Source organism: Pedobacter sp. B4-66 (assembly GCF_018492665.1).
In the GTDB taxonomy this organism is placed as follows: Bacteria; Bacteroidota; Bacteroidia; order Sphingobacteriales; family Sphingobacteriaceae; genus Pedobacter.
Map to the genome: position 1 here is coordinate 922,745 of NZ_JAFVME010000001.1, position 45,822 is coordinate 968,566.

36 protein-coding genes (1 of these 36 running past the window's edge) are annotated in these 45,822 nt (G+C 37.5%); 16 read left to right on the plus strand and 20 right to left on the minus strand.

Annotation, left to right across the window (positions count from 1 at the left end; translation table 11 throughout):
* The 3 genes in view from J1905_RS03750 to arsB are tightly spaced (at most 8 nt apart) and all read left to right on the plus strand, a layout consistent with a single transcriptional unit that may run on beyond the window.
* A protein-coding gene (locus J1905_RS03750; protein WP_214225882.1) for a DUF6428 family protein crosses the window boundary here: on the plus strand, nt 1-258 show its 3' end. Its footprint begins 312 nt before the window's first position; only the last 258 of its 570 coding nucleotides appear in the window; its start codon lies beyond the left edge, outside the window; its stop codon occupies nt 256-258.
* An 8-nt stretch (nt 259-266) separates the two neighbouring features.
* A complete protein-coding gene (locus J1905_RS03755) occupies nt 267-680 on the plus strand; it encodes an arsenate reductase ArsC (protein WP_214225883.1) in 414 nt (137 codons plus the stop codon).
* A gap of 6 nt (nt 681-686) precedes the next feature.
* Nucleotides 687-1,748, plus strand: a complete 1,062-nt coding sequence (arsB, locus tag J1905_RS03760; protein WP_214225884.1) for an ACR3 family arsenite efflux transporter — start codon at nt 687-689, stop codon at nt 1,746-1,748.
* A 1-nt stretch (nt 1,749) separates the two neighbouring features.
* On the opposite strand, the gene J1905_RS03765 is transcribed toward arsB, so the two are convergent.
* Complete coding sequence (locus tag J1905_RS03765; RefSeq protein WP_214225885.1) at nt 1,750-2,505, minus strand: DeoR/GlpR family DNA-binding transcription regulator; 756 nt, start codon at nt 2,503-2,505, stop codon at nt 1,750-1,752.
* A 51-nt stretch (nt 2,506-2,556) separates the two neighbouring features.
* On the opposite strand from J1905_RS03765, the gene nudK reads away from it, so the two are divergent.
* Nucleotides 2,557-3,141, plus strand: a complete 585-nt coding sequence (nudK, locus tag J1905_RS03770; RefSeq protein WP_214225886.1) for a GDP-mannose pyrophosphatase NudK — start codon at nt 2,557-2,559, stop codon at nt 3,139-3,141.
* 9 nt (nt 3,142-3,150) lie between these two features.
* Here nudK and J1905_RS03775 read toward each other — a convergent pair whose 3' ends face one another.
* Genes J1905_RS03775 through J1905_RS03800 form a run of 6 tightly spaced genes read right to left on the minus strand, consistent with a single transcriptional unit; the run spans nt 3,151 to nt 9,344 of the window.
* Complete coding sequence (locus J1905_RS03775) at nt 3,151-4,266, minus strand: Gfo/Idh/MocA family protein (RefSeq protein ID WP_214225887.1); 1,116 nt, start codon at nt 4,264-4,266, stop codon at nt 3,151-3,153.
* 23 nt (nt 4,267-4,289) lie between these two features.
* Nucleotides 4,290-6,287, minus strand: a complete 1,998-nt coding sequence (ispG, locus tag J1905_RS03780; RefSeq protein ID WP_214225888.1) for a (E)-4-hydroxy-3-methylbut-2-enyl-diphosphate synthase — start codon at nt 6,285-6,287, stop codon at nt 4,290-4,292.
* A gap of 49 nt (nt 6,288-6,336) precedes the next feature.
* Entirely contained in the window at nt 6,337-6,957 is a 621-nt protein-coding gene (locus J1905_RS03785; RefSeq protein WP_214225889.1) for an RDD family protein, read from the minus strand.
* Nucleotides 6,958-6,998: 41 nt separating this feature from the next.
* The gene (locus J1905_RS03790; protein ID WP_214225890.1) at nt 6,999-7,931 is read right to left on the minus strand and encodes a toast rack family protein; all 933 of its coding nucleotides are present in this window, start codon (nt 7,929-7,931) and stop codon (nt 6,999-7,001) included.
* A 1-nt stretch (nt 7,932) separates the two neighbouring features.
* A complete protein-coding gene (locus J1905_RS03795) occupies nt 7,933-8,634 on the minus strand; it encodes a PspC domain-containing protein (protein ID WP_214225891.1) in 702 nt (233 codons plus the stop codon).
* A gap of 20 nt (nt 8,635-8,654) precedes the next feature.
* The gene (locus tag J1905_RS03800; protein ID WP_214225892.1) at nt 8,655-9,344 is read right to left on the minus strand and encodes an SDR family oxidoreductase; all 690 of its coding nucleotides are present in this window, start codon (nt 9,342-9,344) and stop codon (nt 8,655-8,657) included.
* A gap of 159 nt (nt 9,345-9,503) precedes the next feature.
* On the opposite strand from J1905_RS03800, the gene J1905_RS03805 reads away from it, so the two are divergent.
* From J1905_RS03805 to J1905_RS03815, 3 genes are read left to right on the plus strand one after another with little or no spacing between them, the layout of a single operon-like run.
* Nucleotides 9,504-10,238: an MlaE family ABC transporter permease gene (locus J1905_RS03805; protein WP_068890118.1), complete on the plus strand. Its 735-nt coding sequence runs from the start codon at nt 9,504-9,506 to the stop codon at nt 10,236-10,238.
* Nucleotides 10,235-10,987, plus strand: coding sequence for an ABC transporter ATP-binding protein (locus J1905_RS03810; RefSeq protein WP_214225893.1), 753 nt, complete (start codon nt 10,235-10,237; stop codon nt 10,985-10,987). The genes J1905_RS03805 and J1905_RS03810 overlap by 4 nt, the downstream gene beginning before the upstream one ends.
* A 9-nt stretch (nt 10,988-10,996) precedes the next feature.
* Nucleotides 10,997-11,881, plus strand: a complete 885-nt coding sequence (locus J1905_RS03815) for an RsmD family RNA methyltransferase (protein ID WP_108203271.1) — start codon at nt 10,997-10,999, stop codon at nt 11,879-11,881.
* 93 nt (nt 11,882-11,974) lie between these two features.
* Here the strand turns inward: J1905_RS03815 and J1905_RS03820 are convergent, their stop codons facing one another.
* The 6 genes from J1905_RS03820 to J1905_RS03845 form a co-directional block, all read right to left on the minus strand.
* Nucleotides 11,975-13,003, minus strand: a complete 1,029-nt coding sequence (locus J1905_RS03820) for a hemin-degrading factor (protein ID WP_214225894.1) — start codon at nt 13,001-13,003, stop codon at nt 11,975-11,977.
* A gap of 47 nt (nt 13,004-13,050) precedes the next feature.
* The gene (locus tag J1905_RS03825; protein ID WP_214225895.1) at nt 13,051-13,833 is read right to left on the minus strand and encodes a heme ABC transporter ATP-binding protein; all 783 of its coding nucleotides are present in this window, start codon (nt 13,831-13,833) and stop codon (nt 13,051-13,053) included.
* The gene (locus tag J1905_RS03830) at nt 13,834-14,880 is read right to left on the minus strand and encodes a FecCD family ABC transporter permease (RefSeq protein WP_350027963.1); all 1,047 of its coding nucleotides are present in this window, start codon (nt 14,878-14,880) and stop codon (nt 13,834-13,836) included.
* A gap of 7 nt (nt 14,881-14,887) precedes the next feature.
* Nucleotides 14,888-15,757: a heme/hemin ABC transporter substrate-binding protein gene (locus J1905_RS03835; protein ID WP_250317981.1), complete on the minus strand. Its 870-nt coding sequence runs from the start codon at nt 15,755-15,757 to the stop codon at nt 14,888-14,890.
* Nucleotides 15,758-15,828: 71 nt separating this feature from the next.
* Nucleotides 15,829-16,911: an HmuY family protein gene (locus tag J1905_RS03840; protein ID WP_214225896.1), complete on the minus strand. Its 1,083-nt coding sequence runs from the start codon at nt 16,909-16,911 to the stop codon at nt 15,829-15,831.
* Between the two features lie 30 nt (nt 16,912-16,941).
* Nucleotides 16,942-19,035, minus strand: coding sequence for a TonB-dependent receptor plug domain-containing protein (locus J1905_RS03845; protein WP_250317982.1), 2,094 nt, complete (start codon nt 19,033-19,035; stop codon nt 16,942-16,944).
* Between the two features lie 210 nt (nt 19,036-19,245).
* Here J1905_RS03845 and J1905_RS03850 point away from each other — a divergent pair, with 210 nt between their 5' ends.
* A complete protein-coding gene (locus tag J1905_RS03850) occupies nt 19,246-20,289 on the plus strand; it encodes a hypothetical protein (RefSeq protein WP_214225897.1) in 1,044 nt (347 codons plus the stop codon).
* Between the two features lie 80 nt (nt 20,290-20,369).
* Here J1905_RS03850 and J1905_RS03855 read toward each other — a convergent pair whose 3' ends face one another.
* On the minus strand, nt 20,370-20,846 hold the full coding sequence (locus tag J1905_RS03855; RefSeq protein ID WP_214225898.1) for a DUF6702 family protein: 477 nt from the start codon (nt 20,844-20,846) through the stop codon (nt 20,370-20,372).
* A 70-nt stretch (nt 20,847-20,916) separates the two neighbouring features.
* Here J1905_RS03855 and J1905_RS03860 point away from each other — a divergent pair, with 70 nt between their 5' ends.
* Together J1905_RS03860 and J1905_RS03865 are read left to right on the plus strand one after the other, a co-directional pair.
* Nucleotides 20,917-21,504, plus strand: coding sequence for a HupE/UreJ family protein (locus tag J1905_RS03860; protein ID WP_214225899.1), 588 nt, complete (start codon nt 20,917-20,919; stop codon nt 21,502-21,504).
* Between the two features lie 4 nt (nt 21,505-21,508).
* Entirely contained in the window at nt 21,509-23,824 is a 2,316-nt protein-coding gene (locus J1905_RS03865; RefSeq protein WP_214225900.1) for a M1 family metallopeptidase, read from the plus strand.
* Between the two features lie 55 nt (nt 23,825-23,879).
* Here J1905_RS03865 and J1905_RS03870 read toward each other — a convergent pair whose 3' ends face one another.
* The 4 genes from J1905_RS03870 to J1905_RS03885 all read right to left on the minus strand — a co-directional run bounded on the left by J1905_RS03870 (nt 23,880) and on the right by J1905_RS03885 (nt 28,567).
* The gene (locus J1905_RS03870) at nt 23,880-24,317 is read right to left on the minus strand and encodes a tail fiber domain-containing protein (protein WP_214225901.1); all 438 of its coding nucleotides are present in this window, start codon (nt 24,315-24,317) and stop codon (nt 23,880-23,882) included.
* 51 nt (nt 24,318-24,368) lie between these two features.
* On the minus strand, nt 24,369-24,668 hold the full coding sequence (locus J1905_RS03875; RefSeq protein ID WP_214225902.1) for a hypothetical protein: 300 nt from the start codon (nt 24,666-24,668) through the stop codon (nt 24,369-24,371).
* Between the two features lie 138 nt (nt 24,669-24,806).
* Nucleotides 24,807-27,929, minus strand: a complete 3,123-nt coding sequence (locus J1905_RS03880) for a DNA gyrase/topoisomerase IV subunit A (RefSeq protein WP_214225903.1) — start codon at nt 27,927-27,929, stop codon at nt 24,807-24,809.
* Between the two features lie 149 nt (nt 27,930-28,078).
* On the minus strand, nt 28,079-28,567 hold the full coding sequence (locus J1905_RS03885) for a cytidine deaminase (RefSeq protein WP_214225904.1): 489 nt from the start codon (nt 28,565-28,567) through the stop codon (nt 28,079-28,081).
* A 171-nt stretch (nt 28,568-28,738) separates the two neighbouring features.
* Between J1905_RS03885 and J1905_RS03890 the strand changes: the two genes are divergently transcribed.
* Genes J1905_RS03890 through J1905_RS03900 form a run of 3 tightly spaced genes read left to right on the plus strand, consistent with a single transcriptional unit; the run spans nt 28,739 to nt 37,180 of the window.
* On the plus strand, nt 28,739-33,850 hold the full coding sequence (locus J1905_RS03890; protein ID WP_214225905.1) for a translocation/assembly module TamB domain-containing protein: 5,112 nt from the start codon (nt 28,739-28,741) through the stop codon (nt 33,848-33,850).
* On the plus strand, nt 33,816-36,134 hold the full coding sequence (tamL, locus tag J1905_RS03895) for a translocation and assembly module lipoprotein TamL (RefSeq protein ID WP_250317983.1): 2,319 nt from the start codon (nt 33,816-33,818) through the stop codon (nt 36,132-36,134). The genes J1905_RS03890 and tamL overlap by 35 nt, the downstream gene beginning before the upstream one ends.
* 8 nt (nt 36,135-36,142) lie before the next feature.
* On the plus strand, nt 36,143-37,180 hold the full coding sequence (locus J1905_RS03900; protein ID WP_214225906.1) for a YihY/virulence factor BrkB family protein: 1,038 nt from the start codon (nt 36,143-36,145) through the stop codon (nt 37,178-37,180).
* 9 nt (nt 37,181-37,189) lie between these two features.
* On the opposite strand, the gene J1905_RS03905 is transcribed toward J1905_RS03900, so the two are convergent.
* A complete protein-coding gene (locus J1905_RS03905) occupies nt 37,190-39,310 on the minus strand; it encodes an ATP-binding protein (RefSeq protein ID WP_214225907.1) in 2,121 nt (706 codons plus the stop codon).
* Nucleotides 39,311-39,429: 119 nt separating this feature from the next.
* Nucleotides 39,430-41,331 carry a DNA topoisomerase IV subunit B gene (locus J1905_RS03910; RefSeq protein ID WP_214225908.1) on the minus strand — a complete coding sequence of 634 codons (1,902 nt, stop codon included), beginning with the start codon at nt 41,329-41,331 and terminating at the stop codon, nt 39,430-39,432.
* Nucleotides 41,332-41,462: 131 nt separating this feature from the next.
* Here J1905_RS03910 and J1905_RS03915 point away from each other — a divergent pair, with 131 nt between their 5' ends.
* From J1905_RS03915 to J1905_RS03925, 3 genes are all read left to right on the plus strand, one after another.
* Nucleotides 41,463-42,806 carry an APC family permease gene (locus J1905_RS03915; RefSeq protein ID WP_214225909.1) on the plus strand — a complete coding sequence of 448 codons (1,344 nt, stop codon included), beginning with the start codon at nt 41,463-41,465 and terminating at the stop codon, nt 42,804-42,806.
* Between the two features lie 52 nt (nt 42,807-42,858).
* Entirely contained in the window at nt 42,859-44,208 is a 1,350-nt protein-coding gene (locus tag J1905_RS03920) for an MFS transporter (RefSeq protein WP_214225910.1), read from the plus strand.
* Nucleotides 44,209-44,316: 108 nt separating this feature from the next.
* Nucleotides 44,317-45,621 carry a DEAD/DEAH box helicase gene (locus J1905_RS03925; protein WP_214225911.1) on the plus strand — a complete coding sequence of 435 codons (1,305 nt, stop codon included), beginning with the start codon at nt 44,317-44,319 and terminating at the stop codon, nt 45,619-45,621.
* Nucleotides 45,622-45,822 lie beyond the last annotated feature (201 nt).

Here is a 45,822-nt window from a genome sequence, read left to right on the forward strand (position 1 = left end):
ATAGAATTCGGAAATTCTCAATTTGATACCCGTCAGATGTACCCAGGAGAATTTATCATAGATAACGGAAACTTTATTGTCAACCTAAGTCCTGATTTTACCCAATGCAAAGCCATCAACAGAGGCGGAAGTTGTGGCACAACAGAAACAGGTGAAGAATGCTGTACTCCAGCTACTAAAGAAGAAAAACCAAAAATACAATTGATAAACTTTGCTGCTGAAGGTGCCACTTGCACTCCAGGTAGCGGTTGCTGCTAATTAAAAATATGAAAAAGATACTTGTATTATGTACCGGCAACAGTTGCCGAAGCCAGATTGCTGAAGGCTACTTAAGATACTTTGCAAATAACAACGCAGAGATTTATAGTGCCGGAATAGAAACACATGGTGTAAATCCGAAAGCCATCGAGACCATGAAGGAAGATGGCATCGATATCTCATCACACACCTCCAACAACATCAATGAGTACATGGATATTGATTTTGATTACGTGATCACAGTGTGCGATAATGCTAAAGAAAGTTGTCCTTACTTTCCGACCAAAGCTCAGAAATTCCATTACAACTTCCCTGATCCGGCTAAAGCAATAGGAACTGACGAGGAAATCAAGGTGCAATTCAGAACTGTAAGAGAGATAATCAAACAGTACTCACAAGATTTTATAAAAACAAATATCTAATTATCAATGTCCGCTACGAATTGCTTCCCGGCAACGGAAAGAAGAAAATTAAGCTTCCTCGACCGCTACTTAACTTTATGGATATTCCTTGCTATGGCTGTTGGTATTGGAATAGGATATTTGTTTCCATCTTCATCTACCCTTATCAATTCATTTTCCAGCGGGACTACAAATATTCCGCTGGCCATCGGATTGATACTCATGATGTATCCTCCCCTGGCCAAAGTTAAATATGAAAACATGGGTAGGGTATTTAAAGACACTAAAGTGCTCTCGTTATCTTTGGTATTAAACTGGATTATAGGACCGATCCTGATGTTTATTTTAGCTATCGTTTTTTTACACGATTATCCAGAATACATGGTGGGCTTAATCCTTATTGGCCTTGCCAGATGCATTGCGATGGTGGTTGTATGGAATGAACTTGCTGAAGGTGACAGAGAATATGCCGCTGGTCTGATTGCCTTAAACAGCATTTTCCAGGTTTTACTATACAGCGTATTCGCTTATATCTTTATCACTGTTTTGCCTCCTTTATTTGGATTAAAAGGACTAGAAGTTAATATCACTATTGGACAGATTGCCGAAAGCGTAGCTATTTATCTCGGGATACCTTTTGCAATGGGTCTGATAACCCGCTATGCATTAATAAAACTAAAAGGGGAAATCTGGTTTCAGACCAAATTTGTCCCGCTCATCTCCCCCATTACACTTATTGCATTGTTATTCACAATTGTGATCATGTTTAGTTTAAAGGGTGATCTGATCATAAAGATCCCTATGGATGTACTACGAATAGCAATGCCATTAGTTATCTATTTTGTTATCATGTTCATCTTTAGCTTTCTTATGGGCAAATATCTGGGTGCTGATTATGCTAAAAATACAGCGATTGCATTTACTGCAACGGGCAATAATTTTGAACTGGCAATAGCTGTCGCAATTGGAGTTTTCGGTATTAATTCCGGACAAGCATTTACAGGAGTAATAGGGCCATTAGTTGAGGTCCCGGCTCTTATTGCATTGGTAAATGTTGCTTTTTGGTTTAGGAACAAGTATTACACATAAACTATTGCAACACCTTCACCCCTTCCTCCTCAATTTCCTTTTTCAGGTTAGGTTCCAGTTGAGTATCAGTAATTAAAAAGTCTATTGCTTTTAGTGTCTCAAATTTAACATAGGCATCTTTTCCAATCTTTGAAGAGTCGGTAAGTAAATAAACCCGCTCTGCATTCCTCAGAAAAGCCTTTGTTATTTGAGACTCCTTCTCACTATGAGCTGTTAAACCATTTTTTACGGATATACCATCCACCCCTACAAAAGCCTTCGTAGCATGATAGGTATCGATGTGCTGAACTGCCATATCCCCATGTACAGCCCTACGTTCTTTATCCAGCTCACCTCCAATCAGATTAATGCTAATGCCAGGCGTATCTACTAGTTCAGCGACTATTGGCAGAGAATTGGTAATGATCTTTAGTCTGCTAAGCTTCTTTAAATGGGCGCACATTGCAAATACTGTACTTCCACAATCCATAAATATCGTATCTCCATCTACCACATTCGCAGCTGCCACTTTACCTATTTCTTGCTTGCTCTCTACGTTGGCAGTTTGTTTTTTATTGAATGCAACCAATGGCAGATTGTCCAGTTTCATTGCACCTCCATGTGTTCGCTGCAACACACCTTCTTCAGAAAGATCTTGCAAATCCCTTCTAACTGTTGCCGGAGATATTGATAATTTCTCAGAGATCTCCATTACAGATAATGAATCAAACTCATCAAGTATCATTAAAATCTTTTTCTTTCTTTCCAGAAAACTCATATTAATAAATTACATTTGATCAAAAATAATCATTACCAATCACAATCAGTCATGAATAACACTATAAATATTATTAAAGAAGAAATTTTATCAGATGACTGGTATGTTCTAAAGAAAACCACATTCAATTTCTTGACAAAAAAAGGGATACAGGAAACATTAAGCAGAGAAACTTACGATCGTGGAAACGGAGCTACAATTCTACTGTATAACAAGCTTTTGCAAACAGTTATTCTCATTAAACAATTCCGCTTCCCTACTTATGTTAATGGCAATGTTACTGGAATGCTCATCGAAACATGCGCGGGTTTACTTGATGAAAATAGTCCAGAGGAAGCCATTCGCAGAGAAACAGAGGAAGAAACAGGCTACGTATTATCCTCTGTTCAAAAAGTATTTGAGGTTTACATGAGCCCAGGTTCGGTTACTGAAAAACTATATTTCTTTATTGCTGAATACACTACAGATATGAAAACAAATGTAGGGGGTGGCGTAGAAGATGAAGATATTGAAGTATTGAAAATACCATTTAATACCGCAATGCAAATGATCACAACAGGCGAGATTAAGGATGGAAAAACGATCATGTTACTTCAACATCTTGCACTTTCAAAAATTATGGAGCCAGCTCCTTAATGAATGAGCTTACAATTTTAGCGGAATCTTTTTACCTGTTTTAGCTGCAAGGTAAATAGCTTCTATAATTTTTAGATCCTTTAATGCCTCTTCCCCATTTACAGGCACAATCGGTTCTTTTCCTTCTAAAATAATGCCAGCCATTTCTTCCATTTGTACAGTTTGATGGGTAGTATGTGGTTGTGTTAACTCACCTTTATGCGTACGCCCTTTTATTGGCCCATAGCCCGTAGAAGGTTGCATTTCCGCAAAACCTTTTTCTCCTGACAAGAAAAATCGATCAAGGTAATTGATGTTATAGCTCGACAAGTAAGAAGCTACTGCCCCTCCAGGAAACCCCATTTGGAACTGAATAGTTTCATCTACCCCTTCCTTAAATATTTGAGGATTTGTTTTAGTTTCCTGTGCTGTTACCCACATCGGCTCTTCACCTATCATGTACCTAGAGCCATTAATGGCATAAATACCAATATCCATCATTGAACCACCACCTGCAAGTTGCTTATTCAATCGCCATTGGGTTGGATCACCTATTTTAAAGCCACATTGACCCTGAAAAAACATAACCTTCCCGAATTCACCGGCACTCCTCATTCTGATAACCTCAAGTGTTTTGGGTTCAAAATGCATTCTATAACCAACTAGCAATTTCACATTCGCTTTTTTACAAGCATCAATCATTTCTTGTCCTTCTTTAGGACTTATTGCCATTGGTTTTTCACAAATAACATGTTTTCCAGCTTTAGCAACACGAATTACCTGATCGTGATGCAGCGCGTTGGGAGTTATTACATAAACTGCATCAATATCGGGATTGTCCTTAATCTGATCAAAATTCTGATAGTTATAGCAGTTCTTCTCTGGAATAGCATACTTATCCTGCCAGTTCTTAATTTTAGAAGGAGTTCCACTAATAACACCTACCACTTTAGCTTTTACGCAAGACTGCATAGCATCGGCTACACGACTTCCATAACCACCTAACCCCATAATGGCAACGCGCAACACAGGCCCGTCGTAAGTTTCAGGTTTAATTAAGCTTTCTGCCCAGCCCGAAAGTGGCACAAAAGGTAAAACAATAGAAGAAAGTCCTATTTTCTGTAAAAAGTCACGACGTGAATCCATAATTGTGTTATTTAAAACACAATTTACACATTTTTTACTTCTACCCAATTACCATCTTCTCTAATCAATTCAATCAGATCATCAAGTGCACGAGCAGAATTCACATTTTTCTTTACAACCTCTTTTCCACGATATAAGGTGATTTTATCGGGGCCAGTACCTACGTAACCATAATCGGCATCAGCCATTTCGCCGGGACCGTTTACAATACAACCCATAATACCTATTTTGATTCCTTTTAAATGATCGGTACGTGAACGGATAAGTTGAGTAGTTTCCTGAAGATCGAATAGTGTACGTCCGCAGCTTGGACAAGAAATATATTCAGTTTTGGAAATACGAGTACGAGTAGCTTGTAAAATACCAAAACTTGTAGTGTTAATTAATGATAAACTTATTGCTTCATCTGCACTGATCCATACACCATCACCAAGTCCGTCCGTAAATAAAGCGCCTAGATCCGTGGCTGCAAATAGCATCAGATCATCAGAATTAACACCTGGATATTCTCTTTTTATGATAACAGGAACTTGCACATTATTCTTTATTAAGGATACAAAGAACTCTCTTTGGATAGCCATACCATGTGCAGCAGCTGTTTCTAATACCACAACAACGTTAGCTTGCAACTTAGAAAGGTCTTTATCAGTAGCCTCCTCAGCTTTTATACTAACAAGGTTTAAATATTCGTCTTTAATATCAGCGGCAATATATTCTTCAAATGAAAGTAAAGGATGGCAATTGTTCTTATCCTTTAAATTTAACCAGGTCTGATAATTGTAAATCTGCTTTAAATTCCCAGGAAAAGAGAATGAAGGCAATGCATCACCAAGATAAACCATATCAGTAGCCTGATCGGCCATGTTATATTTATCTAATCCAGCACTATATTTATAACCAACTGATGTTAAAAAGTAAGGGTCTTTTAAGTTTTCTTTAGATACATCAACCATCACTACAGGATGATGGTGACCGCCAATATGTTGTTCAGGTTCAGTATGTCTGCGATTGTATTCATAAGGATTATAAGGAAGGTCCTTAACAGTAATGCTTTCAGTTTGTCCAGCAATATTTGAATTTCCTTCACATAACAATGCTCGGGTTTCATACCTTAAAGCCAGTGCTTTTGCAACCGGAGCTTCAAATTCAGGATCTTCAGTTAGGGAAACTCTAATGGTGTCACCTAGTCCGTCTTCCAATAATGTTCCGATACCTACTGCCGATTTGATACGACCATCTTCTCCATCACCTGCCTCAGTTACTCCAAGGTGCAAAGGATAATTCATACCCTCTTTTACCATGGTTTCTACCAATAAACGGTATGCCTGAACCATGATCTGCGTATTACTGGCTTTCATAGAGATTACCAGATTGTAATAATTCTGGTCTTCGCACATACGGATAAACTCCATTGCCGACTCAACCATCCCTCTCGGTGTATCGCCATAATGGCTCATGATACGGTCGGATAATGAGCCATGGTTGGTACCAATGCGCATTGCCGTTCCATATTCCTTACAGATTTTTACCAGTGGTGTGAATTTCTTGTATATGCGATCCAGCTCAGCCTGATAAGCTTGCTGAGTATATTCAATATTTTCGAAGCGTTTCTTATCTGCGTAATTTCCCGGGTTTACCCTTACTTTTTCAACAATACGGGCCGCAGCTTCAGCAGCATTTGGCGTAAAGTGGATATCGGCAACCAAAGGCACATTATAGCCACGAAACCTTAGTTCTTTTTTAATATTAGCAAGATTATCTGCTTCCTTCATACTTGGAGCAGTAATACGAACGTACTCGCAACCAGAGTTTACCATTCTAATGGTTTGCTCAACCGTACCTAAAGTATCCATGGTATCGGTGGTAGTCATAGATTGGATACGGATTGGATTTAATCCTCCCATAGGGATATCCCCGATACTAACCTCTCTGGTTAGAAACCTTGAATACTGGGTTAAACTGTTACAATACCCGCCTTTTAACTCTTTCTGTAACGTGCTCTGATCAAATACTTTTTCCATGACTTGCTAATGTGCTACAAAGATAAAGATTATGTTTATAACTCTAATGTCAGATCAATCGGTCTTTTATAACCAATGTATCAGCTGCCAAATCATGAAAACATTGTTGTTTCTTATTCAGAAAGCTATATAAATAGCCAAAAAAGCATGGAGCTACAGATAGTATCTTAGCAGCATTTCGGCCATAAGCATTGTTTAAACTGATCCTATTTCCACCAAGGTCTGTAACCTTGATATTAAGCAAGCGCTTACCGATAGTAGCTTGCTTATCAGACGCTTCAGCAATACTACTATAAATGAATTTAGCAATAGAGATAAGCGGTAATCCCGCTAGGGCGACCATTATCCGCTGAGTTTTCTCTTCTATAAAGATGAAACTGAGGAGTACCAGCAACACATAAGCAAGTGTTAAGAAAAAATAATCTATAACTGAAGCAAGTAAGCGCTGATCAAAGGAAGCAAAGTATTGAGGTGCGGTCTTTTGAAAGGTAAAACCAAGAAGCTCACGCAGTTCTTGCAACTCGTGAGCTTCTTTATAATCATCCATCCCTGGCTTCCTGATAAAAGTTTCAGGCCGGATATTTAGTGACTTTAATTGTTCTAATTGATATGGGCCTTCCGGCTTCCCGTTTATTACAACGGTATATTCAATTTCATTCTTAATTTCCATTCTAAGAGTTAGCTTCTCGCATTTTAAATGCGACAAATCAGTTAATAGCGATTTACCTCAAAGCTACTCAATCCTCCATCTAAATTGATAAATATCTTTTTTGCTGATGCCTTATAATTTGGAGTTTCGTAAGTGCCATCCTCCAATTTAGTAAATCCGGTAAAGTCTTTTGATGAAAGTCCTGTTTTCGTTTTAATCCTGCATCCTGAATTTGTCGGGATTTTAATTTTAACATCTGCCACACCTGTTTTCACATTCACATCTGTTATAGGCAATAAATCTCCAATCTTAATATTCAAAGCTGCTGCACCACCATCAAAATTGAAAGCGCGTACTTTGTATTCCGAAAGATCGAAATCTACTTCTCCGGCACCCATGCTCATATGAATTTCCCAGGTAGGCTTGATATTTAATTTCATATCAACATCATTTCCACCATCACCCATATTCCATTTAGAGTTGCCTTTCATTTTAAAATTAACCGTAGTTACACTATCAGTTTTTTCTGTTTGCAATGAAAAGGTTCCTCCTCTTTTTTGTACATCAGCTGTGATTAGGCTATCCGTTGGACCTTTAAGATCAAAAGATGTTCCACCACCGGAGATATTCAAAACAGTTTTGGTAGATGCAGAGTCAGTAAAAGGATGTGAAAAGCTTAAATGTTCAGATTCATTATTATCAAAATTTACATCTTCTTCAATATGGGAATTCGACCATACTCTATCTTCCGGGGCTTGTCTGCCTTTGTAAAATAGAACCCCTAAAGTAATCACAAGGATCCCAATAGATATCATTCCGCCTACCTGTGATTTGTTCTTGTTAAAAAGAATATTTACACCGGCAATGATTAAAAATATTGGCCAGAAACGCCATACATTACGCCAGTAAAAATCGATTATATGAAAGTTCTCTAAAAGGAGTACCCCACCTATAAAAAGCAGTACAATACCCCACATTACTCTATCCAGTTTCATCTTAAATATCTTTTTTGGTGAATCTATCGTCTATTTTACTTTCGCCTGTAGCTGGGTTTTCAGGAACATCTGTAGGTGTAGGATTTACCGGTTCAGCTGGGCTATTCTCAGTATTTTGTCTTTTCCACTCTTCCCACGCATCTTTTCTTTTAGATTTAAGAATAAAGCTTACCCCTATTGCAACAAATACCAATGGCCATAACTTACTAATGCTAAACCAGAAAGGGATAATATTAAACTCGTTCATTAAAAAATACATACCTATTACGAGTAAAAATAGTCCCCCTATTGTTCGGCCCGTATCACTTTTCTGATAAGGTTTAAACTCAGGTTGTTTCTGTTCAGTAGTAAAACCGCCTTCATTTACTGTCGATGAAGTCCAACTTTGCGATTGCGCAGGGTTTGGAGTTTCAACCGGGTTTTGAAAAGGTTGCGAGAACGCATTTGGTGAATTAAAAGGGTTATTTTGTGGCCCTTTATAAAAGTCATTAAATTTTGAAAATCTTTTTGCCGGATCGTTATTTACAGGTACCACAATCCACATGATGATATACACCAAAATTCCTGTTCCAACCAAAAAGATGGTTGAGAGTACGAACAATAATCTGATTATCGTCACATCCACCTCCATGTACTCTGCAATTCCAGATGACACACCTGCAATTACTTTCTCATGCTCATTTCTAAATAATCTCTTGTCCATAATATATTTCCTCCTATATTTTAAAACTGTATCGGCTTTATAGTTATCTCATCAACATTTACGCCACTGCTTAAATTTAAAATGGTGTATATGGTATTCGCAATATCCTCTGGTTGTACAAAACGATCAGCTGGGATTTCTGTTCCCTCCCATGATGATGTTAATGTAGAACCTGGTAGTACAGCTGTTACCTTAACGTTGTATTTTGATAATTCATCCCTAAATACACTATTAAGACTTAGCAATGCCGCTTTAGTTACACTATAGCTACCTGCATTTTCTGCATTTTGTTTACTGGCTACCGAACATATGTTAAAAATATGGCCTGACTGCCTTGTACGCATCATTTTACCAAAAAACTTAGATAGGTAATAAGCTGAATTAAGATTGAGATTTAGTTGCTTTTCAAGCTGATCATCAGCCTCATCAAGTATAGATCCCTGCAAAAACATACCAGCATTATTCACTAAAACATCAACTTCAGACATTTCTTTTTTTACCGCATTGCAGAATGCATACACTTCATCTTTAAGACTGCAATCAGCCTGATAAGTAAATACCTTAACGCCGGTATACTTTAGTTCTTCAGCAAAACGCTCCAGTTCGGTCGTACTTCTTGAGCACACTGCTAAATCATACCCATTCTCTGCCAGCTTTATTGCAATGGCCTTTCCAATCCCTTTAGTAGCACCGGTAATAATTGCTTTCATTGTTTAAACATCTTATTTAACACAATAATACAAAAAACCACCACATGGCAAAACATTAATAGGCAAAGATTGGTTAGAAAAAGGGATTAGTACGATTTCAACTTTTTATTGTTTCTTTGTAAGAATATTGCACAAATACTTTAGCTAATTTTTCATTGAATGAATTTCACCAATTTTGGCAGGTACCTACTTTTATTGAAAGCGGTATTTAGAAAGCCCGAAAAGTTTAAAATATACTTGAAGGCCATCTTTAAACAAATGGATTTTGTAGGGGTAGGCTCCCTTGGGCTAATCGCCATTATTTCTACTTTTATAGGAGCAGTAATGACATTACAGATTGCCTTCCAGTTGGTTAGTGATTTTATTCCTAAAACCATTATTGGTTCTGTAAACAGAGATTCAAGTATTCTAGAGCTTAGTCCTACCATTACGGCTATTGTTTTGGCTGGTAAAATTGGTTCTGCAATTTCATCTGAAATTGGCACAATGCGTGTAAGTGAACAGATTGATGCACTAGAGATCATGGGAATCAACTCTCCCGGTTATCTTATCCTACCAAAAATTATAGCAGGTATTACCATGGTTCCTTTATTGGTAATCATGTCGATGTTCTTAAGCATTACCGGTGGATACATTGGTGGCACTTTATCTGGCGCTGTTACTCCTGCTGAATATATTCAAGGTATCACTACCGATTTTAATCCTTATACCATTGTTGTTGCCCTTGTAAAGGCCTTTGTGTTTGGTTTTATCATCACGTCTGTTCCTGCATACGAAGGTTTTTATGTAAAAGGCGGTGCACTTGAAGTAGCGCAGGCAAGTACGAGAGCTGTTGTTGTGAGTTGTATTACTATATTGGCATGTGATTACATTGTAACCCAGTTATTATTATGATCGAGATTAAGGACATACACAAATCATTTGGCAGCAACAAAGTACTACAGGGAATTTCAGGTAAGTTTGAAGCTGGTGTGACCAACCTGATCATTGGGGGTTCCGGTTCCGGTAAAACCACATTACTTAAATGTATGATTGGCCTGCACCACCCTGAACAAGGAAGTGTAGAATATGATGGTCGTGAGTTTACTTCCATGAACTTCGAAGAAAAGATAGAGATCAGAAAAGAGATCGGTATGCTTTTCCAGGGTTCTGCGTTATTTGATTCAATGACTGTTGAAGAGAACATTATGTTCCCTTTAAATATGTTTACCGAACAGGATCATAAAGAAAAGCTGGATCGCGTAAATTTCTGTTTGGAACGCGTAAACCTTGAAGGGAAAAACAAACTTTTCCCTGCTGAGCTTTCGGGTGGTATGAAAAAACGTGTGGGTATTGCCCGCGCTATTGCCATGAATCCAAAGTATTTGTTTGTTGATGAACCCAACTCTGGTCTTGACCCGAAAACTTCTATCGTAATTGATGAGTTGATTAAGGAACTTACTGAGGAATACAATACAACAACAATAGTTGTTACCCACGATATGAACTCTGTTATGGGTATCGGCGACTATATTCTTTTCTTGCACGAAGGCAAGAAATTCTGGGAAGGATCTAATAAAGAGATCGCCCATACTGAAATTCAAGAACTAAATGATTTCGTTTTTGCAAGCCGCTTTATGAAGGCTGCAAAAGGAAAGTTTTAATATATAATTATGATAAGCCTGCTAACACCCACGCATTGGAAAGATTATGAGCTGATCGATTGTGGTGATTTTGAAAAATTAGAACGCTTTGGTAATCTGGTATTATCCAGACCAGAGCCTCAAGCCGTTTGGAAAAAAACCTTGTCTGAAAATGACTGGAAAAAACAAACCCACATCAGATTTAAAGGTCGTTCAGCTACCTCTGGAGAATGGGTTAAGAACTCTGCTCATTTACCTGACCGCTGGAATGTTGAGTATAAAAACGATGATGTAACCATTAACCTACGTTTGGGATTAACCTCATTTAAACATGTTGGTGTTTTCCCTGAGCAAGCGGTAAACTGGGATTATATCTCTTCGTCAATAAAGAAATTTAAGACTCCAAGTCCTAAAGTATTAAACTTGTTTGCCTATACCGGTGCTGCTTCGCTAATTGCAAAAGCGGCCGGAGCAGATACAACTCACGTTGATTCTATTAAACAAGTAGTAAACTGGGCTAATGAAAACCAGGAGCTTTCTAAACTTAAAGATGTACGTTGGGTAGTTGAGGATGCTTTAAAGTTTGTAAAAAGAGAGCTTAAACGCGGTAAAAAGTATAACGGTATTATCTTAGATCCTCCTGCTTTTGGCCATGGACCAAACGGAGAGAAATGGAAACTGGAAGATCATATTCAGGAAATGATGCAGGATGTAGTGCAGTTACTAGATGAGGAAGAACACTTCCTAATCTTAAATACCTACTCTTTAGGTTTCTCTTCAGTTATTGTAGAGAACTTAATTAAAACTTCGTTTCCACAAGTAAGAAACCTTGAAACTGGAGAATTGTATTTACAGGCTACTTCTGGTATTAAATTGCCATTAGGAGTTTTTGGTAAATTCAACACGTTTAAATAAACGCTAAAATAAAAAAGACGCCGGGACCTAAACCGGCGTCTCTAAACACACTTAAACCCAGTAACACCTTACTGCTTAAGTTTCTTTCGCTGTTTATGCAATTACAGCTAATTCATTTGCTATCATTCTCCAGTTTTCATTTTCAGGAATACCAGGCTTACGTTTTCCAAAGAACTGAACTATGATATTTCCAGCTTTATCAAATACCTCAATACTGGTTACAATACCATCACTTGTTGGTTTTTTAACCAGCCATACATTAGCAATACCATCTTCACGAAGGTGCATGTTAAATTCAGGGTCTAACACATTAAACCACGGACCAGTTTGAACAAGTTTCTTTACTAAACCGGTATGAATCTGGATACATCCTGCGCTTGAAGTGAAAACCATGATCTCCAAATCTGTTTCAGAAGCTTTGGTTAAAATAGCTTTCAACGAGTCGGTTGTGATTTGTATGGCATGACCTTCGGGTGCCAAACGCAAACCTTGGGTACGACTTAATCCATAATTTCTTAACAAACCATGGAAATCGTGCGTATCCTTTAATGCCAACCATTCTTTCTTAAATGATTCTGCATCAACTTCTTCATCTGGTTTTTCTACAGGCGCAGCCTTCTCAGTAATTATCTCTAATGCACCAGTCTGATCTTCTGCAGTATATTTTTTAACTAATGCTTCATAGGCATCAACATCACTTGTATCTGTTAGGTAGATTTTGTGAATAGCCTCACCATCCTTACCAAAAAACTGCAAACTTTTACGGCTGTTCTCATCAACAGCAAAGGCCGATTTCCATGCATTCATAAATAACCTTAAATCGATATCAGGATTTACTGCCAACCCCATCATTCCATTAAAGGATACTTTTTTATAGATTCCTTTACGCTCATGAACACAAAAGTCATTACGGGTCAAAGCCATTACATAGCCTAAACTTTCAACTTGTTTTAATATTTCCTGGAACTGATCCTGCAAGCGGATAGCAGTTGAATTTACAGTTGTTGCAATTAATTCAGCTTCGCTAGTACCCAATTGTTTTGCCGCATCTCTGATACGTACTTTTGGGTTTTCTGTTTTAAATGCTTCCCATTGGCTTTTTAAATCTAATATCTTTTCCATTTTATATTGTTTTAATTAATTCGTTCTATTTTAAATATTATTACCTTTTAACTCACACTAGTAGCCGGTATAACCAGCGGGCAATTGTAATCTTCACATGCCATAAGTTTTACTTTGATACTAAAAGTCTCATGTATATTATCACAATTGATAACCTCAATAGGCATTCCCTCGGCAACCTTTTTACCATTTTTAAGCATCAATATCCTATCCGCAAAGCGCGAAGCATAATTGATGTCGTGTAAAATACAGATAACGCAATACCCCCTATCTGCAAGCTTACGTGCCAATACCATAATCTGTTGCTGAAACTGAATATCCAAACCATTTGTTGGCTCATCCAATAACAAACAAGCGTTCGGACTATCATAAACCTGTGCAATAACCCTTGCCAATTGAACCCGTTGCTGCTCACCACCTGAAAGCGTATTGTAATCGCGGCCCGACAAATGACTTATCCCTGTATCTTGCATGACTCTCCTTACTACTGAAAAATCATTGGCAGCAGGTTTCTGATCAAAATGTGGATAACGCCCCATCATCACCAATTCATCAACAACAAAAGAAACAGAAATAGTATTGTGTTGAGAAAGCACCGCTCTTGTCTTTGCCAGATCTTCAAGCCTGTAATTCATCAACTCTTTTCCCTTAATAAAAACCTTGCCTGAAGATGGCCTCATTTCTCTGCAAAGCAATTTCATCAAAGTACTTTTACCGGCACCATTGGCACCCAGTATGGCAAGCATTTCTCCAGAGCGAGCCTCAAAGCTCAGCCCATCTACCAGTTTTCTATTCCCAACTTTGTATGTTAAATCTTCTACTCGGATCATCTATAGGTTGTTTTTATTTTTCTCTGAGATAATTATATATATAAACACAGGCACACCAATCATTGCAGTTAAGATCCCTATCGGAAGTTCTGCAGGAGCAACTATTGTTCTGGCAATAAGGTCGGCTCCGGTTAATAAAGCAGCACCAAGTAATGCCGATCCAGGAATTACAAGTCTATGATCGGCAGTAAATGTCATCCTTATAATATGAGGAATAATTAAACCGATAAACCCAATTATTCCGGCCATAGCAACAGAAGCACCGACAGCCATCGTAGCAAGAATAATGATCATCCGTTTAACCACTTTAACATTTACCCCCATATGCAAAGCCTGCGGTTCTCCAAGCGCCAATGCGTTTAAAGATTTCGCGAAAAAAGGAAGTGTAACAATCGGGATTAAAACAAAGGGCAATAATGCGCTCACCGTTTGCCAGCTGGCCCCGCCTAAACTTCCAAGATTCCAAAAGGTAATGTTTCGTAATTGTGCATCGGTGGCCATGTAAGTCATTAACCCAATAAACGAGTTTGCCAACGCATTAATTGCCAATCCGGCCAGTAATAAAGTTGTTATAACAGTTTTACCATTCTTCATCGCAATGCGATAAACAATCATTGTGGTAATTCCTGCACCAATAAATGCTGCAATTGATAAAGCGTAAAAACTTAATGTACCTGTAAGGTTTTTAAAAATGCTAATCTCAAGTACAATCATTATTACTGCAAACAATGTAGCACCCGATGATATACCTATTAAACCAGGTTCTGCAAGTGGGTTACGGAATAAGCCTTGAATAGCGGCACCCGAAACACCCAAGGCCGCACCAATAAGCCCACCCAATAATACTCTTGGCAAACGAAGATTAAAAAATACGGATGCTTGTTGCGATGTAAAACCCTGATGATCTGACAACCTAGTATGGTAGCTTATGATAGATAACAGTTCAGAAAAACTGATATCTACAGCGCCAATACAGGAAGAAACCACCATCGTTACAATCAGCACCACGGCAAGCAGCACAATAATATATCCTGTTTTTTTAATCACCCTGTTGCTATTTAACTGCCTCGTTAATTTTGCCTGATAATTCTGTTATTGCCTTTCCTAAACGCAAACCGAAACTGGTAAGCAAAGCACCATCCATGGTAATGAACTTCTTGTTTTTACCAGCGTTTGTTTGTGCAATACCCTGAACCGTTTCCAATCCTTGTGCACCACCTAAACTTTGCAAACCATCATCAAACAATAAGATTACATCAGGATTGGCTTTAACCAATGCCTCGGAGGTTAACGGTTTGTATTCAGAAAACCCGGTTACTGCATTTTCTGCACCTGCCAACTGAATTACCTTATCTACCTGTGTACCTAAACCACCAACCATCATTGTTCCTGTACCGCGGGCATAAATAAATAGTACTTTGGCTTTTTTAGTATTGGTAATTTGTTTTTGAGCTGATGCTACTTCTGAGTCAAATACTTTAATTAAAGAATCTGCTTTAGCCTGTTGCAATAAACTATCGCCAACAGAACGGATTAAGTTTTTAGCACCATCTACAGAGAAATCCTGTTTAAATAACAAAAGCTTAATTCCGGCAGTTTTAAACTGAGCTGCAAGTTGCGGAGATACTTCTTTTTCAATCCCTACAACGATGTTAGGTTGTAAAGACAAAACACCTTCGACATTGATCTTGCTGTTATGACCAACCTTAGGCTTGCTTTTTAAGCTTTCCGGATAGCTACTTGTTATATCCGTACCTACTATGTTTTTTTCTAAACCTAGTCCGGCAACAATTTCGCTTACCGTACCATTTAAAGAAACTATTTTCACACTATCAGGCAATTGTCTTGCTGTATTGTTTTCACTAGTGTTTCTGCATGCACTAAACATGGCAGCGGCCATCGCCAGCATTACTATTTTTTTCATAATCAGTGTTTAAAAAGAGGAGCTTTCTGGGGGCAGAAAGCATCCTCATCTAACCAAACTAAACCAAACGTTTATCCTTTTTTAACTAGTTTATATTCTACTACAGGCTTACCACGAACTCCGCCATCACTTGCATGAAAACTGTTAAATTTCAATTTATATACATTGCCGGCACCATCTTTTACAATGTAAAACGAATCGGTTTTTACACCTATCGCAGTACCGGTTGTATTTCTCCATTTATCGCCAATTGCATCTCTTTTTGCATTAAATGTTACAGTGCTAAGGTTCGACTCAGAAAAATTCGCATAACTTACTACCGAAGTTTGAACCTGAGCTACCTGAACACCATTAAGGCTATTGCTGAAAACTATATCAGAAAAGCTGTAAGGGAAAATACCGTCCTGGTTTGTACCATAATACATGGTCCAGCTCCATACAAGATCCCAATTCGCCTTTGCTGGCTCAACACTTACCGATTTACCATCTGTAAGAGAGAAAAAGTTATAGTTTGAATTGGCATCTTTAACAATGTCAATAGATTTAAAAGTAGTTTCCTTTAGCTTAGCATATTGCAAAGTATAGCCATTTGCTTTGCGCAAAACTCTTACTTTGTAAACAGTCTCAGCGCTTATTACTGCACTATGGCTACCACCAATTGGACTTACCAGATATACTTTATTTTCAGAATCTGTAGAAGAAACAGTTTCAATTGCAGTCTTATTCAAAATATTAGCTTCTCTTGGATCATCAAATTTCTTAAACTCAATCTCAGCATCAGGACCTGTTGCCCCAAGAGCGATGGTTAAATCAGATACTTTAAAATCTGCCTCAGTTACCGCGTTTAAATCTGTTTTATCTAATTTCTTTGCCGAAGCTCCCGAAGCTCCATTCAAAACAACTTTAAATTCATTGCCCGAATAAAAACCTAAAGCCCAGCTGTTTCGAAGCACTGCAGTTTGCTGTGCACCACTTAAGTCTATATAAACACTGTTAGCAGCACTACTCCCTGCTTCAGCACCTGCTATGCCATTTAATGTTAGTGTTGTGCCGTCCGAAACCGGAACCTCTACTAGTGGATTTTCATCTTTACTACAAGAAGTAAAGGCTGTGGTAAAACACAATAAGGCAACGAGTTGAGTAAATTTGTTCATGATTTTATGCTTGTTATAATAATTAATAATCTAATTTTTGTTCCAGTTATAGCTTAATCCTACCACATAAGAGCGTCCGTAATTCAAAGGAACCGGGCCACCTGTTGAGTGTGCCGAACCCGTTGAAACTGATGTGCTGCTAATGGTGGTTACATCGAACAGGTTTTTAATTCCTGCATTCAGATTAAGTGATTTAAATATTTTTTTATTGATCATCAGATCAGCGGTGCTGTAAGAACCTGTTCTTTCAAGACTAACCTGATCAACTCCACCGACTGTATTTAGCTGATAAAAAGGTCTTCTTCCCGAAAACTTATAGGCTAGATTTACAGTGGTACCGATCTTAGAAAATGTATAAGCGATGTTGCTATTCACCTCTGGTGTCCATGCAAATTCATCAGACTCCCCTGGCTTTGGTGCATTGGCAACAAAGCGATTGTTAATACCTATGTAAGAAAGCCCCAGGGAAATCTGCAAATCATTAAGCGTTAAAGTGTTTTCAAAAGTTCCTCCGGTTGTTTTGTAGCGAGAAACATTTATAAGGGTAGTAATTGTAGGGTCGCTTGCAGAAAGACCGAAGTCTATTCTATTTCTGAAAGTATTATAAAAGCCACTTACAACCGAGCGGAAATCAGCGTTTTCATTACCCGATCTGGTAAAAGTTAAGGATCCGATAAAACTATGCGACTGTTCTGCCTTCAGGTTCTCATTTCCTAAAATAGAATGGCTGGCATCAAAGAAATCATAGTACAACTCACGCAAAGCTGGTGAACGGAAGCCACTTGCGTAGCCTAAACGTAAATCGAAATCATTATTTAACCTGAACTTTGTATTTAGTGATGGAATTACCGGAGGTGCATCGTAAACCGAATTCTTAATAAAACGAGCTCCTGGTCTTATCGTTATGCCATCTGTAACCTTCCATTCGGAAGAGATAAAGAAAGCATAATCATTAATTGAAGGGTCTCCTTTAATTCTTGCCCCGCTTGAACCGTCCAGATTAACCTCTATACCAGGTTGAAAAGACAACTGATCCGAAAATCTATACTGAGCTGTTGCACGGATGGATGTAGATTGAAATTTGGATACATCCTGCTCGCCAGCGCCACCAGATAGTTCTTCTTTTCCTGTAGAATAATCGTGCAGCACGCTTTTGGTTGTACGTTTTAAATTAGAGTAGCCCAATATTCCGCTAAGCTGTAATTTATCAGTTAGCTTGTAATCGCCCTGTAATTGCTGTGTATACCTGTTGGTAATGTATTTTTGATTAACTGCTTTAAAAATGTTTGGGTTATAGCCGCCCTTGCTCAAAATAGTCTCATCAGCATAATCCATTCGGTACCAAACATTTAACTTATCACTATTATAACCCAGACGACCATTCCCCAACCATTGCTCTTTAGGCTTCCACCTGTTGATATCAGCTGCAATCTGTGCTGAAGTAGCCAAAGCAGGTGCACTGTTAAAACCGTTAAAATCGTTATGTGTTACCCCACCAAGAACACTCCAGCCATTACTCTGCCAGCTTGCTCCTACATTTTGCAGATGAGATCCTTTTTTGCTGAAAGGTGAATATTCATCCCCTACCGTTTCCTCTTGGACCCTTGCATTAATGCTTAGTGTCTCTTTAGCTGCTCTTTTTGTAATGATATTGATTACCCCTGCAAGTGCATCCGTACCATAAGAAACTGAAAGCGGCCCTTCAACTATCTCTATACGTTCAATCGAGTTGATGTCAATCTGATTTAAACTTTCTCTGGTATCGCCCCTGTCTATCATCGGCACACCATCTAAAAGGATTTTAACATTTCTACCCGACATCCCCATTAACATCACATCACTTGTTCCAAGTGTCATATCATTAGAAAACCTAAAGCCCAATTCTGTATTTAATACCTGTTGAACATTTGTTGCTGCACGTAAACGAATACGTTCTGAATTAATGATACGAGTTCTGTAAACTGAATTTCTTAATGATTGAGGTTGATATTCGCCTGTAACCACAACTTCCTTTAGGCAATTAGCTGTTGTATCTCTTTTCAACTCTCTGCCCGCGCCTTTCTCTTGCGCCAGTGTTGTTGAAACGATAAAAAATACAGCCATTAATAGTAAACCAATTCTCATTAAACGATCTATTTAGAATAATTTTAAATAACACCGCAAGTATAAGAACTTATTTAGACTAATTCCAAACAATAAATAGAAAAATTTTAATTAACCCTGATAACCAGCTTTTTTATTACTACTGATAGTGGTATACTTGTAAAAGTTTAATAATGTAAAATGTTACCCAACATTAACATCTTATCTTACCATAAAAAACAAGTATAAAAAATGAAATTATCTCATCTAGCAGGGATGCTTTTAGTCGGAATGGCTTCAGTTGGTGTGTTTATAAGCTGCACCTCGGACGTTAAAAAGGCCAATGGCCAAACAAAAACTGCCCCTGGAGATTCGACAGCGTCTGAAACAAAAGAAGATTTGCGCGGACCTATTGATACTGCGAAGTATGATTCAATTATGGCAAAATTAGCTAATGGCGATACCACAGGTAAATGGCCGGTTAAAAAACAACCATATCCACTAGCGGGTGCAATACTTCCATTTAAACGTATTGTTGTTTATTATGGAAACTTACACTCTAAAAAAATGGGTGCTCTTGGAGAATATGCTCCGAAAGAGATGTGGAAAAGATTAGATGCCGAAGTTAAACATTGGGAAAAAGTTGACCCTTCTACTCCAGTACAACCAGGTTTGCACTACATTGCTGCTGTAGCAAGTGGTACTCCGGGTAGAGATGGCAAATACATTAACCGTATGGCTAACTCACAGATTGACTCTGTATTGAAAATCGCTAAAATGCGTCCTAATACCATCGTGTTTTTAGATTTACAGGTTGCACTTAGTAACATTAAAGCTGAGTTACCTCATATTGAGAAATACTTACAATTGCCATTTGTGCATTTAGGTATAGATCCAGAATTCTCTATGAAAGATGGTTCGTTACCTGGCAAGAGAATAGGAACTTATGATGCTGCTGATATCAACCATGTTTCTCAGTATTTAACTAACTTGGTAAAGAAATATAACTTGCCTCCAAAAGTATTTGTTGTTCACCGTTTTACAAAAAAGATGGTTACCAATGCTCAGAACATTAAACTTCGTCCAGAAGTTCAAATTGTAATGCACATGGATGGATGGGGTGAGCCAGAACTTAAAAAAGGAACCTACCGTCACTTTATTTTCTCTGAGCCAGTTCAGTTTACAGGTTTCAAAGTGTTCTATAAAAATGATTTGAAAAAAGAACCTAAGCGTTTAATGACCCCTGAAGAATTGATGAAATTGAAACCAGTTCCAGTTTATATTCAATACCAGTAATGGGTTTAAAGATTTAACTAAAAGAGGGCATTTTAAAGATGTCCTCTTTTTTTATGCTACCTACTCAATAAGCTATGATGTTAATAAGAAAACTCCACTAACCTTTCAGGGTTATCAAGTTTGGTGCTTTTTCTCTTCCCATTTACTGTTGCATGAATCATATTAACCTGAGAATCATGCTGTTCAAAGAGTATGTCGTTTTGAACATCTAGCTTCTGTATACTTTCTACTTTTTCACTTTCAAAATAACACCATGCAGCATCTTCTTCAATCTGATATCCTAAATACTTTAGGCTAAGCAATTTGTTATTGGCCTTAATCTGTAAGTGGTTCTTAACATAATCAGAGATCAATCCATCTACTTGCTTACGATCTTTAGGTTTCAAGATATTGATGCTAGTTTTGTAACGTTTATCAAGTGCGCTTTCTAAATCATCAAAAAATATACGCACACTTACCTGTACAGTTTTTGTTTTTGGACTATAATCTACCTCAGTTACGCTAACGTAAAACGGATGAAATATATTTAACCAAAAAAATAAAATAAGTTGTAACATTTTGTATAGGTAGATATAAAATAGAATATTTCTTGCTATTCTGTATCCAAAATTACAACTTTAAAATATAATGCAGGATTTCAAACTCTATTTTGATCTTGGCTGGTACCATATTTTAGATTGGCAGGGCTACGATCATATACTTTTCTTACTTGCTCTTTGTGGTATTTATACCATCTCCGACTGGAAAAGAGTACTAATTTTGGTTACCGCATTTACCGTTGGCCATAGCATTACTTTAGCCTTAAGTGTGTTAAATGTTGTGCATGTGAATTCTGCGCTTATTGAGTTTTTAATTCCTGTTACCATCCTGATAACAGCATTATCCAATATCCTTAATAAAAAACCTAAACCTAAGGCCATTAGGTTAAAATACACTTTAGCGCTTTTTTTCGGATTAATACACGGTATGGGGTTTTCTAATTACCTGAAGAGTTTGCTTGGCAAAAGCAGTAGCATCGTTGTTGAATTACTTGGCTTTAATTTAGGCTTAGAATTTGGTCAGGTGTTGATTGTTTTTGGTGTCCTCCTACTTTCATTTATCCTGGTTACGATCATAAAAATTAAGCGTTGGGACTGGAATTTCTTCCTTTCATCCGCTATATTTGGTATATCATTTGTAATGGCCGCCGAGCGCGTCCATGCAATCCTTAACTAACAAAATGAAGAAACTTTTACTTCTAGCTACTGCATTAGTTTTTAATGCCGGTGTATATGCACAATCGTTAAATAATCCGGGTTCAAATCATGGTAATAAATTTGAACAGCTGGGCACTATGCTTTCAGATCCAAACTACTATCGCTCTGCATCGGGCGCACCGGGGCCAGCCTACTGGCAACAAAGGGCAGATTATGAGATCAATGCCGAACTGGATGAAAAAAATCTTAAGTTAAATGGTTCTGAAACAATCACCTATTACAACAACTCCCCCGATCCTTTAAGCTATTTATGGGTGCAGCTTGATGAGAATCAGAACAAAGCTACTAGTGATAACAAGCTTACGCAGACCAGCAAAATAAAAGAGAAAATGACATTGGATGATTTCTCTGATATCATTGGTCGCAATGATGATCTTGGTGTCAAAATCATTAAAATTACCGACGAGAAAGGCACTACTCTTCCGTATGTAATTAACAATACCATGATGCGAATTGACTTGCCTACGGTACTTAAACCTAAGGAAAAATATAAGTTAAAGATAACCTGGAATTATAACATATCTGACCGTAAAATTGTGCACGGCAGAGGTGGTTATGAGTATTTCCCTGAGGATGACAACTACCTGTTTACCATCACACAATGGTTTCCACGCATGGCTGTTTACTCCGATTTTCAGGGATGGCAGAATAAGCAATTTGAAGGCAGAGGTGAGTTTGCACTGGTATTTGGAAATTACACGGTGAACATGACTGTTCCGGCCGACCATGTGGTTGGTGCAACGGGCGAATGTCAGAATTATCCACAGGTTTTAAGTGCAACTAGTTTAAAGCGATGGAACGAAGCACAAACAGCAAAAGCTCCTTTGGAAGTTATAAATCTTGGCGAGGCAAAATCGGCTATGACAAAGAAGAGTACTGCAAAAAAGACCTGGACTTATGTGGCGGAAAATGTAAGAGATTTCGCTTGGATATCTTCAAGAAGATTAGTTTGGGATGCCATGGCTACTTATATTGATGGTAAAAAAACGATGGCCATGTCGTATTATGGTCCAGAGGCCTACCCTATTTACAGCAGGTATTCTACTAAGGTTGTTGCCCATACTTTAAAATCATATTCTAAGCATACTATTCCATATCCATATCCGGTGGCCATATCAGTTGAGGCTTCTAATGCTATGGAATATCCAATGATTTGCTTTAATCATGGTCGTGCAGAAAAAGATGGTTCGTATACAGAATCGCTTAAATATGGTGTAATCAGTGTGATTATGCACGAGGTAGGCCATAATTTCTTTCCAATGATTGTGAACTCTGACGAAAGACAATGGACCTGGATGGATGAGGGTTTAAATACATTTTGCCAGTTTATGGCAGAACAGGAATGGGATAACAATTATCCTTCGCAAAGAGGTCCGGCGCATAAGATTGTTGACTACATGAAAATGCCTAAAGATCAACTGGAGCCCATCATGACTAATTCTGAGAACATCATGAATTTTGGCCCTAATGCTTATGCTAAACCTGCTACAGCCCTAAACATTTTAAGAGAAACCATAATGGGCAGAGAGCTTTTTGATTATGCTTTTAAAGAATACGCAAAACGATGGGCTTTTAAACACCCTACTCCTGCCGACATGTTCAGAACATTGGAAGATGCTTCGGCAGTAGACCTTGACTGGTTTTGGAGAGGTTGGTTCTTTGGTACTGATCCGGTAGATATTTCATTGAATAGTGTTCGTTACTATCGCATGAACAGCATGAAACAGGCTACTGAAAATGCGGAGAACAAGAAAGCTTATGATAAAGACAACAAATACCTAAGCAGAGAACGTAATAAGGCTGAGGGTGTAAAGTTCGCTATTGAACAAGATACCAGCTTGCAAGATTATTACAATAAGTTTGATCGCTTTGAGGTTAGCCAAACTGCTGATGAGCAATTCCAGGATTATTATAAATCTTTAGGTGCTGAAGAGAAAAAAATCTATGAGAGCAAAAAGAACTTTTATGAACTTGATTTCTCTAATCTGGGCGGTTTAGTGATGCCTTTAATTATTGAATGGACATTTAAAGATGGCAGCACTGAAACGGACAGGATTCCTGCTTATGTGTGGAGAAAGAACGAAAACAAGATCACCAAGGTTTTTGCTAAGGATAAGGAAGTTGTTTCTGTACAATTGGATCCTAACAGAGAAACAGCTGATATTGATGAGAACAACAATTCATGGCCAAGAAAAAACCAGGCTACAAGATTTGAATTGTTTAAGGAGCAAAACCTGCCGACATTAAATCCAATGCAGGAATCTAAAAAACAGAAGTAATTAAAAAGCCATCTCGCGATGGCTTTTTCAAAGATACTAAAACAAAAAAAACTATCTATTTAGACTTCTCTTTCAAGAGGTTTAATTCTTTTTTAAGCAGGTCAATTTGTTCCTGCTGCTCTTTAATTGCGGCTACTAATACCGGAATCAGGTTTTCTGACTGTACTTCGCTGTATCTGGCAACTTTTGCATTGTTCTTGCCCTTGTCATATATTTTAGTGGCCTCGTAAACCATAGCCGGGTATTCTGATTGTACGTTACTTGCAAGGAAGCCATACTGCTCGCCAGCCGGTAATTTAAGATGCTTGTACTTCTGTACATCATACTTAAAAGTTACAGGTTCTAAGTTTTTTAAATGCTCTGTAGAATTAGAAATCTTATCTACGTTAACTTTTAACTCTTGCTCTTCAATTTTTTGTGCGTTTACCGACAATGCAGTTGCGCTTAATAAAACGCCTAATACGGCACCTTTTGATACTAAAGGATATCTCATAAAATAAATTTATTGTGTAATGTGTGAATTTTGATTGTTGTGTATTTACAATCAGGCTTCTGGAGGGGGATATGGTAATGAAATAACTGAGGTGGCCGTACGATTCACATAGCTATAATTAACCTTTTTTGAGGTTAATGTATGTGCGAGGTCAACAGTTGGCTGATGAATAAATACATCATCAGTAAGTTCCAGATTTTTTAATTCTTTTTCTTCCTCTGAGGATTCAGAGTCGTGATCGGTTTGATGAATTGCTACTGTTTGTTTATCGTTAGTTACAGGAAATAACGAGGCATGCTTCACCAGCAAAAATGAAAGTAAAATAAGAATGCCCGTCAACTGTTTCAACATAAACTAAGTAGTATCTATCTTTTAATTGTGATCTGTAATCCGACAAATATATTTATCTAAATTAAAATCACGCTATGTTTAAGCAGAAAATGACATAAATTTAATGATGTAAAAACAGAGAAGATCAGGATGTTAGGCTTAAAACAAGCCTAACTGTCCTTTATCATCAATTTCTATATCATTAGGATTTGTGATCTCAAACTTGATTTCCTTTGCCGGAGTTTCGGCTTTTGGTTTAGCTTCAGGTTCCTCTTTAGTTGCTTCCTTTTTAGTCACCACAGCTTCTTTAGGTTCCGGTTTGGCTTTAGGCTCTTCTTTGGCTGCTTCTTTCTTAGTCTCTACCGCTTTCTTAGCCTCAGGCTTTGCTTCTGATTCTTTTTCAGGCGCTTTTGGAGTTCCCCATGCTTTTTTAGGTTTTCCTTCGGCAACAGGAGCTTCAACTGGTTTTTCCTCTGCTTTTTCCTCAACCTTTTCTACGGGTTCTACTTTAGGTGCAGGTTTTGTTTCTTTAGCAACAACAAATGGTTTCTTTTCTACAGGCTTCGGTTTTTCTGCAACCTCTTCTACTTTAGCAACGGGTTCTGCTGAAGCTTCAATTTCTTCCGGAGCAGCATCAGCATCTTCTACGTCCACGGGTTTCTCTTCAGATTCAGTTTCTGTAGTAGTTACCTCATCAGTTGATTCAGATGTTTCTCCTTCAGATTGTTCCTCACTAAAAGAAGTCTCTGAGGCAGTAGCTTTACTTTCTAAAACCAGTTCCGCCTCTTCATGATTAGAAATATTCAGGTTTTTCACATCATGTTGGCTCAGTCTATTTCCATTAGCTTTTATACCCTTTACATCAATAAACTCTGCCAGCAGAATTTCTAACGTTTCAGGCGTTTGTGTTTTACCTTTAAGTACATCAACAGTTAAAACTGCTTCAGGGTTACTGGTCAGGTAAAGGAATTTTGATCCTTGCTCTTCACTAATCAGGTTACCTTTTTTACCTACAGCAATTGGTTCAAATACAAATCTCTTGACAAAGTAGTTTTTAGCTTTTCCTTCGTATTGTACAACTGTAAATGGTTTTTCAGGATCAAACTTCTGGATGAGGATCAGATCAGCATCAAAGTGATTGCTCAATTCGAAAGTGCTTAGCTCATACCATCCCTCTTTATGAACCTGTAATATCTTATCGTCGCCGTCAAATTCGCCAAGGTATTTACCTCTGCCGTCAACGTTAAGTCTTCTAAGCAAATCATCGTACCATATTTTAAGTCCGGAAAGTGTAGATACACCTTTGGTTTTTAACAACACTTTTTTGATAGGATATTTGGATACAATATTACCTTGAGACCCGCGCCCTTTAATTGCTATTTCGGCATAATCCAGATCAAACTGAAGCTTTTTAAGCTTAGTATGTGGTTTTAACTGTACGGTAACTACTTCTGCTTCTCCGTTAGGATTTGCAGTAAAGTACAATACTTTAGAGCCTTTACTTCCTTTGGTAAGGTCGTATTCTTTATCGCGAGTTACGCCTACTACGGCGAAACGTTTAATGTACGATACTCCACTGGCACCATCCTTATAGATCATGTTATAGATGGTACGCTCATCGCCTTTTTTAAAGACCTGAGCATGGAGAATTCCTTTACCCACAAAGGTTTTATCAGCTACTTTGGTGATGATGCATTTACCATCTTCTCTGAAAACGATGATTTCATCAATATCAGAACAATCGGCAATAAATTCATCTTTACGCAAACCAGTACCCACAAAACCGTCTTCACGATTCAGGTATAACTTTACGTTGGCTAAGGCAACTTTAGAAGCTTCTACTCTATCGAACAAGCGAATTTCCGTTTTACGTTCTTTTCCCTTACCGTACTTATCCCTAAGTCTCTGGAACCAGGCAATGGTATAATCAGTTAAATGACGAAGGTGATTCTTTACAACTTTGATTTCATCAGCTAAAGCTTTCATCTGATCATCCGCTTTTTTAACGTCAAAGCGGGTAATACTACTCATTGGTTTATCAATAAGTTTCTTGAAATCTTCGGGCTGAATCTCTCTGTATAAATCTGGCTTAAATGGCTCGAATAAGCGGTTTAAAACCTCAACAACTATTTCAAAATTACCAGAGTTCTCGTAGTCTGAGTTTTTGTACATGCCTTCCTGAATGAAGATCTTAAGTAATGAACTAAAGAATATTCTTTCCTGCAATTCATGCAACTTAATTTCCAACTCCTGTTTTAACAGGTTCTTGGTGTTGTGCGTGTTCTCAGTAAGGATATCATTAACACTCAAAAATTGAGGTTTATCATCCTTAATAACGCAAGTATTTGGAGAAATAGAAACCTCGCATGAAGTGAAAGCATACAAGGCATCAATGGTTACATCGGGCGAAATACCGGGTGCAAGGTGGATAACGATCTCCACATGTTGCGCGGTATTATCTTCAATCTTTTTGATCTTGATTTTACCCTTATCGTTAGCAGATAATACACTATCGATTACTGAACCTGTTGTTGTACTGTATGGTATCTCGGTTATTACAAGTGTTTTCTTGTCTTTTTCTGTAATTTTTGCCCTTACCCTGATTTTACCTCCGCGCATACCTTCGTTATATGCAGAGAAATCGGCCATACCACCGGTAAAGAAATCAGGAAGGATATTTGGTCTGGTTCCTTTTAATACTTCAATTGAGGCATCAATAAGTTCCAGAAAATTGTGAGGCATAACCTTGGTAGCCAAACCTACCGCAATACCTTCTGCTCCTTGCGCCAATAGCAAAGGGAATTTAACAGGCAAGGTAATAGGCTCGTTGTTACGGCCATCATAACTCAATTGCCAAACTGTAGTATCCGGATTAAATACTACTTCGTTTGCAAATTTAGATAAACGTGCTTCGATGTAACGGGCCGCAGCAGCACTGTCGCCAGTTACCGGATCACCCCAGTTACCCTGGCAATCTATCAGCAGTTCCTTTTGTCCAATTTGCACCATCGCATCACCAATTGAAGCATCACCATGTGGGTGATATTTCATGGTATTCCCGATAACGTTGGCTGCTTTATTAAAACGTCCATCATCCATCTCTCTTAGAGAGTGCATGATGCGTCGCTGAACCGGTTTTAAACCATCGTTGATGTGTGGAACCGCGCGATCAAGAATTACGTAAGAGGCATAATCGAGGAACCAGTTTTCATAAAGCCCGTTGATAGGGATTATAGTATGCTTGCTTTCTTCGTTTATGTTGTTTTCTATTTCGTCGCTCATCAAAAAAGGATTGGATTTTGTAAATATAAGGGTTGGAATGAAATATTAGGAACAGAAGTTTTTAACAGTTCTTAGTTAATAACCTATGTTTTTGGGCTTAATTGACTAGGTTTTCATGATTTTTGGGCATTATTTCATTAATTGACGTTTTATCTTTCCAATCGTTCTTCAACAAATACAAAAGGCAATAGATTTTTAATCCCTTTTACTTTTATTATTTCGCCTCCGATACAGTAAAAAAGCACTTCAATTTCTTGCTTTTGTTTCTGTTCAAACTCGGCCATTACCTGTAAACATGCACCGCATGAGGTAATCGGTTTTTGGATTACAAAGCTACTGCTTTTTGCAGTAATTGCCATTGTTTGAATTGCTAAATCCGGATAAGCAGCCCCTACTGTAAACAAGGCAACGCGCTCTGCACAAAGTCCGGATGGATAAGCTACATTTTCTTGATTACTCCCAAGAACTATTTGCTTATTACTTAATTTTAAAGCTGCTCCAACCTTAAAATTGGAGTAAGGTGAATATGATGATTTTAGCGCCTCTTCGGCCTTTAAACATAGTTCCTGATCTGACGCGGTTAGCTCATTTAAGGACTTAAAAGTTTGATAGCTAACAACAAAGTTTTTCTGATCCATATTTAAACATACGTATTTTTATAACAATAGGTTAACAACAATTTTATCACTTGATTTAAACAATTTAATTATTTAGATTGTAGATATAAGTAAGAAACCTAATTTTGGTGTCGATGGCATGGTTTTAGTTATGAGAACCACGTATTAAAAACCCTATTAAACGCATTTCAATTGAATATATATATTCGTAAAAGTCTTAAAATCATACTTTGGGTAATTGCAAGCATCATTTTGCTGGTTGTCCTTATTGCGCTTTCCCTAAATATTCCGACAGTACAAAATTTTGTTAAAGACAAAGCGATAAGCTATATAAAGAATAAAACCAAAACTGAGGTAAGTCTGGAGAGTATAAAAATTGCACTCCCAAAGGATGTGGTACTGAACAAGTTTTATATTGAAGATAAAAAGGGCGACACGCTACTTTACGCTCAAAAACTTTCTGTCGACATTAGCTTATTTGAGCTTTTGAATAACAAAGTGGAGATCAATGACATTTCATTGCAAAAAATAAGAGCCAATGTTACCCGCATAAACCCAGACACTGCATTCAATTTTTCTTTCCTGTTAGATGCTTTTATGTCTGAACAGAAAAAGCCGGAAGAAGAGATTACAAAGGACACTACATCTACCCTGAAGTTTTCTATTGATAAGGTGTCTTTTGAAGACATAGGTGTCGTTTATCGTGATGATGCGGCGGGCAATGATGTAAAGTTACATCTGGGAGAGTTTACTGCTAAGATTAAAGATTTCGACATGGATAAGCAGCACTATGTGATCAAATCTTTAGCCTTAAACAACACTTCATTAAAATACCTGCAACAGAAACCGCTTACACAGTTACAGGCTCATATAGAGAATAGTCTGGATACTGCTAAAGCAGAATCAGGCAAATTGCCACTGGTAGAGATACAGGATTTTGCTTTTAATAATATCAAAATAGGGTTCGACGATCGGATTTCGGGCATGAATGCTGATGTTGATTTGAACAAGCTAGCCTTAACTCAGCTGTTTATTGACCTTACCAATAGCAATTATAAAATTGAGGATGCGAAGCTGAATGACACCAAAATTGATTTCAGCTCACCAACCAATAAGGCCAATGTAAACGTTAATGAGCTATCGTTAACCAAGCTTTTAGCTGACGTTAAAAATGGCAAATACAAGGTTAATGATGCAAAGCTTAACAAATCAAATATCCTTTTTGCATTAAAACCTGTTAAGCCTACTAAAGAAATAAAAGCGGACACTTCGGTAAAGTCTTCGCCCCTATCGTTATTGGTCGACAATATAAACTTAGTAGAAAACAATGTGCAGTTTGATAATCTTAGCGCCAAGCCCACAAAGGGAATGGATTTCAATCATTTAAAATTCACCGATCTTACCTTGCTTGCTGAAGCACTTTCGTATAGCGATTCAGGTCTAAAAATAAATGTTAAAGAAGGGTTATTTAAAGAGAAAAGCGGTTTTCAGTTGTCTAAACTAAGAGGTGATGTTGTCTATTCTGACAAGGCAATTAAGGTGAATAATTTCTTATTGCAAACACCTAACACTACGATAGAAAACGTTACAGAATTAAACTACACCTCTCTTGAAGATTTAACAAAACATCCTGAAAGGGTAAAACTTTCGGTAGTGGTTAAAAATACAACTATTGGTTTAAGAGATGCCTTTTACTTTAGTGATGCTGTGCCTGAGAACTACAAAAATGAGAAGATAAAAGTTAACGCCAACGTGAGTGGATATATGAATAATTTGGTTATTCCCAGGCTACAAATCTCGGGGTTAAAAAGCACAAACATTGATGTTAGCGGACGGATAAAAGGACTCCCCGATATGAATAAGGCTTACTTTGATATGAATATCAAAAGGTTTGCCATGACTAAAAAAGACCTTTTGGTAGTGATTCCTAAAAAAACTTTGCCTGGTAATATTGAGCTTCCCAATGTGATTGTTGCAAACGGAAAGTTTACTGGCTCAATGACCAATTTCAACACAGGCTTTAACATTAATACAGATATAGGATCGGCCAAGTTACTGGCTAACATGAAAGGTCCGAAAGGAAAGGAAAGTTATGTTGCCAATGTAGACTTGAATAATTTTAATGTAGGCAAGCTACTTAAGCAACAGGCTCAGTTGGGTAAAATTACGGCTAAAGCTAGTGTTAAAGGAACCGGACTTGACCCTAAAACTTTATCAGCACAGTTTAAAGCACAATTAGTAAGTGCATACTATAACAAATACACCTATAAAGACCTCTTTTTAACCGGCGATTTTAAACAGCAGAAACTGAATTTAAAAGGCAATATGGCTGATACCAATTTGAATTTTGATTTAACAACAGCTGTAAATATTGCAGGCAAATATCCGGCAGTAAAAGCCGTTATGGACTTAAAACAGGTTGACCTGCAAAAACTGCACTTTAGTCCTGGTGAATTTAAAGTTGCCGGAACTATCAATGCAGATGTAAAAACTGCTGATCCGGATTACCTGAATGGTGACATTTTTGTAAATGGCTTGCAGGTAGTTAAGGATGGTCAGCGCTTTAATGTAGACACCATTATTGTACATTCTGAAGCCAGTGAAACTCATAACATGCTTACACTGAAGTCTGAGTTTCTACGGGCTAAAATAGATGGTAAATATCAGCTTACCAATATCGGTAGCGCCGTAATTAACCAGATCAATAAATACTATCAATTTGGAGAGGTTACTAAAATCCCCGATCAAAGATTTAGGTTCTATATGAACTTTTACAATCCTAAGATCCTTCAAAACTTTGTACCGGAACTAACCACCTTCGCCCCTGCCAGAATGAATGGTTTAATTGATACGCAAAAGGATAGTTTGCTAATGAATGCTTCTTTCCCTCAAATAGTTTATGGAGGTTTTAGGGTTGATAGCTCGAAATTGAATGTAAACAATACGGATCAGAAACTTAATTATAAGCTACAGATAAAAAGCTTTCAAAGTTCTGCAGCTAATTTGTTTAATAGTGAGATCAGCGGTGATGCCGTAAACAACAACCTTGCTTTAAATATCTACTTAAGAGACAGTAAGCGAAAAGATAAATATGTTTTAGGTGGTAATTTCAAATCCATTAGTAAAGATTTTCGGTTTAGCTTCAATCCTCAAAAGCTATTGCTCAACTATGAAAAATGGGCTATAGCTCCTCAAAATTATATCCAGTTTGGTCAGTCGGGTATTATAGCCAGTCAGTTTAACCTAAGCAAGGGCAATCAGCTTTTAGGGATTAACAGTACTGACACTGTTGCCAATTCCCCTTTGAGAGTAGAGTTTAAAGATTTTAAAATAGAAACGCTTACAAAGTTTGCTGAGCAGGATAGCTCTTTGGTTGGCGGTACTATTAATGGCACTGTTGATGCAAAGGAGCTGATGGATACGCCTAAGTTTGAAGCGAACATAACAATAGACCATCTAAGGTACTTAAAAGATGAGTTTGGTACTTTAAGAGTAGCGGTAAATAACAATACAGAAAATGCCTACGAAACCAACATTGCATTGTCTGGGGTGCACGAGTTAAGGGTTAACGGATTTTACTACACTTCTCCGCAGAGTGCACTTGATCTTACTTTAAATATTGACAAGATTGACCTTAAGGCCATAGAAAGTGTTTCAATGGGGCAGATAAAGCATGGCTCGGGTATCGTGTCTGGTGAGTTATCAATAAAAGGACCATTGGATGCACCTAAAATTTTAGGGGATATTAAATTTAATCAGGCCGCATTTACGGCAACCTATGTGAATTCTTATTTCAGAATGCCAAATGAAACCATAAGTTTTACTGATAAGGGAGTAAACTTTAACAGGTTTACAATTATAGATTCTTTAAATCAAAAGGCTGTAATTACAGGTGGCATCCTCACTACTGACTATAAGGATTTCTCGTTCAACATGGACATCAGAACCAACAACTTCAGATTAATGAACTCTACTGCTGCTGACAACGACATGATATACGGTACTGTTTATGTAACCAGCACCATTAAAGTTCGCGGTGATTTAAACCAGCCGGATGTGGATATGGATGTTAGGGTAGAGGATAAAACAAAGTTCTTCTTTGCAATGCCTCCTGATGATCCGTCGATTATTGATCAGGAAGGTATTGTGCAGTTTACGGATTTCAGTGCTCCCCCGTTTAATGGCAAAAAGGCCTTAAGTGTGAATGATTCTATAAGCAAGCCTCCTATTAAAGGGCTTAATTTAGCTGCTACTATTAATATTGATGAAAATGCAGAATTGAATGTTGTTGTTGATCCTTCTAACGGCGACGCTTTAAAGGTTAGAGGACAGGCATCTTTAACAGCAACGATGGACCCTAGTGGCAAGACCAGTTTAACTGGACGATACCAAGTATCTGATGGTAGTTACAACCTTACTGTTGGGCCTGTTAAAAAAGACTTTAAGCTACAACAAGGAAGTAGCATTGTATGGACAGGTGATCCAATGGAGGCCAATGTAAACTTAACGGCATTGTATGAAGTAAACACTGCTCCAATAGATTTGATAGGCGATCCAACTCAATATGAAGCTAAGACAAAGCTTCCATTCCAGGTGTACCTTATGATGACTGGCGAATTGTTAAAACCGAGTATCAAATTCAGATTAGATTTACCGGAAAATGAGCGGGGCGCAGTTAATGGTCAGGTGTATGCTAAATTACAGAATGTAAACACAAATGAAAGTGAACTGAATAAACAGGTATTTGCGCTATTGGCGCTTAACAGGTTTATTGCAGATAATCCATTCCAAAGTTTGGCTGGCGGAACTAGTGTTTCCTCTATTGCCCGCTCAAGTGTTAGTAAACTGTTAACTGAACAGCTGAATAATCTTGCTTCTGATTTGATTAAAGGTGTGGATATAAACTTTGGTTTAAATTCATCTGAAGATTACTCAGCATCGGGTAGTAAATCGCAAAAAACAGATCTGGAGATAGGTCTATCTAAAAAACTATTGAATGATCGTTTAATTGTTACTGTTGGTAGCTCCTTCGGATTAGAAGGCCCTCAGCAGCAAGGTCAGAATACTACCAATATTGCAGGAAATGTTAATGTAGAGTATCTACTCTCGAGTGATGGCAGATACAGATTGAGAGCTTACAGGCGCAACCAGAACGAGGGTGTAATTGAAGGGCAGATTATTGAAACAGGGCTTGGTTTTGCATTGGTGGTTGATTACAATAAATTCAGAGAGGTTTTCCAGAATTTCTCTAAAAAGAAAAGATTTAGAAATGAAGAGAGGCGTAAAAATGAGACAACAAATTAAATCCAGCTTATTTATACTTGCGTGTTTAATTTTTGGAGCCTGTAGCAGTACCAAAAACCTTAAACCCGGAGAGATATTATATACCGGTGCAGATATTAACATCAATCCTGATTCAACAGCAAAAATTGAGAATCAGAAAGAGGTTAAGGATATCCTTCTTAGTAAAACAAGGCCTAATGCTAATAAGTCGATTTTAGGAGTAAAGTTTAAACTTGCCATGTATAATCTTGCCGGTGAGCCTAAAAAACCGAAAGGGATTAGACATTGGTTACGTACAAAAGTTGGTGAACCGCCAGTGCTTTTAAGTGAGGTTAAAATACCATACAACAACGCCGTACTTAAAAGCTATTTGCTTAGTCAGGGTTATCTTCAATCTGAGGTAAATGGAGATACCGTTGTTAAGGGCAAAAAGGGAAAAGCACTTTACACTGTAGTTACCGGTGAAAGGTATAAGATAAATAGTGTTGAATTTCCGAAAGACAGTACCGGTGTCGTTGCTGCAATCAATCAGAATAAAGATAAAACTTTATTAAAAGTTGGCGACAACTATGATCTGGAGACTTATAAAAATGAAAGAATAAGGATAGACAATGATTTAAAGGAACGTGGATATTTTTACTTTAGTCCGGACTATTTAATTTTACAAGTAGACAGTACAGTTGGCAAAAACCTTGTAGACATCAGAATAAAAGTAAAAGATATTGCTCCTGATGCAGGCTTAAAACCTTATACCATTGAAAAGATTAACATCTACCCTAATTACTCTTTAAGAAGGGATAGCGCAATAAGGCACTCGATTCCTGAAGTATATAAGGATTTCAATATTTATGATTCACGACACACTTACAAATCAGGTCTATTTGACCGCCTGGTATTCTTTAAAAAAGATGAAACGTATAACAGACGTGATCATAATCAATCTTTAAACAGAATGGTTAACATAGGTGTTTTTCAGAATGTAAAAGCCGAGTTTTTACCAGTTGATAGTTTTAGAAATAACAAACTTAATTTAAATATTTTCCTTACCCCATTAAAGAAAAACTCTCTTTCATTTTCTCTTACAGGAACAAGTAAGTCCAACAACTTTGTTGGATCGGAAGCCAAGTTAACACAAACTACCCGTAACCTTTTTAGAGGTGGAGAGCAATTGGATATCAGTGTGAGTGGTGGCTTCGAAACTCAGGTAAGTGGGCAGGCAAAAGGTTTGAACTCTTATTCTTTTACTACTGAGGCAAAACTTACTTTTCCAAGATTTATACTACCTTTCTTTGATTTCAATAGTACCAATGCGTTTATACCTAAAACCATTGCTTCATTATCTTATCAATCGCTAAATAGAGGATCTTTATATAGCTTGAATTCAGTTAAAGGAGAGTTTGGATATATTTGGAAAGAGAACTTATATAAGGAACATACTTTTAATCCAATCTCTATCAATTACGTAACATCTAATGTAACAAATGACACGGCTAAGAGAGACAGCTTGTATCTTGCAAACCCGGGTTTGAAAAACAATCTGGAAAGCCAATTCATTATTGGAAGTAATTACAACTTTACTTTCACTAACCAGATGGAAGATTTTAGAAGAAATAACATCTATTTTAATGGAAGTTTGGAAACCGGTGGAAACGTTTGGGGCATGTTTGCAGGTAAAAATAAAGAAGGCAAAAAAACAGTACTTGGCATTCCGATTAATCAATTTATCAGAGTTGAAACAGATTTTAGAGATTATTATAAGATCACAAAACGACTTATCTGGGCAAGCCGTTTAAATCTTGGCTATGGTTATGGTTATGGTAATAACACATCCATTCCATTTGTGCGTCAATTCTTTGCCGGTGGCAGTAATGACATTAGGGCATTTGCCGCCAGATCGTTAGGCCCAGGTTCATATAAACAAAAGGATCAAACCATTAGCTTTACTGACCAAAGTGGAGATATAAAGGCAATGGTTAATACCGAACTACGTTTTAAACTATTTAGCATTTTGTATGGAGCATTATTTGCAGATGCTGGTAATGTGTGGTTAAGAAAAGAAGATCCTGAAAGACCGGGCTCAGGATTTAATTTTAAAGATGCACTTGATGAAATTGCAGTAGGCACAGGTGCTGGTCTCCGTGTAGATGCCTCAATCTTTGTAATTCGCTTAGATGTAGCCTTCCCTATCAGAAAGCCGTATCTTGAGCCTGGAAATCGCTGGGTAATAGATCAGGTAGATTTTGGAAGCAGTGCCTGGCGAAAAGAAAACTTAATTTATAACATAGGTATTGGATATCCTTTTTAATATTGATTATGACATTTTTAAAAAAAGCCATTCACTTTGTTAAAGCAACAGCTCATTTATTTATAGCCGCAGGAAAGGGATTTATGGAAGATAGGGTTATGAAGCTAAGTGCCGCACTCGCCTACTACACCATCTTTTCCCTTACTCCTCTTATTATTATTATCATTGCAGCAGCTAGTCTGTTTTTAGGTGGTGACATTGCTCATACGGTGGAGTATGCTGCTGATGGAACGGTTAAGGCATACAAGATGGATCCGAGAGAAGAACTTTTCTCTGAAATACAAGATTTAGTTGGCCCGGAAGCCACTGCTCAATTAAAGTCATTTGTAAAACAATCTAATGTTTCCGGGAAGAGTACTTTAGGATTAATTATAGGTATCACCACGCTTATTATTGGTGCTACTGCAATGTTTATAGAAATTCAGGACAGTATTAACCTGATCTGGAAAGTAAAAGCTGTACCCAAAAAAGGTTGGAAGAAACTAATTACCAACAGGCTGCTCTCCTTTTCACTAATTGCATCATTAGGGTTTTTATTGCTCGTTTCCCTCGTTATAAACAGCGTTGTAGTTGGTATAGGAGATAAACTTGTAGGGCTTGCTTCTAAGGTTGGGATTGAAAAGGTATCTGAACTTTTTATGCTAATCTTAACTAACGCTTTAACACTAGCTGTAGTAACCTGCATTTTCGCGATCATATTTAAGGTACTGCCTGATGTTGATTTAAAATGGAAACCGGCAATTGTTGGTGCCTTATTTACTGCTCTACTATTCAGTTTGGGCAAGTATGTAATTGGAATTTACATAGAAAGAGGCAACCCTGCTTCGGCTTTTGGGGCTGCTAGTTCCATCATTGTAATTCTTCTTTGGATCTACTATACCTCTATCATATTGTACTTTGGTGCTGAATTTACACAAGCTTATGCAGAAAGATACGCTAAAGGTATCTCACCAAGTAAGTATGCTGTACACACCAAAATTGTGGTAGTAGAAAAAAAGGTGGATGTATTACCACCTCAACATCCAGAAGATACAAAGATAATCTGATGGGGCTAGCTATATGTATTTAATCATCTGATCCATCAGCTCCTTTTCTAAGAACGGCTTTAATACCAGATCATTCATTCCTGCTTTTAAATAGGCTTCTCGGTTCTCCTGCATTACGTGAGCTGTTATTCCTAAAATTGGAATTCTAGACTTCGCAAAATCTCCATTGTACCGGATTTCGTGTGTAAGCTCTACCCCGCCCATTACAGGCATTTGAATATCAGTTAGGATAATGTCGTAATCCTTTTTCTTGTATAATTCCAATGCTTGTTTACCATCATAAGCAGAATCATATTCCATTCTCCACCTTTTCAGTATTGTTTGAACCAATAGAATGTTCATTTTATTATCGTCGACTAGTAGCACTCTTTTCCCTGCTAATTCTCCAACACCCGACACTCCTACATTAACACGTTGTTCCTGTTCGAATTCTGAAATAAGGTAAGGGATTTCAAAACTAAATACTGAACCCTTACCAAGTACACTGCTTACATTTATTTTACCGCCTTGTAATTCTACTATCTTTTTACAGATTGCCAGTCCTAAACCTGTTCCCTGAAGCTGTGTTTTAGCCGATGAATAGATTTGTGAAAATTCAAGAAATATTACTTCAAGATCTTCTTTAGCCATACCTATTCCAGTATCCTCTACCTGTGCTTTTAATACAGCTTGTTTTTTCCCATCTAACACCAACTGAACTCTAAGTGTTATCTTTCCTCTTTTAGTAAACTTAATGGCATTGGTTAACAGATTCATAACAACCTGTTTTAAGCGAAGACGATCGCCAATTAAATAAACCTTGTTATCAATAGATATTTTATTTTCTAAATGCAACCCTTTGTTCTCAGCTAATACATTCATACTGTGAAAAACTTCAGCAATCTCTAATTCTGGCGAGAAGGGTTCAGATTCAATATTTATTTTACCTACTTCGTATTTAGAAAAATCGAGAATCTCATTGACCAATTCCAATAGCATTTCCGATGAATTCCTGATGGCATCCACCTGTTCCCGCTGTTCCTCATTCAGGTCACTCTTGCCAAGTTGCTCAGAAAATCCAACTACTGAATTTAATGGAGTTCGTATCTCATGGCTCATATTAGCAAGGAAACGACTTTTTGAATGTGAATCCTGAGCTGCCAGGCTATTCATACTAATTAATAGGCTTTCATTTTTATAAAGCTTATAAAGATTGTATAGTATAATGATGGCCAAACTAACTAACAATAATGCATCTATTAGTTCCATTCCACTTAATGCCTTAAGTTCTCCTTCAAGCTCTTCTCCCAAGGTTACTCTGCGCTTGGTAATATATTCAATATCATTTCGCTTAAAGTCTTTTAGCACAGTAATGATATCCTCGATCAATTTATTATTCAAAAGCAAAATTGCTTGTTCATTGGTTTTTATCTTATTGTTATTGGCATAAAGCTTACGATAATACGCTTCTACTTCGTCCAGCAGTTTATTATTGAAATTTGTGACCTCATTTACAACGCCTTCGTTTTTAGTTGTCTTAACAATTGTAACTGTACTATCCTTAGAGCCTTTATTGGAAATCGCATCAGCCAGTCTGCCAAAGAATTTTTTACGTGGTGCAACGGCCTGTTTAATGGTATCTACCGTTGCAACTGTTTTAAACTTTTTCTTTATTGAATTGAGGTTAATTTTTGCCTTAGCTCTGTTTTCTTCCAGACCAAGTTTAGAGAACCCAGCAAACAAGCTATCTGTTAACCGCCTAAGTTTCAAATAGCTTTCTGTTTTTAGTTTTTTTTCATTTACAAGCCCTTTTAAATCCTTACGCTTTACATCATTCTCTTCTTGCTTATTAAGGTCATTTAAAAGAAATGAAATTCGTTGAATTCCTTTTGAGAATTGATTGAGGTAATACTTGTCGGCAGTTACCGCATACATACGCGAATTGTTCTCTGCCTGATAGAGAATATAAATGCAGCTATCTACTTCGGAATAGCTCTTTTGAAGAGTTGTTAGTTTTACAATATCGCCCTTAAGCCCATTAACTTTATTGTTACGAAGGTATAATAGAAAGGCATAGGTAAATAATGCAATTATTAAAAAGGCTACTACAAAGTAACGAAACGGATCTCTTCTCTTAGCGTTGAACGGCATATGATTTAATTATGCTGTAGTTATATCTACAGGATTTATCAAATAATTATATCAAGAGGGATCTGATTGGAATACAATAATAAACCAAAAATTTCAAATAACCGATACTTTAATGAATCTTAAGCAACATCTTGTGTTGTTTCGTCAGATTCATCTACTGCAGCAACTTCTTCAATAGCCAATTCTTCTATTGTATCTTTTTCTACTCTAAGGTTTCTGATGATATGCTGCTGTCTATCTGGAGTGTTTTTACCCATATAATACTCCAATAAGTTTTTGATCGTTTGATCTTTAAGGATCACAGGATCTAACCTGATATCCTTACCTATAAATAAGCCAAATTCATCAGGAGAAATTTCACCTAAACCTTTAAATCGTGTAATTTCAGGCTTATTACCAAGCTTCTCAATTGCACGTTTTCTTTCGTCATCGCTATAGCAGTAAATAGTTTCCTTTTTATTACGAACTCTAAACAATGGCGTTTGTAAGATGTAAACATGGCCCGCACGTACAAGATCGGGGAAAAACTGAAGAAAAAAGGTCATCATTAATAACCTGATGTGCATACCATCCACATCGGCATCTGTAGCGATTACGATGTTGTTGTAGTGCAATCCTTCCAACCCATCCTCAATATTTAGCGCATGCTGCAACAGGTTAAACTCTTCATTTTCATAAACCACTTTTTTAGTAAGCTCATAACAATTTAAAGGTTTCCCCTTAAGACTAAAAACAGCCTGGCAATCTACATCTCTGGATTTAGTGATTGAACCAGAAGCAGAATCACCCTCAGTGATAAACAAGGTAGTTTCGTATCTTTTATCGTGATTACTGTTAAAGTGAACTTTACAATCTCTTAGTTTCTTATTGTGTAAGGAAGCTTTTTTCGCTCTGTCGTTAGCCAGTTTCTTGATGCCGGCAATATCTTTACGCTCTCTTTCAGATTGTAATATTCTTTTAAGCAATGCATCAGATACATCTGAATGTTTGTGCAAGTAATCATCAAGCTCCTTTTTAACAAAATCGTTAATAAAGGTTCTCACAGAAGGGCCATCTGGTCCCATGTTCTGTGACCCAAGCTTTGTTTTAGTCTGTGATTCAAACACTGGTTCCTGCACTCTAACAGAAATAGCAGCTATAATTGATGCCCTGATATCAGAAGCATCATATTCTTTTTTATAGAACTCTCTTATCGTTTTCACCACAGCCTCACGGAATGCAGCCTGATGTGTACCACCTTGTGTAGTATGCTGACCATTAACAAAAGAGTGATAGTCCTCTCCGTATTGTTGGCCGTGAGTCATTGCAATCTCAATATCATTACCTATTAAGTGAATAATAGGATAACGCAATTCTTCGGCTTTATTAAATTTAGAAAGCAAGTCGTATAATCCTCTTTCCGAGAAATATTTTTGATTATTAAAGTTAACAGTAAGGCCAGTATTCAAGAACACATAGTTCCAGATCATGCTTTCTACAAAATCTGGTATGTAATGGTAATTTCTGAAAATAGTTTCATCCGGATAAAAGGTAATTGCAGTACCGTTACGCTGAGTAGTTTCGAAAATATCATTTTCTAAAACAACTTCACCTTTAGAGAATTCTACTTTTTTAGTTTTTCCATCACGATAGGATTGAACCACAAAATTAGTAGAAAGTGCATTTACTGCTTTAGTACCCACACCATTTAACCCTACCGATTTTTGGAATGCATTGCTATCGTATTTACCCCCGGTATTTATTTTAGAAACACAGTCTATTACTTTACCCAATGGAATACCCCTACCGTAATCCCTCACATTCACTTTATGTTCGGATACGGTAATTTCAATTGTCCTGCCAGAGCCCATTACAAACTCATCTATTGAGTTATCCACAATTTCTTTAAGCAAAACATAAATCCCATCATCCTGTGCAGATCCATCACCCAGTTTACCAATGTACATACCGGGACGTAATCTGATGTGTTCTTTCCAGTCGAGGGAGCGTATACTATCTTCGTTATAATTCGGTTCAGCCATAATGTAAGTGAGTATAATGCAAAAATACGATAATGCAGTAAATTTACTCGAATAAGCTGGGGAATCAATTACAAAGTTTCAACAAATGCACATTTTCATGTATATTCAAATAAATTAAATCCAGATTTAATATGCGACCTGAAAAACAGCTCTCCATGCTTGACTTATCAATGATCGTTGTAAGTCTGGTGATTGGGATGGGCATTTTTCGCACCCCCGTTAATGTGGCTGCAGGAGCGCAAATACCGGAACTGTTTTTCTTAGCCTGGATAGTTGGAGGTTTAATCGCCTTATGCGGAGCCTTAACTTATGCCGAAATAGGATCCCGCTTTCCGGTTACCGGAGGTTACTATAAAATATTCTCCGCATTTTATCACCCTTCCATTGCATTTGCCATCAACTGCATTATAGTAGTTTCAAATGCCGCGTCGGTTGCTGGTGTTTCCATTATTGGGGCTGAATATTTAAGTAAAATCATTTTGCCACTTGAAATGCAGACAGAGTTTTCAAGGATAGCAATTGCGGCTGTTTCCATTGGTCTGTTTTATTTCGTCAACTTATTAGGCTTAAAGGTTAGTTCTAAGGCACAGAATATACTCTCCTTGGTGAAAATCGGTATGGTGCTAGCATTAATTGGAGCTGTATTTACGGGCCCTGCAGCACACTCTGCTCCTTCAGTTTTCAACACATCAACCGGTGTAGTACCCACTTTATTTGATTATGGTAAAGCTTTAGGCGTTTGCTTAATTGCAATCTCTTTTACCTTTGGCGGATACCAACAAACTATAAACTTTGGTGGCGAAACAAAATCACCGGGCAAAGTCATACCTCTCGCAATTATTACTGGCTTATCAGTCATTTTTGTACTCTATCTGGCAATTAATTACGCATATGTAAGAGTTATAGGGTTTGAGCAGCTAAAAACAGCCGAAAGCATTGCAGCGATACTTGCAGGGAAGATCTTTGGACCAATAGGCTTTACCGTTTTATCCGGTTTAATTTACCTTTCTGTTTTAGGCTATGTAAATGTCAACTTATTAAGCAATCCACGGGCTATGTTTGCCATGGGCGAAGAGAAAGCGTTACCGGCAATCTTTACCAAAAAGAATAAAAAAACAGATGTGATGTTCGTAAGCTTAACTGTATTTACCATCATCTCAATAAGTACTTTGTTCTATGCACAAACCTTTGATAAAATTTTAAATTACACTATATTTTTAGATTGTATCGGTATGGCTACTTCGGCGGCCACCATATTCTTTTTAAGAAAGCGAACCGCACACCTTGATAAGAAAATCATTTACAGCATGAGCCTTTATCCGCTAATGCCATTAATATTCATTGCGGCCTATTTGTTCGTGGCAATTAGTATTTATGTTGATGATCCAGAGGCCGCAATAAATGGACTATTGATATTTTCGTGCTTTATAATTATATATTTCGTAAACCGATTATACCGTAAAAGCCGAACGTAGAAAGCAATATAACAACCAGAATTAACAAGCCCAATCCATTACCTTATATACGATGCCGATAAAAGAATTACCCTTTAAAAAAGAAATTGCCTACGCAGCAGGAATGATGGGTTGGAGCATCATGACTAACATCATTATTGTGATGTTGCCCTATTTTTATCTTCCACCAAACAACTCAGGGCTCACTCCTCTTGTGCCTCAATTATTAGTGTTCGGAGCCTTTAATATCTTATCATTAATTGCAGCATCGGGCAGGTTATTTGATGCAATATATGATCCATTTATAGCATCTATAAGTGATGCCAGTGACAATCCAAAAGGTAGACGTATTCCTATTATGAAATACGCAATCATTCCAGCAGTAATATGTTGTTCGCTGGTTTTCTACCCAATGGTTAAGGGCGAAAGCATTACCAATGCCTGGTGGCTTACCGTAGTACTTGCTGGCTTTTTTATTTCAGTAACCACTTATATTATCCCTTACAATGCACTCTTAGCGGAACTAACACATAGTGCCGATCAAAAAGTTAAGCTCTCTACCTTCCAACAAGTAGGTTTTGTTTTAGGGATGATAATTGGAGCAATGTGCAATAATTATGCAGACCTGATTCAGGATGTTTTTAAAATTACAGACCGATCTGAAGCACTCCAATACACCATCTTTTGTCTTAGCATCTTCTCTGGACTTGTCATGACCTTACCCGTTATGTTTATTGAGGAGAAAGAATACACTGATGCTAAACCAACTCATATTGACCTTATACCGGCACTTAAAAACACATTTAGAAATACCAATTTCAAATATTACCTGATCTCAGATTTCACTTATTACATTGCCTTAAGTATCATATCAAGTGGCTTACTTTTCTTCGTTACCGTGTTGTTAGGTTTGCCAGATTCTGATGGCGGTAAATTTATGGGAACTATGGTAATTTTATCCCTCTTCTTTTATCCCTTTATCAATTATGGAGCTAAAAGATTCGGAAAAAAGCCTCTGGTATTGGTTGCATTTGGCATACTTAGTTTAATATTTGTCACCATTTATTTCTTAGGCAAGTTGCCCTTTTCGCCTGCCGTGCAAATGTACATACTGGTAATTTTCGCTTCCTTCCCTTTGGCCTCTTTAGGTATTTTGCCTAATGCAATTTTGGCTGACATTGCGCAAAATGACACCAAAGAGACGGGCGAAAACCATGAGGGGATGTTCTTCGCCGTGAAATACCTCTTTGTAAAATTAGGTCAGACTATGGGAATAGCTATCTTTGCTATGCTGACTGTATATGGCAAAGATCCTGGAAATGATTACGGGCTGCGTTTAAATGGTGTTGTAGGCTTTGTACTTTGTGTACTGGCACTTTTGTTTTTTAGTCGCTTTAAAGAAAACAAAGCTTCTGATTTATAACTACATACCTATAAAAGAGTGAGATGAATAAAAGCCGGAAGTTTATATGTACCTTTGCCGTGAGGTGATATTCTTTTGCCTCGTATTATACATTAAAATACAAACACATTGTTATTCGAAGAATTAAACCTGATTGAGCCAATTTTAAAAGCGCTGCAAACAGAAGGTTATACACAACCTACCCCAATACAAGAACAATCTATTCCATCCATACTTCAAAACAGAGATCTGTTAGGGTGCGCTCAAACTGGCACAGGTAAAACTGCCGCGTTTGCTATCCCAATGCTACAGTTACTTAGTAAACCTCACACCAATACAAAAATACACAAAGCGATAAAAGCATTGGTATTAACACCAACTCGTGAGCTTGCCATACAAATTGAAGAAAGCTTTAAAGCTTACGGAAAAAACCTACCAATAAAACAACTGGTTATATTTGGTGGTGTTGGACAAAAAGCACAAACTGATGCATTACATAGAGGTGTCGACATCCTTGTCGCCACTCCTGGAAGATTATTAGATCTGATGAATCAGGGCTTCATCAGCCTGCGCGACATTGAGATCTTTGTTCTTGATGAAGCTGACAGAATGCTTGACATGGGTTTCATCCATGATGTAAAGAAAGTTATTGCTAAACTACCTGTTAAAAGACAGACTTTATTTTTCTCGGCTACCATGCCAAAAGAGATCCAAACTTTAGCCAATACTATCCTTACAAATCCAATTAAGGTTGAAGTTACCCCTGTTTCATCTACTGCAGAAAAAATCCAACAAGAGATTTTCTACGTAGAGAAAAACGACAAGAAGGATTTATTGCACCATATTCTAAAAGACAAAACCATTCAAACTGCATTGGTATTTTCTCGTACAAAACATGGTGCTGATCGTATTGTAAAGGATTTGATTAAAGTTGGTGTTAAAGCCGAAGCCATCCATGGTAATAAATCGCAAAATGCTAGACAACGTGCATTAACCAATTTCAAAGCTAAAACCACACGTATTTTGGTTGCTACTGATATTGCAGCACGTGGTATCGATGTTGATGAGTTAACTCACGTAATCAATTACGAACTACCAAATATTCCTGAAACTTATGTACACAGGATTGGTCGTACTGGTCGTGCCGGTTTAAGTGGTATAGCTCTTTCGTTTTGCGATTCGGAAGAGAAAGAGTTTTTAGATGATATCGAGAAATTAATCGGCTTAAAAATACCCGTTACTGAAGATCATCCTTTTGCTATGAGCTGGCAAAGCCTGATGTCAGGTGCTGCCGCAGCGAAATCAAAAGGAAAAGCTAAACCTGCAAGGGGTCAGCGTCCTCCAAGAACAGAGCGTCAACCTAACTTAAGTGGTGCTAAAAGAAATCCAAGCAGTGGAAGCAGACGCTGGAGCGGTAACAAAAAATCAAATTAAGTGATCTGTTTTCGGGCTGCATTAATTTGCGCTGAAGAAGCGCAAAAGAACGCTAGGCCCTCTATCAGACACTGAATTTGCAGGAAAAATAAAAAAGGGCAGGATCTTCGTAAGAAGATCCTGCCCTTTTTTATGAGGTTTATCTTTTATATTGATAGTGATATATTTAATATTATGCTCTACTGGCTATTTTAATATTAT

What these genes read in the sequence shown, in the direction of transcription:
- J1905_RS03845 (WP_250317982.1), bottom strand. Translation starts at nt 19,035, where the DNA reads ATGAGAATTGGTTTACTATTAATGGCTGTATTTTTTATCGTTTCAACA.
- J1905_RS03870 (WP_214225901.1), bottom strand. Translation starts at nt 24,317, where the DNA reads ATGAGATATCCTTTAGTATCAAAAGGTGCCGTATTAGGCGTTTTATTA.
- J1905_RS03825 (WP_214225895.1), bottom strand. Translation starts at nt 13,833, where the DNA reads ATGATCCGAGTAGAAGATTTAACATACAAAGTTGGGAATAGAAAACTG.
- J1905_RS03885 (WP_214225904.1), bottom strand. Translation starts at nt 28,567, where the DNA reads ATGGATCAGAAAAACTTTGTTGTTAGCTATCAAACTTTTAAGTCCTTA.
- nudK (WP_214225886.1), top strand. Translation starts at nt 2,557, where the DNA reads ATGAATAACACTATAAATATTATTAAAGAAGAAATTTTATCAGATGAC.
- J1905_RS03755 (WP_214225883.1), top strand. Translation starts at nt 267, where the DNA reads ATGAAAAAGATACTTGTATTATGTACCGGCAACAGTTGCCGAAGCCAG.
- J1905_RS03855 (WP_214225898.1), bottom strand. Translation starts at nt 20,846, where the DNA reads ATGTTACAACTTATTTTATTTTTTTGGTTAAATATATTTCATCCGTTT.
- J1905_RS03805 (WP_068890118.1), top strand. Translation starts at nt 9,504, where the DNA reads ATGAATTTCACCAATTTTGGCAGGTACCTACTTTTATTGAAAGCGGTA.
- J1905_RS03905 (WP_214225907.1), bottom strand. Translation starts at nt 39,310, where the DNA reads ATGCCGTTCAACGCTAAGAGAAGAGATCCGTTTCGTTACTTTGTAGTA.
- J1905_RS03835 (WP_250317981.1), bottom strand. Translation starts at nt 15,757, where the DNA reads ATGAAAAAAATAGTAATGCTGGCGATGGCCGCTGCCATGTTTAGTGCA.
- J1905_RS03865 (WP_214225900.1), top strand. Translation starts at nt 21,509, where the DNA reads ATGAAGAAACTTTTACTTCTAGCTACTGCATTAGTTTTTAATGCCGGT.
- tamL (WP_250317983.1), top strand. Translation starts at nt 33,816, where the DNA reads ATGAAGAGAGGCGTAAAAATGAGACAACAAATTAAATCCAGCTTATTT.
- J1905_RS03785 (WP_214225889.1), bottom strand. Translation starts at nt 6,957, where the DNA reads ATGGAAATTAAGAATGAAATTGAATATACCGTTGTAATAAACGGGAAG.
- J1905_RS03800 (WP_214225892.1), bottom strand. Translation starts at nt 9,344, where the DNA reads ATGAAAGCAATTATTACCGGTGCTACTAAAGGGATTGGAAAGGCCATT.
- J1905_RS03880 (WP_214225903.1), bottom strand. Translation starts at nt 27,929, where the DNA reads ATGAGCGACGAAATAGAAAACAACATAAACGAAGAAAGCAAGCATACT.
- J1905_RS03910 (WP_214225908.1), bottom strand. Translation starts at nt 41,331, where the DNA reads ATGGCTGAACCGAATTATAACGAAGATAGTATACGCTCCCTCGACTGG.
- J1905_RS03850 (WP_214225897.1), top strand. Translation starts at nt 19,246, where the DNA reads ATGAAATTATCTCATCTAGCAGGGATGCTTTTAGTCGGAATGGCTTCA.
- J1905_RS03795 (WP_214225891.1), bottom strand. Translation starts at nt 8,634, where the DNA reads ATGGACAAGAGATTATTTAGAAATGAGCATGAGAAAGTAATTGCAGGT.
- J1905_RS03915 (WP_214225909.1), top strand. Translation starts at nt 41,463, where the DNA reads ATGCGACCTGAAAAACAGCTCTCCATGCTTGACTTATCAATGATCGTT.
- J1905_RS03900 (WP_214225906.1), top strand. Translation starts at nt 36,143, where the DNA reads ATGACATTTTTAAAAAAAGCCATTCACTTTGTTAAAGCAACAGCTCAT.
- ispG (WP_214225888.1), bottom strand. Translation starts at nt 6,287, where the DNA reads ATGGAAAAAGTATTTGATCAGAGCACGTTACAGAAAGAGTTAAAAGGC.
- J1905_RS03765 (WP_214225885.1), bottom strand. Translation starts at nt 2,505, where the DNA reads ATGAGTTTTCTGGAAAGAAAGAAAAAGATTTTAATGATACTTGATGAG.
- J1905_RS03810 (WP_214225893.1), top strand. Translation starts at nt 10,235, where the DNA reads ATGATCGAGATTAAGGACATACACAAATCATTTGGCAGCAACAAAGTA.
- J1905_RS03840 (WP_214225896.1), bottom strand. Translation starts at nt 16,911, where the DNA reads ATGAACAAATTTACTCAACTCGTTGCCTTATTGTGTTTTACCACAGCC.
- J1905_RS03820 (WP_214225894.1), bottom strand. Translation starts at nt 13,003, where the DNA reads ATGGAAAAGATATTAGATTTAAAAAGCCAATGGGAAGCATTTAAAACA.
- J1905_RS03860 (WP_214225899.1), top strand. Translation starts at nt 20,917, where the DNA reads ATGCAGGATTTCAAACTCTATTTTGATCTTGGCTGGTACCATATTTTA.
- J1905_RS03815 (WP_108203271.1), top strand. Translation starts at nt 10,997, where the DNA reads ATGATAAGCCTGCTAACACCCACGCATTGGAAAGATTATGAGCTGATC.
- J1905_RS03790 (WP_214225890.1), bottom strand. Translation starts at nt 7,931, where the DNA reads ATGAAACTGGATAGAGTAATGTGGGGTATTGTACTGCTTTTTATAGGT.
- arsB (WP_214225884.1), top strand. Translation starts at nt 687, where the DNA reads ATGTCCGCTACGAATTGCTTCCCGGCAACGGAAAGAAGAAAATTAAGC.
- J1905_RS03875 (WP_214225902.1), bottom strand. Translation starts at nt 24,668, where the DNA reads ATGTTGAAACAGTTGACGGGCATTCTTATTTTACTTTCATTTTTGCTG.
- J1905_RS03920 (WP_214225910.1), top strand. Translation starts at nt 42,859, where the DNA reads ATGCCGATAAAAGAATTACCCTTTAAAAAAGAAATTGCCTACGCAGCA.
- J1905_RS03775 (WP_214225887.1), bottom strand. Translation starts at nt 4,266, where the DNA reads ATGGATTCACGTCGTGACTTTTTACAGAAAATAGGACTTTCTTCTATT.